44 protein-coding genes (1 of these 44 running past the window's edge) are annotated in these 57671 nt (G+C 70.1%); 34 read left to right on the forward strand and 10 right to left on the reverse strand.

Annotation, left to right across the window (positions count from 1 at the left end; genetic code table 11):
- The coding region (locus TN53_RS25805; protein WP_046261040.1) for a DUF4190 domain-containing protein at window positions 1-406 on the forward strand (406 nt) is incomplete at its 5' end.
- 202 nt (window positions 407-608) lie between these two features.
- On the opposite strand, the gene TN53_RS25810 is transcribed toward TN53_RS25805, so the two are convergent.
- Window positions 609-1175 (reverse strand): NADAR family protein, encoded by a 567-nt coding sequence (locus TN53_RS25810; protein ID WP_046261041.1) that lies wholly within the window; start codon window positions 1173-1175, stop codon window positions 609-611.
- Between the two features lie 208 nt (window positions 1176-1383).
- On the opposite strand from TN53_RS25810, the gene TN53_RS25815 reads away from it, so the two are divergent.
- The 6 genes from TN53_RS25815 (at window position 1384) to TN53_RS25840 (ending at window position 8594) form a co-directional block, all read left to right on the forward strand.
- Window positions 1384-2922: a gamma-aminobutyraldehyde dehydrogenase gene (locus TN53_RS25815; RefSeq protein WP_046261042.1), complete on the forward strand. Its 1539-nt coding sequence runs from the start codon at window positions 1384-1386 to the stop codon at window positions 2920-2922.
- A gap of 77 nt (window positions 2923-2999) precedes the next feature.
- The gene (locus tag TN53_RS25820; RefSeq protein WP_046261043.1) at window positions 3000-4247 is read left to right on the forward strand and encodes a polyamine ABC transporter substrate-binding protein; all 1248 of its coding nucleotides are present in this window, start codon (window positions 3000-3002) and stop codon (window positions 4245-4247) included.
- Window positions 4244-5407, forward strand: a complete 1164-nt coding sequence (locus tag TN53_RS25825; RefSeq protein ID WP_046261044.1) for an ABC transporter ATP-binding protein — start codon at window positions 4244-4246, stop codon at window positions 5405-5407. Before TN53_RS25820 ends, TN53_RS25825 begins: the two co-directional genes overlap by 4 nt.
- A complete protein-coding gene (locus tag TN53_RS25830; RefSeq protein WP_046261045.1) occupies window positions 5407-6336 on the forward strand; it encodes an ABC transporter permease in 930 nt (309 codons plus the stop codon). The genes TN53_RS25825 and TN53_RS25830 overlap by 1 nt, the downstream gene beginning before the upstream one ends.
- Window positions 6337-7137: an ABC transporter permease gene (locus TN53_RS25835; protein ID WP_046261046.1), complete on the forward strand. Its 801-nt coding sequence runs from the start codon at window positions 6337-6339 to the stop codon at window positions 7135-7137.
- A gap of 29 nt (window positions 7138-7166) precedes the next feature.
- Window positions 7167-8594, forward strand: coding sequence for an NAD(P)/FAD-dependent oxidoreductase (locus TN53_RS25840; RefSeq protein WP_046261047.1), 1428 nt, complete (start codon window positions 7167-7169; stop codon window positions 8592-8594).
- Here the strand turns inward: TN53_RS25840 and TN53_RS25845 are convergent, their stop codons facing one another.
- Window positions 8595-8819: a hypothetical protein gene (locus TN53_RS25845; protein ID WP_046261048.1), complete on the reverse strand. Its 225-nt coding sequence runs from the start codon at window positions 8817-8819 to the stop codon at window positions 8595-8597.
- Between the two features lie 144 nt (window positions 8820-8963).
- Between TN53_RS25845 and dnaA the strand changes: the two genes are divergently transcribed.
- Entirely contained in the window at window positions 8964-10802 is a 1839-nt protein-coding gene (gene dnaA, locus TN53_RS44220; RefSeq protein ID WP_052745312.1) for a chromosomal replication initiator protein DnaA, read from the forward strand.
- 81 nt (window positions 10803-10883) lie between these two features.
- A complete protein-coding gene (locus TN53_RS25855) occupies window positions 10884-11336 on the forward strand; it encodes a hypothetical protein (RefSeq protein WP_046261049.1) in 453 nt (150 codons plus the stop codon).
- 200 nt (window positions 11337-11536) lie between these two features.
- Here the strand turns inward: TN53_RS25855 and TN53_RS25860 are convergent, their stop codons facing one another.
- Together TN53_RS25860 and gabT are read right to left on the reverse strand one after the other, a co-directional pair.
- Window positions 11537-12349 (reverse strand): phosphatase PAP2 family protein, encoded by an 813-nt coding sequence (locus TN53_RS25860; RefSeq protein WP_234441710.1) that lies wholly within the window; start codon window positions 12347-12349, stop codon window positions 11537-11539.
- A gap of 221 nt (window positions 12350-12570) precedes the next feature.
- Window positions 12571-13905, reverse strand: coding sequence for a 4-aminobutyrate--2-oxoglutarate transaminase (gene gabT, locus TN53_RS25865; RefSeq protein ID WP_046261050.1), 1335 nt, complete (start codon window positions 13903-13905; stop codon window positions 12571-12573).
- A 266-nt stretch (window positions 13906-14171) separates the two neighbouring features.
- Here gabT and TN53_RS25870 point away from each other — a divergent pair, with 266 nt between their 5' ends.
- The 3 genes from TN53_RS25870 (at window position 14172) to TN53_RS25880 (ending at window position 20043) form a co-directional block, all read left to right on the forward strand.
- Window positions 14172-16586, forward strand: coding sequence for an ATP/GTP-binding protein (locus TN53_RS25870; protein ID WP_046261051.1), 2415 nt, complete (start codon window positions 14172-14174; stop codon window positions 16584-16586).
- Window positions 16587-16852: 266 nt separating this feature from the next.
- A complete protein-coding gene (locus TN53_RS25875; RefSeq protein WP_046261052.1) occupies window positions 16853-18439 on the forward strand; it encodes a PucR family transcriptional regulator in 1587 nt (528 codons plus the stop codon).
- A gap of 158 nt (window positions 18440-18597) precedes the next feature.
- Window positions 18598-20043 carry an aldehyde dehydrogenase family protein gene (locus TN53_RS25880; RefSeq protein WP_046261053.1) on the forward strand — a complete coding sequence of 482 codons (1446 nt, stop codon included), beginning with the start codon at window positions 18598-18600 and terminating at the stop codon, window positions 20041-20043.
- A 129-nt stretch (window positions 20044-20172) separates the two neighbouring features.
- On the opposite strand, the gene TN53_RS25885 is transcribed toward TN53_RS25880, so the two are convergent.
- Complete coding sequence (locus tag TN53_RS25885) at window positions 20173-23025, reverse strand: glycoside hydrolase family 3 C-terminal domain-containing protein (protein WP_046261054.1); 2853 nt, start codon at window positions 23023-23025, stop codon at window positions 20173-20175.
- Between the two features lie 326 nt (window positions 23026-23351).
- Here TN53_RS25885 and TN53_RS25890 point away from each other — a divergent pair, with 326 nt between their 5' ends.
- From TN53_RS25890 to aroQ, 8 genes are all read left to right on the forward strand, one after another.
- A complete protein-coding gene (locus tag TN53_RS25890; protein ID WP_046261055.1) occupies window positions 23352-25055 on the forward strand; it encodes an extracellular solute-binding protein in 1704 nt (567 codons plus the stop codon).
- Between the two features lie 27 nt (window positions 25056-25082).
- Window positions 25083-26117, forward strand: a complete 1035-nt coding sequence (locus TN53_RS25895) for an ABC transporter permease (protein ID WP_046261056.1) — start codon at window positions 25083-25085, stop codon at window positions 26115-26117.
- Window positions 26114-27049, forward strand: a complete 936-nt coding sequence (locus TN53_RS25900) for a carbohydrate ABC transporter permease (protein ID WP_046261057.1) — start codon at window positions 26114-26116, stop codon at window positions 27047-27049. The genes TN53_RS25895 and TN53_RS25900 overlap by 4 nt, the downstream gene beginning before the upstream one ends.
- Window positions 27050-27174: 125 nt before the next feature.
- On the forward strand, window positions 27175-29385 hold the full coding sequence (locus TN53_RS25905) for a sialidase family protein (protein ID WP_046261058.1): 2211 nt from the start codon (window positions 27175-27177) through the stop codon (window positions 29383-29385).
- Complete coding sequence (locus TN53_RS25910; protein WP_046261059.1) at window positions 29385-31352, forward strand: beta-galactosidase; 1968 nt, start codon at window positions 29385-29387, stop codon at window positions 31350-31352. Before TN53_RS25905 ends, TN53_RS25910 begins: the two co-directional genes overlap by 1 nt.
- Entirely contained in the window at window positions 31349-33571 is a 2223-nt protein-coding gene (locus TN53_RS25915; protein ID WP_046261060.1) for a glycosyl hydrolase family 95 catalytic domain-containing protein, read from the forward strand. The genes TN53_RS25910 and TN53_RS25915 overlap by 4 nt, the downstream gene beginning before the upstream one ends.
- Before the next feature lie 39 nt (window positions 33572-33610).
- Window positions 33611-34327, forward strand: a complete 717-nt coding sequence (locus TN53_RS25920; protein ID WP_046261061.1) for a glycoside hydrolase family 12 protein — start codon at window positions 33611-33613, stop codon at window positions 34325-34327.
- A gap of 9 nt (window positions 34328-34336) precedes the next feature.
- Window positions 34337-34858, forward strand: coding sequence for a gamma subclass chorismate mutase AroQ (aroQ, locus tag TN53_RS45570; RefSeq protein WP_324609628.1), 522 nt, complete (start codon window positions 34337-34339; stop codon window positions 34856-34858).
- Window positions 34859-34997: 139 nt separating this feature from the next.
- On the opposite strand, the gene TN53_RS25935 is transcribed toward aroQ, so the two are convergent.
- The gene (locus tag TN53_RS25935) at window positions 34998-37046 is read right to left on the reverse strand and encodes a TIM-barrel domain-containing protein (RefSeq protein WP_046261064.1); all 2049 of its coding nucleotides are present in this window, start codon (window positions 37044-37046) and stop codon (window positions 34998-35000) included.
- Between the two features lie 88 nt (window positions 37047-37134).
- Window positions 37135-38148 (reverse strand): LacI family DNA-binding transcriptional regulator, encoded by a 1014-nt coding sequence (locus TN53_RS25940; RefSeq protein WP_046261065.1) that lies wholly within the window; start codon window positions 38146-38148, stop codon window positions 37135-37137.
- A gap of 593 nt (window positions 38149-38741) precedes the next feature.
- Here TN53_RS25940 and TN53_RS25945 point away from each other — a divergent pair.
- From TN53_RS25945 to TN53_RS25985, 10 genes are all read left to right on the forward strand, one after another.
- Entirely contained in the window at window positions 38742-38957 is a 216-nt protein-coding gene (locus TN53_RS25945; RefSeq protein ID WP_046261066.1) for a hypothetical protein, read from the forward strand.
- A gap of 58 nt (window positions 38958-39015) precedes the next feature.
- Window positions 39016-39825, forward strand: a complete 810-nt coding sequence (locus tag TN53_RS25950) for a GH12 family glycosyl hydrolase domain-containing protein (RefSeq protein WP_046261067.1) — start codon at window positions 39016-39018, stop codon at window positions 39823-39825.
- Window positions 39826-39928: 103 nt separating this feature from the next.
- Window positions 39929-41860 carry an acyl-CoA dehydrogenase family protein gene (locus tag TN53_RS25955; RefSeq protein WP_046261068.1) on the forward strand — a complete coding sequence of 644 codons (1932 nt, stop codon included), beginning with the start codon at window positions 39929-39931 and terminating at the stop codon, window positions 41858-41860.
- A gap of 383 nt (window positions 41861-42243) precedes the next feature.
- Window positions 42244-43449, forward strand: coding sequence for a 1-deoxy-D-xylulose-5-phosphate reductoisomerase (dxr, locus tag TN53_RS25960; protein WP_046261069.1), 1206 nt, complete (start codon window positions 42244-42246; stop codon window positions 43447-43449).
- 8 nt (window positions 43450-43457) lie between these two features.
- On the forward strand, window positions 43458-44750 hold the full coding sequence (locus TN53_RS25965) for a M50 family metallopeptidase (protein WP_199924652.1): 1293 nt from the start codon (window positions 43458-43460) through the stop codon (window positions 44748-44750).
- 364 nt (window positions 44751-45114) lie between these two features.
- A complete protein-coding gene (locus TN53_RS49610) occupies window positions 45115-45435 on the forward strand; it encodes a transposase (RefSeq protein WP_095046729.1) in 321 nt (106 codons plus the stop codon).
- A 169-nt stretch (window positions 45436-45604) separates the two neighbouring features.
- Window positions 45605-46762 (forward strand): flavodoxin-dependent (E)-4-hydroxy-3-methylbut-2-enyl-diphosphate synthase, encoded by a 1158-nt coding sequence (gene ispG, locus TN53_RS25970; RefSeq protein WP_046261071.1) that lies wholly within the window; start codon window positions 45605-45607, stop codon window positions 46760-46762.
- 230 nt (window positions 46763-46992) lie between these two features.
- Window positions 46993-47841: a GNAT family N-acetyltransferase gene (locus TN53_RS25975; protein ID WP_046261072.1), complete on the forward strand. Its 849-nt coding sequence runs from the start codon at window positions 46993-46995 to the stop codon at window positions 47839-47841.
- Window positions 47842-47961: 120 nt separating this feature from the next.
- Window positions 47962-48531, forward strand: coding sequence for a GNAT family N-acetyltransferase (locus TN53_RS25980; protein ID WP_046261073.1), 570 nt, complete (start codon window positions 47962-47964; stop codon window positions 48529-48531).
- Window positions 48532-48604: 73 nt separating this feature from the next.
- Window positions 48605-50308 carry a proline--tRNA ligase gene (locus TN53_RS25985; protein WP_046261074.1) on the forward strand — a complete coding sequence of 568 codons (1704 nt, stop codon included), beginning with the start codon at window positions 48605-48607 and terminating at the stop codon, window positions 50306-50308.
- Between the two features lie 55 nt (window positions 50309-50363).
- Here TN53_RS25985 and TN53_RS25990 read toward each other — a convergent pair whose 3' ends face one another.
- From TN53_RS25990 to TN53_RS26000, 3 genes are read right to left on the reverse strand one after another with little or no spacing between them, the layout of a single operon-like run.
- Window positions 50364-51269 (reverse strand): aminoglycoside phosphotransferase family protein, encoded by a 906-nt coding sequence (locus TN53_RS25990; protein WP_046261075.1) that lies wholly within the window; start codon window positions 51267-51269, stop codon window positions 50364-50366.
- 27 nt (window positions 51270-51296) lie between these two features.
- Entirely contained in the window at window positions 51297-51773 is a 477-nt protein-coding gene (locus tag TN53_RS25995; protein ID WP_046261076.1) for a ferritin-like domain-containing protein, read from the reverse strand.
- Window positions 51770-52291: a hypothetical protein gene (locus tag TN53_RS26000; RefSeq protein ID WP_046261077.1), complete on the reverse strand. Its 522-nt coding sequence runs from the start codon at window positions 52289-52291 to the stop codon at window positions 51770-51772. The genes TN53_RS25995 and TN53_RS26000 overlap by 4 nt, the downstream gene beginning before the upstream one ends.
- 215 nt (window positions 52292-52506) lie before the next feature.
- On the opposite strand from TN53_RS26000, the gene rimP reads away from it, so the two are divergent.
- The 4 genes from rimP to infB form a co-directional block, all read left to right on the forward strand.
- A complete protein-coding gene (rimP, locus tag TN53_RS26005; RefSeq protein ID WP_046261078.1) occupies window positions 52507-53004 on the forward strand; it encodes a ribosome maturation factor RimP in 498 nt (165 codons plus the stop codon).
- Window positions 53005-53006: 2 nt separating this feature from the next.
- A complete protein-coding gene (gene nusA / locus TN53_RS26010) occupies window positions 53007-53993 on the forward strand; it encodes a transcription termination factor NusA (protein WP_046261079.1) in 987 nt (328 codons plus the stop codon).
- Window positions 53994-54107: 114 nt separating this feature from the next.
- Entirely contained in the window at window positions 54108-54389 is a 282-nt protein-coding gene (locus tag TN53_RS26015) for a YlxR family protein (RefSeq protein WP_095046730.1), read from the forward strand.
- 163 nt (window positions 54390-54552) lie between these two features.
- Window positions 54553-57671: the 5' portion of a translation initiation factor IF-2 gene (gene infB, locus TN53_RS45585; RefSeq protein WP_095046731.1), read on the forward strand. Its footprint extends 46 nt past the window's final position; only the first 3119 of its 3165 coding nucleotides appear in the window; it begins with the start codon at window positions 54553-54555; the stop codon falls past the right edge of the window.

Raw genomic sequence — 57671 nt, forward strand, 5'->3', positions numbered from 1 at the left:
CCCCCCGGCCGGTCCCGCCCCCTACGCCCAGGACAGTCACGTCCCCCCGCCGCCCATCGCCCCCGACGGCCCGGGCCAGGTGCCCTACGGCTATCCGGGCGGCGGCTACGGCTACCCGGGTGCCGCACCGCAGGGCTACTACGGCTGGCCCGGCATGCAGCCCCTGCCCAGCAACGGCATGGGCACCGCCGGACTCGTGCTCGGTATCCTCTCGGCCCTCGTGTTCTGCCTCTGGCCGCTGGCGATCGTCCTGGGCATCCTTGGTGTGATCTTCGGCGCGATCGGTCGCGGCAAGGCCCGCAGGGGCGTGGCCACCAACCCCGGTCAGGCCCTGGCCGGGATCATCTGCGGAGCCGCGGGCATCGCACTGGGCATCGGCATGGTCGTACTGCTGGTCGCGACGTAGGCAAGAAGCGCGATCTGTGGGGACCCGGGGTCGTGCCGGCTTACGGCTCCGCGGCGTGGGCGCGACCGGCCTGTAGGCGCCCGCGCCTCCATCAACGCGGACCCCCGCGGATTCGCCACCGTCACCGCCACGTGCCCGATTCCCCGCAGGCCTCACCCGTCCCTGTCGGTCTCACCGGCCGCAGACACCCAATCCGCCCCGCCTAGGCGCCGTCGGCCCCCCGCAACCGATCCCGAGCCTCCATCAACGCGAAGCCCAGCAGATTCGGGCCCCGCCACCGCTCCGGATCCAGCGCCCCCTCGTCCGCGGCCGCGAGTCCGATCCCCCATACCCGGTCCAGCGGGCTCGCCTCCACCAGCACCCGCTCCCCGGTGCCCAGGAGGAACGACCGCAGTCCGTCGTCCGCGCCGAACTTGTGCACGCTGCCCTCGACGACGATCCCGAAGCGCTCGCGCTCCCAGGTCGCCTCGTCGAAGCCCCGGACCAGCCGCCCTTCCTTCTTCGCCACCGAAGGATGTCCCGCGGCCAGCACCCGCCGTTCCGCCTCCGCGTCGTCGAACAGTCGCGCCTTGCCCGCCATCATCCAGTGCTCGGCGGTCGGATAAGTGACTCCGTCCACCACGAACGGTGACGGCCACCACTGGCTCAGACAGCTCGCCCCGATCCGGCCGTCCGGCAGCGGGCGGTGTCCCCAGAAGTGGAGGTACTTGACCCTCGCCCCCGTCCGGACCGCCCTGACCAGGGTGTCCCGAGAATCGATCTTCATCATGCATGCGAGTCTGGCAGGCACCACTGACACTCCGTCCTGGCTTTCCCATGCCGACTCGACACCTGGTCGACAGATTTCGTCGCGTAACTAAAAGGCAACAACGGAATCCCTTGTCGGACGCCACTTGCTCTGTCAGGATCGGCACTCAAATCGAGCTGGAGCTACGCCCCGCCTGCGGGAACGTGGGCCGACGGCGGAGGAGAGCGACATGCACAACCCGGGCAACGCCACCCCGGACCGATTCCCCGCGCAGGAGCGCTTCGCGGACGGTGCGCAGTACATCGCGGGCCGCCTCACGAAGGGCACCTCGGGACGGACGCACGCGGTCGTCGACCCCGCGACCGGCGAGGAGGTCTGCACCTACGAGCTGGCGAGCACCGCCGACGTGGACGCAGCCGTCGCCGCGGCCCGGGAGGCGTTCCCCGGCTGGGCCGCCACCACCCCCGGCGAGCGCTCGGACGCGCTGCACCGCTTCGCCGCCGTGCTGGCCGACCGCGCCGAGGATTTCGCCCGCGCCGAGTCCCTCCAGTGCGGCAAGCCGCTGAAGCTGACGCGTGAGTTCGACGTGCCGGGGACCATCGACAACATCGCCTTCTTCGCGGGCGCGGCCCGGCATCTCCAGGGGCAGTCGGCCGGTGAGTACTCCGGCGACCACACCTCGTACGTCCGACGTGAGCCCATCGGTGTCGTCGGCTCCATCGCGCCCTGGAACTACCCGCTCCAGATGGCCGCCTGGAAGGTCCTCCCGGCGATCGCCGCGGGCAACACGATCGTGCTCAAGCCCGCCGAGCTCACCCCCCTGACCTCGCTGCTGTTCGCGCAGGCCGCCACCGACGCGGGGATCCCCGACGGTGTCATCAACATCGTCACCGGAACCGGGAAGGAAGCGGGCGAGCATCTCGTCGGGCATCCCGATGTCGCCATGACCTCCTTCACCGGGTCCACCGCCGTCGGCAAGCGGGTCGCCGAGATCGCCACCGCCACCGTCAAGCGCATCCACCTGGAGCTCGGCGGCAAGGCGCCCTTCGTGGTCTTCGACGACGCCGACCTGGACGCCGCCGTCAACGGCGCCGTCGCGGGCTCGCTCATCAACACCGGCCAGGACTGCACGGCCGCCACGCGCGCGTACGTGCAACGCCCGCTCTACGAGGCGTTCGTGGAGAGGACGGCCGAGCTCATGGCTCAGGTCCGGCTCGGCGACCCCTTCGCCCCCGGTACCGATCTCGGCCCCCTCATCTCGCACGTCCAGCGGGACCGGGTCGCCGCCTTCGTCGACCGTGCGCGTGGCTACGCGCGCGTGGTGACCGGCGGGGAGGCTCCTCAGGGAGAACTCAAGAACGGCGCGTACTATCGCCCCACCCTGGTCGCGGACGCCGCCCAGGACAGCGAGATCGTCCAGTCCGAGCTCTTCGGACCCGTCCTCGTGGTGCTGCCCTTCGACAGTGACGACGAGGGGATCCGGCTCGCCAACGACACCCCGTACGGGCTCGCCGCCTCCGCCTGGAGCCGCGACGTCTACCGGGCGAACCGCGCCACCCGTGAGATCAAGGCGGGCTGTGTGTGGGTCAACGACCACATCCCGATCATCAGCGAGATGCCCCACGGCGGGTACAAGGCGTCCGGCTTCGGCAAGGACATGTCCTCGTACTCGTTCGAGGAGTACACCCAGATCAAGCACGTCATGTTCGACAACACGGCGGTCGTCAGGAAGGACTGGCACCGCACGATCTTCGGGGACCGGCTGTAACCATTTCCGGCTACCGCCGGGTGACGTATCCAGGCCGCCCGACCCGCGGCCGACCCTCCCGAAAGGGCACCACGCGCATGGAGCAGTACGAGCCCGACCGCCTGAGCCCGGCCCAAGTGGCCGCCATGCGGCGCAGCTTCCGCAATGGCCGGGCCGCCATGACCCGGCGGTCCCTGTTGCGCGCCTCCGCGGGCGGCGCGCTCGCGGCCGGCGGCCTCGGGGCGCTGACCGGCTGCGGTATCCCCGCGGCGGGCAACACCAAGGGCGGAGTCTCCGCGGAGGACCACTCGGCGAAGGAGAAGGTCGTCAACTTCTCCAACTGGACCGAGTACATCGACGTGGACGAGAGCGAGAAGCACCACCCCACGCTCGACCAGTTCAAGCAGCGGACCGGCATCACGGTCAAGTACACCGAGGACATCAACGACAACGTCGAGTTCTTCGGCAAGATCAAGCCGCAGCTCGCCGCCGGTCAGGACACCGGCCGCGACATCATCGTCCTCACCGACTGGCTCGCGGCCCGGCTGATCCGCCTCGGGTGGGTCCAGAAACTGGACCAGGCGAACCTGCCCCATGCGTACACCAACCTGTCGGCGCAGTTCCGCAACCCCGACTGGGACCCCGGCCGTGCCTATTCGTACGTGTGGCAGGGCATCTCGACCGTCATCGCGTACAACAAGAAGGCCCTCGACGGCGTCGAGGTGAAGTCACTCTCCGACCTGCTCGACAACCCCAAGCTCAAGGGCAAGGTCGGCTTTCTGTCGGAGATGCGCGACAGCATCGGCATGACCCTGCTCGACATGGGCAAGGACCCGGCGAACTTCACCGCCGACGACTACGACGCGGCCGTCGCCCGCATCCAGAAGGCCGTCGACAAGGGCCAGATCCGCCGCTTCACCGGCAACGACTACACCTCCGACCTGACCAGCGGCGACTTCGCGGCCTGTATCGCCTGGGCCGGTGACGTCGTCCAGCTGAAGGCGGACAGCCCGGACATCGACTTCCTGATCCCGGACAGCGGGTACATCACGTCGACCGACAACTTCCTGATCCCCAACAAGGCCCGTCACAAGACGAACGCCGAACGGCTCATCGACTACTACTACGAGCCGAAGCCGGCCGCCGAGCTCGCCGCGTACATCAACTACGTGACGCCCGTCGACGGGGTGAAGGCCGAGCTGGAGAAGCTCGACCCGGATGCGGCGAACAACCCGCTGATCATCCCGGACAAGGCCATGGCCGCGAAGTCCCACGCCTTCCGCTCGCTGAGCTCGAAGGAAGAGACCGAGTTCGAAGAGAAGTTCGCGAAGCTGACTGGGGCGTGACCACCGTGACGAACAAGACAGACAACACCGGCGACGTCCGCCTCTCGGGCATCAGCAAGACGTACGACAACGGCTTCACCGCCGTACAGCCGCTGGACCTGACCGTGCCGCAGGGCTCCTTCTTCGCCCTGCTCGGCGCCTCCGGCTGCGGCAAGACCACCACCCTGCGGATGATCGCCGGCCTGGAGGAGCCCACCACGGGCACCGTCTCGCTCGGCGAGCAGGACGTGACCAACCTGCCGCCCTACAAGCGGCCGGTGAACACCGTCTTCCAGTCCTACGCCCTCTTCCCGCACCTCGACATCTTCGAGAACGTCGCCTTCGGCCTGCGCCGGCGTGGCATCAAGTCGGTGAAGAAGCAGGTCGAGGACATGCTGGAGCTCGTCCAGCTCGGTGAGCAGGCGCGCAAGAAGCCGCACCAGCTCTCCGGCGGCCAGCAGCAGCGTGTCGCCGTGGCCCGTGCGCTGATCAACACCCCCAAGGTGCTCCTCCTCGACGAGCCCCTGGGCGCCCTGGACCTCAAGCTGCGCCGCCAGATGCAGCTGGAGCTCAAGCGCATCCAGACCGAGGTCGGCATCACGTTCGTCCACGTCACGCACGACCAGGAGGAGGCCATGACCATGGCCGACACGGTCGCCGTGATGAACGCGGGCCGCGTCGAGCAGCTCGGCTCGCCGACCGACCTGTACGAGAACCCCAACACCACCTTCGTCGCCAACTTCCTGGGCACGTCGAACCTGATCGAGGCCGAGGTCGACTCCAAGAGCGGCGACGACATCGTCCTGAAGGCAGGCGGCGGCAAGCTCGTCCTGCCCGAGTCGCGATGTTCGGCGCCCACGCAGACCGGCGGCAAGGTGCTGGTCGGCGTCCGCCCGGAGAAGATCTCCCTCACCCACGCCGACGACGCGGGCGAGATCCCCGAGGGCCGCAACCGCATCACCGGCAAGATCGCCAACGGCAGTTTCATCGGCGTCTCCACCCAGTACGTCATCGACAGCGCGGTCTGCCCCGAGTTCGAGGTCTACGTCCAGAACATCGAGCGCGACTCCCGGCTGGTGCCCGGCGCCGACGTCGTCCTGCACTGGAGCCCGGCGCACACCTTCGGCCTCGACGCCGCTCAGGACATCGACGCCGGCCTCGACGAAGCGGTGGCGGTCTGATGACGACCCTCACCGAGGCGCCGCCGCCTCTCTCCCCGACCGCGCCCGAGAAGAAGCCCCCGCGCAAGCGCGGCCGGCTCGTGCCGTACTGGCTGCTGCTGCCCGGCATCCTGTGGCTGCTGATCTTCTTCGCGCTGCCGATGATCTACCAGGCCTCCACGTCCGTGCAGACGGGCTCTCTGGAGGAGGGCTACAAGGTCACCTGGCACGTCGCCACGTACTGGGACGCGCTGTCCGAGTACTGGCCGCAGTACCTGCGCTCGATCCTGTACGCGGGCTCGGCGACCATCCTGTGTCTGATCCTCGGCTACCCGCTGGCCTACCTGATCGCGTTCCGCGCGGGCCGCTGGCGGAACCTGATCATGATCCTGGTGATCGCGCCGTTCTTCACCAGCTTCCTGATCCGCACCCTCGCCTGGAAGACGATCCTCGCGGACGGCGGCCCGGTCGTCGGCGCCCTCAACACCCTGCACGTCCTGGACGTCACCAGCTGGCTCGGCTGGACCTCGGGCGACCGAGTGCTGGCCACGCCGCTGGCGGTGGTGTGCGGTCTGACGTACAACTTCCTGCCGTTCATGATCCTGCCGCTCTACACCTCACTGGAGCGCATCGACACCCGCCTCCACGAGGCCGCGGGCGACCTGTACGCCAAGCCGGTCACGACCTTCCGGAAGGTCACCTTCCCGCTGTCGATGCCGGGTGTCGTCTCCGGCACGCTGCTGACCTTCATCCCGGCCGCCGGTGACTACGTCAACGCGGACCTGCTCGGCTCGACGGACACCCGCATGGTCGGAAACGTCATCCAGTCCCAGTTCCTGCGGATTCTGGACTACCCGACGGCCGCGGCACTCTCCTTCATCCTGATGGCCGCCATCCTCGTCATGGTCACGGTCTACATCCGCAGGTCCGGAACGGAGGATCTGGTTTAAATGGCCTTCGTCAACTGGCTCAAGCGCAAATTCGTCGTCATCGCGGGACTGCTGACCCTCGGATATCTCCTGCTGCCGAACGTCGTCGTGACGGTGTTCTCCTTCAACAATCCGAAGGGGCGCTTCAACTACGAATGGCAGCAGTTCTCCCTGGACGCCTGGAAGGACCCGTGCGGCGTCGCCGGCATGTGCGGCTCGCTGTCGATCAGCCTCCAGATCGCGTTCTTCGCGACGATCGGCGCCACCGTCCTCGGCACGATGATCGCCTTCGCGCTGGTCCGCTACCGCTTCCGGGCGCGCGGTGCCGTGAACTCGCTGATCTTCCTGCCGATGGCGATGCCCGAGGTCGTCATGGCCGCCTCGCTGCTCACCCTGTTCCTCAACATGGGCGCGCAGTTGGGCTTTTGGACGATCCTCATCGCCCACATCATGTTCTGCCTGAGCTTCGTCGTCACCGCCGTCAAGGCGCGGGTGATGTCGATGGACCCGAGGCTGGAGCAGGCCGCCCAGGACCTCTACGCCGGCCCGTTCCAGACCTTCATCAGGGTCACCCTGCCGATCGCCGCCCCCGGAATCGCGGCGGGTGCGCTGCTCGCCTTCGCGCTCTCCTTCGACGATTTCATCATCACCAATTTCAACGCGGGTTCGACCGTCACCTTCCCCATGTTCGTCTGGGGTTCGGCACAGCGCGGCACACCCGTTCAGATCAATGTGATCGGTACGGCCATGTTCCTGGTCGCCGTACTGCTCGTCCTGACCTCTATGGTCATCAGTAATCGCCGCAACAAGCAAAAGGCATGACCGAAAAACCCTTGTAGGGAGTTGAAATCATGGCCCCAAGCGCCATGAGTCGTGGCAGTGACCGGATGAAATCCCTTTCCGACGCCCAGCCGGTCCCGTACTGGCTGGACGACCCCGGCAAGCCCCACCCCGAACCCGCCCTCACCGGCGCCGAGACCTGCGACCTGCTGGTCGTCGGCGGTGGCTACAGCGGACTGTGGACCGCGCTCCTCGCCAAGGAGCGCGACCCGCAGCGGGACGTGGTCCTGCTGGAGGGCCGTGAGGTGGGCTGGGCCGCCTCCGGCCGCAACGGCGGCTTCTGCGCCGCCTCCCTCACCCACGGTCTGGGCAACGGGCTGACCCGCTGGCCGGACGAGATCCACCGGCTGGAGGAGCTGGGCGCCCGCAATCTCGACGAGATCGAGAAGGCGGTCGCCCGCTACTCCCTCGACTGCGACTTCGAGCGCACCGGCGAGATCGACGTCGCGACCGAGACGTACCAGGCGCGCGAACTGCGCGACTGGTACGAGGAGATGAAGCGCGCGGGCCTCGCCGAGGGCGTGGAGTTCCTGGACGCCGAGGCGGTACGGGAACAAGTCGACTCACCGACGTTCCAGGCGGGCCTGTACGACCGCCGGGGCGTCGCCATGCTCAACCCGGCGAAGCTCGCCTGGGGCCTGAAGCGGGCCTGTGTGCAACTCGGCGTCCGCGTCCACGAGCACACCCCCGCCCTGACACTGAAGCCGTACGGCGCCGGGATGGCCGTACGCACCCCCTACGGCTCGGTCCGGGCCCGCAAGGTCGCGCTCGGCACCAACATCTTCCCGAACCTGGTCAAGCGGGTCCGCTCGTACACCGTCCCGGTCTACGACTACGCGCTGATGACCGAGCCGCTGAGCGGCGAGCAGCTCGCGGCGATCGGCTGGAAGAACCGCCAGGGCCTCGGGGACAGCGCCAACCAGTTCCACTACTTCCGGCTGAGCGCCGACAACCGCATCCTGTGGGGCGGCTACGACGCGGTCCACCACTACGGCGGCCGGGTGCGCGCCGAGTACGACGACCGCCCGGAGACGTACGCCAAGCTCGCCGAGCACTTCTTCAGCTGCTTCCCGCAGCTCGAAGGCGTCCGCTTCACGCACGCGTGGGGCGGCGCGATCGACACCTGCTCGCGCTTCTCGGCGTTCTTCGGCACCGCACACCACGGGAACGTGGCCTACGCGGCCGGCTACACCGGACTCGGCGTCGGCGCGACCCGGTTCGGCGCGGACGTGATGCTGGACCTGCTGGACGGCGAGACCACGGAGCGGACCTCGCTGGAGATGGTCCGCAAGAAGCCACTGCCGTTCCCGCCCGAGCCGTTCGCGTGGACCGGCATCGCGCTGACCAAGTGGTCGCTGGCACGGGCGGACGCGCACGGCGGGCGGCGCAATCTGTGGCTGAAGACGATGGACAGGCTGGGACTCGGCTTCGACAGCTGATCATTCGGAGGTCCGGCCCCGCTCGCTCGCCGGCGGGGCCGGCGGCTCCGGCTCCTGCCGTCCCGGCGACGCATCCTGACGCTGCCACGCGGCGTACAGCGTGGACAGCCCGATCGCCACGGTGGACACCGCCTCCGGCTCGATCCCGGACAGGACAAGAACGACTCCGGTCACCAGGACCGCGAGGAAGACCACCAGGTCGGTTCGTCGTCGTGGGGTGTGCATTGCTGCCCTCTCTGATCTGATCTCGTGCGAAGCTGCTCCCGTGGGGGAGGGACAACAGGCTGCGCCGGACGCGAAGTGTTGCGCCACGCGTCACAGTTGCCAGTTGTCGCAACGCTCGGTACGAGGGAGATCAGGGGGATCGGCATGGGCAGTCTCGTGCCCTTGGCAGGCGATCTGCCGGACGAGGGGCGAGCGCTCGCGGAGGCGTTGCGCGGCCTGTTCGGCGGACTGGGCCTCAGCGTCCGCAGATACGCCACCCGGCGGCACCGGGATGCCGGTTCGGTGTCCCGGTTCCTCAACGGCAGCCGCGTACCGCCCTGGGAGTTCGTCAACGACCTGATCAGCGACGTGACCGAGCAGCAGGGTCAGCCGCCCACCCCCGAAGCCATGGAGCTGCTGCGCCGACTGCACCGCGAGGCCCTCGCCGAGAGCGGCTCCGCGTACGGCAGGGTCCAGCTCCTCGAGGACCAACTCGCCGACGCCGACCGCCAGTCCATGGAGTCCACCAACCTGGTGCGAGCCCTGGAGAGGGCGTTGGTGAACGCGCAACACCGCGCCGCCGACCTGGAGTTGCAGCTCCGTCAGCTGCACGGCCGCCAGGACGACCGGATCGCCGAGAAGGACAAGTCCCTTCAGCTGTACGAGGATCAGGTGACCGCGCTGCTCAGGGAGCGGCAGAACCTGCTGCGGGAGGTGGAGGCGCTCGGCGAGCAACTCCAGGACGCGCACGCCCGGCGGGCGCGGGCCGAGCACCGCTGCGAGGAACTGGAGCGGCAGCTGGTCGTGGCCGAGGAGCTGTGGGAGGAGGAGAGCGACGAGGCCGACGACCACTCGCCCACCCCCGGTGTCGGCACACCGGCGCAGGACGACGGCCCCGCCACCGAGAACGGGCTCGACCCCCGGTACCGTCTCGAGGCCTTCGTCGCGGGTGACGCCAACCGCTTCGCGCACTCGGCCGCCACCGCCGTGGCAGAGGCCCCCGCCAAGCTGTACAACCCGCTGTTCGTCTACGGCACTTCGGCCATCGGCAAGACGCATCTGCTGCACGCGGTCGGGCAGCGTACGCGCCGTCTGCACCCGGACAAGCGCGTGTGTTACGTGACCGCGGAGGAGTTCGGCGACGAGTTCGCCCGGGCGGGCCAGGGCCGCGGCCTCGACCGATTCCGCCGTCGGTACCGGGGCGTGGACGTCCTCCTGCTCGACGACATCCAGTTCCTCGCGGACCGGCAGCCGTTGCGCGAGGAGTTCCTCCACACCTTCGACGCGCTGCACGCCGCGAACAAGCAGATCGTGCTGTCCTCGGACCGTCCGCCCAAGCAGCTCACCGAACTAGGGGACCGGCTGCGCAACCGGCTGGAATCGGGGCTGATCACCCATGTCCAGGCCCCCGACCAGGAGGCGCGGATCGCGCTGCTGCGACACAAGGCGGAACGGGACGGGCTCGTCGCCGCGCCGGAGGTCCTGGAGTACATCGCCTCGCAGATCCAGCGCAACGTCCGCGAGCTCGAGGGCGCGTTGATCCGCGTGAGCGCCTTCGCGTCCCTGAACCGGCAGCCGATGGACGTGCCGTTGGCGGAGAAGGTCCTCAAGGACCTGGTCCCGGACCGCGTGCCGACACGGGAGGAGGACGTCGTGCACCTGATCATCGACGAGACCGCCCACTACTTCGGTGTCACCTCCGACGACCTGTGCGGAAGGAACCGCGGTCGTGCCATCGTGACGGCCCGCCAGATCGCCATGTACCTGTGTCGTGAGCTCACCGACGTGTCGACACCGAGGATCGCCACCGTCTTCGGAGGGCGTGACCCGGGGACGGTCGAGCACGCGGATCGCAAGATCCGCCACCTGATGGCCCAGCGTCGCTCCGTCTACAACCAGATGACGGAACTCACCACGCGTATCAAGGACGCCGGCGGCCTGAGTGTCGACCGGCCCGCCCTTCCCGCCCCCCATGTGATCCGGTTCACTCCAACGGGGTCGTGAAACCCGCGTAATGCCTGCCCGGAACCCCCCTCTCCCTGGTGGACGCGATCCGCGTCCGCGAAGGAACAGGGAGGTCTTCTCATGACTGGGGCGAAGACGGCGGTCGAGTGGCTGGCATCGGTGGCACCGGATCCCGAAGCCTGCCGCTGGGAGTGGGAGCGCAATCCCCTCGGGGTCGCGCTGCTGCCCGCCGGCAAGGCCTGGGACGTACTCATCCTGCCGGGTGAGCTCGGTTATCCCACGCTCGACGTCCTCACCCGCATCATCGACCAGCCCGGCCCGGTGCTGGTCGACTTCGGCGACGCCCGGATGGGCTTCCTCGTGCCGCCCGGTACCGCCGCACGCTGGGTCGGCACGGGCATCCGCACGGCTGGCGCCGGCACCTGGATCGTGGTGCCGTACCCGGGACGCTCCACCGGTGGCGTCCGCTGGCTGGTCCCCCCGGACGGTTCCGGCACCCTCACCGACCCGGCACTCCTCGAACTGGCGATGCACGAGGCGGCGGCGGGTCTGGCCACGGAGAGGGACGGGTAGCCGGCCGTGGGAGGCCTGGACAACTGAATTGATCTGGACCACGTAGGGCGCGCTCCACCCCTCCGATTCCCCCAGTTCCGGAGGCACTCGTGGATCGCTCCAGACCTTTCGTCGGCCGCCCGTGCGGCCGACTGCACGCATGCCCGGTACGTGCCGCGCCCGAGACGGGCAAGGTCATCGGGATCGACCGGGCGTGACCATCACAGCCGCTCTGTCCGACGGCTGCCTCGACTGACCGCCAGGACGTAACCGGTGAGCAGGACCGTGGAGAGGCACCAACTGGCCACGACGTCCAGTGGCCAGTGGTAGCCGCGGCGGATCAGTCCGTAGGAGACGCCGAGGACGAGGGCGCCGTAGAGGAACACGATCGTGCGGCGAACCCAGATGGTGCGCGGCCAGGGGAGCAGGAGCAGGGTCGCGGCGCCGTAGGCGACGGCCGCCGTGGCCGTGTGGCCGGACGGGTAGTAGCCGGTGGCCGGTGGTACGACCGGGGTGCCAGGGCGGTCGGTCAGTTCCTTGATCGGGACGATCAGGGCGGGGACCAGGGCCATCAGCAGTGCGGCACCGGCGGACGGCTGCCACCAGCGGTCTGTACCGATGCGCCGGGCCCGCCAGGCCGCGTATCCGAGCGCAAGGGCCAGGACCGGGACCGCGACCTGGACATTGCCGAGGTCGGCGAGGAGTTCCGAGGTGCGGTCGGGGTGGACCAGGGCGCGGCTGACGCGTTCGTCCAGGCGCACCAAAGGGCCGCCCTCGACGATCTGCCAGGTGATCAGCGCGAAGAGGACGGCCGGAAAGCCGAGAAGAAGGAAGAGAAAGAAGGAGGTCGGCCACCCCGGAACAGGGGGGGTGGTTCCGGGGTGGCCGTCCGGACCGGATCGTCGCGCGCCCCGGGGGGTTTGGGGCGGGCGACCGTCCGATCGGTGAGGAGATCCGGAGCCGGAGGCTCCGGTTGTGTGCGCGAGGGCACGACCAGGTCGAAGCTGGGGAGGCCCCGGCCTGATGTCGCCCACAGTCCCCTGTGGGCGGGGTGTATCTCTCATCTGGGTAGAACCTACGACAGCCGGTGGGGCTGCGACAGCCGGAATCGCGTCCTGACAGAGACCCCGCACACGTTCTTCACACGCTCTGACGGCGGCCGCCCCAGACCCGGAATCCGCTGTGGATCCGGGGCTGGGGCGGGTGTGACGGGTGTGACCTGGGGCGGGGCGCGCCCCGTGTTCTTCCTGGGGCGTCAGACGCGTGCGAAGGCCTGCTCGATGATGTCGAGGCCCTCGTTGAGGAGGTCCTCGCCGATGACCAGGGGCGGCAGGAAACGCAGCACGTTGCCGTAGGTGCCACAGGTCAGGACCAGCAGGCCCTCCTGGTGGCAGGCCTTGGCGAGGGCGGCGGTCGCCTCCGGGTTGGGCTCCTTGGTGGCGCGGTCCTTGACGAGCTCGATGGCGATCATCGCGCCCCGGCCGCGGACGTCGCCGATGATGTCGAACTTCTCGGCCATCGCGGTGAGACGGGCCTTCATCGTGGCCTCGATGTTCTTCGCCCTGGCGTTGAGGTCGAGCTCCTTCATCGTCTCGATCGAGCCGAGCGCACCGGCACACGCCACCGGGTTGCCGCCGTAGGTACCGCCCAGGCCACCGGAGTGCGCGGCGTCCATGATCTCGGCGCGGCCGGTCACGGCGGCGAGCGGCAGACCGCCCGCGATGCCCTTGGCGGTGGTGATCAGGTCCGGGACGATGCCCTCGTCCTCGCACGCGAACCACTGGCCGGTACGGCAGAAGCCGGACTGGATCTCGTCGGCGACGAAGACGATGCCGTTGTCCTTCGCGAACTTGCTGAGCGCCGGCAGGAAGCCCTTGGCCGGCTCGATGAAGCCGCCCTCGCCGAGCACGGGCTCGATGATGATCGCGGCGACGTTGTCCGGCCCGACCTGCTTGGTGATCTGGTCGATGGCCTGCGCGGCGGCCTCGGGACCGGCGTTCTCCGGACCGGTCGGCCAGCGGTAGCCGTAGGCGACCGGAACGCGGTAGACCTCGGGCGCGAAGGGGCCGAAGCCGTGCTTGTACGGCATGTTCTTCGCGGTCAGCGCCATCGTGAGGTTCGTACGGCCGTGATAGCCGTGGTCGAAGACGACGACCGCCTGCCGCTTGGTGTACGCGCGGGCGATCTTGACGGCGTTCTCGACGGCCTCGGCACCGCTGTTGAACAGCGCGGACTTTTTGGCGTGGTCACCCGGCGTGAGCTCGGCGAGGGCCTCGGCGACCTCGACGTAGCCCTCGTACGGCGTGACCATGAAACAGGTGTGGGTGAAGTCGGCGAGCTGGGCTGCGGCCCGGCGTACGACGGCCTCGGCGGAGGCGCCGACGCTCGTCACGGCGATGCCGGAACCGAAGTCGATCAGGCGGTTGCCGTCGACGTCCTCGATGATGCCGCCGCCCGCCCGCGCGGTGAACACGGGCAGCACCGAGCCCACGCCCTGCGCGACCGCGGCGACGCGGCGGGCCTGCAGCTCCTGCGACTTCGGGCCGGGGATGGCGGTGACGATCCGGCGCTCCTGCGGAAGTGCGCTCATGAGGGGCTCCTGGGGGTGTTGCGAACGGGGTCTTTGCGGACGCTTCTCTTCTTTTCTCGCAGGCTAGGACGGAGGACGGGGGGTGGGCATGCTCCATGTGGGCGTTGTCCGGGGGGCGGGTTTGTCCGTGGTGGACATAGCGAGGGTGCGCGGACCCCGTACGTCCGCTCCTCGGACGTCGGCCGCGTAAGCGGTGAACTCCCCTTGCGGGGGCGTTAGATTGACGGCTGACGGTGGACGGAACGGCTGGTCAGGGAACGAGGGCGATGGACAGGGACGGGACGCAGGACGCGCGGGGTACGCATGCGAATCCTGTGCCGCGTCCGGCGGGGCCGCCGGACGTACCGAAGGCACCGCCGCGACCGGCCCGTACGCCGGGGATGTCCGTGGTCGACTGGCTCAACGAGGACCGGCCCGAGACCGAGCCCGGCGTCTGGCGCTTCGGATACCGGATGCCGAAGGCCGCGTCGAAGGCGGAGCGGCTCAATCCGCTGACCGTCGCCGGCATGCTCATCCCGTTCGTCGTGGCGCTGGTGGTGTGGTCCTTCTGGCGGCGCGGCGGGCTCCCGTACCAGTTCACGCTGCTGCGGCTCTTCACCCCGGACGACTGGTGGTGGGGCGGCACGATGGCGTCACCGAAGCGGCTGGAGGGACAGTCGCTGGAGTACCCGGGCGTGGAGGCGCTGGAGGTCTACAGCGGTCTCTTCTTCGCCGTGCTCGTCTACACGGTGGGCCGGCTGGGCAGCTGGCCGGCCGTCGTCCGGCACCTCGTGACCCGCAAGCCCCAGCCCGCCCGCGCCCTGCTGGCCGCCCTGGGCGCCCTGATCACCCTCAGCTTCGTCTTCCCGGACGCCTTCCCCGGCGTCGGCTGGGACGCCCTGCCCGTCGTGAACCCGCTGTTCTCCCTCATCGCCCTCATCAGCGGCGGATACGGCGTCTACACCTCGCCCTGGGCCACGGACGCGCTCTACGCCCTCGTCACCGCCCTCGTCCTGTGGCCCTTCGCCCGGATCGGCGGCTGGTGGTCCCTGGCCCGTACCTGGCTCGCCGCCCGGCGCCGGGCCCGACAGGGCCAGGACCCCGTACCCGTCACCGCACAGCCCCGCTCCCGCTGGCCCGAGCTGCGGGAGGCCGGGCAGCACCAGGCGGCCGATGTGCTCACCGCCGAAGTGCTGGCCGGGCGGATGAACGACGTGGACTGCGCCCGTGTCGAGCGCGGCTGGCAGCGGGCCCGCGGCCAGGGCCGGCTCACCGCCTTCACGGACACCGTGCTGCGCCAGGGCGCCGCCGCGCTCACCCACCCCTCCGGCGCCCGCGACCTGGCAGGCCGCACCGCCCGGCACGACCTGCTCACCGGACAGGTCCGCATCGGACAGTGGGCCACCGCCGAGCGCACCCCGCGGGCGTACCGCGGCGTGGGCGCGGCTCTCGGACCCGAGACCCTCGCCACCTCGCTGCTGGTCGTCGGGCCCTCGGGCGCCGGCAAGACCCGGCAGGTGATCGCTCCGGTGGTCGAGTCCCTCACCCTTCAGGCACTCACCGGCGGTTGTGCCGTCGTCGCGGTGTGCGGTGCGGGTACGCCGATCGGGGCGGACTCGTCGTACGACGTCGTCGTACGCGTCGGCGACCCCGGCTCCGTGCACGACCTGGACCCGTACGCCGAGACCGACGACCCCGACGAGGCGGCCGCGCTCCTCGCCGAGGCGCTGGCCGGAGACCTCGACACGGTGAGCCCCGAGCGCGCGGCGCGGGCCCTCGCCCAGCTCCTCGGTCCCTACCGGACCGCGTACGGGCACTTCCCGCCCCTGCCCGTCCTGCGCGAACTGCTGGAAGGGGACCCCGCGGTCCTCGCCGGGCTGCGCGAGCGGCTGGCGGACGAGCGGTTCGCGGTGATGCGTCGCGAGCTCGACGCCCGTGCGCGGCAGAGCGCCCACCCCGGCGACCCCGGTCCCGTCCTCGCCGACCGGCTGGCCCTGCTGGACCGGCCCGCGTTCGCCGGCTTCTTCGGAGCGGGCGGGTCGGACGGCTCCGGTGGGGACGGGCTCCGCCCGTTCTCGCTGCGCGCCCTCGTCCACCACCCCCTGCGCGTCCGGATCGACCTGCCCGAGCGTGGCCACGCAGAGGCGTCCCGGCTGATCGCCCGGCTGGTGCTGGCCCAGTTCACCGGCGTCGTACGGGAAGGGGGACGCGATCACTTCGCCGGTCTGGTCGTCGACGACGCCACCGGCACCGTGACCCCCGAGTCCGTACGGCGGATCCAGCGGCTGCGCTCGCAGAACGCGGGTGTCGTGCTCGCGCTGCGCACGGTCTCCGATGTTCCGGAGGCGCTGCACGGGCCCCTGTTCGGGGCGGTCGGCTGCCGGATGGCGCTGTCCGGGGTGACGACCTGGGACGGCAGCCGTTTCGCCGACGCCTGGGGCACCGAGTGGGTGGAGACCAAGGACGTCGCCCAGCACACGGTCTTCGCCGATCAGCCGATGACCCGGGCCATGCACGCCCTGCGCAAACTGGTGACCGGCAAGGCGGTGACGACCGAGGCCGTCACTGTCCGCCAGGTCGAACGGGAGCGGTGGTCCGCCTCCGAGCTGGCGCACGCCGTGCCGCCGGGGCACGCGGTGCTGTCGCTGACCGGTGCGAAGGGGGAGCACGCGCCGCCGTTGCTGGTGGATCTACGGGGCTAGGGCCCTTCTGACGGATCAGCGTGGGCCGAGGAGCGGCGTCCGGTGCGGCTGGGGGTCCCCCCACGCCCTTCAGGCAGTGGGGGAGTGCGTGCCGGGCGTCGCGACGCCGCGATGATCCGTCAGAAGGGCCCTGGGCCGGGGCTTGCGGTGCCGGGACTTCCGGTGACCGGGTGACCGTACGGTGAGGCAGAATCGGCACAGGCCGTTCATACAGGACGGCCAAGTGATCACCGGGCACGTCCGATCCCCGTAGACCTGAAGGCCTCATGCCACCCACGCTCGCCTCGCTCGTCCATCACTCCGCGCTCAAGCTGACCGTGCGGGCGGGCGAGGACCGGCTCGACGTCCCCGTGCGCTGGGCGCATGTCAGCGAGCTCGCCGATCCCGTGCCGTACATGGAGGGCGGGGAGCTGCTGCTGATCACCGCGCTGAAGCTGGACGCGGAGGATCCGCAGGCGATGCGGCGGTATGTGAAGCGGCTGGTCGGGGCGGGGGTCGTGGGGCTCGGGTTCGCGGTCGGGGTCAACTACGAGGACATTCCCGAGGCGCTCGTCGACGCGGCCGCGGGCGAGGGGCTCCCGCTGCTCGAAGTGCCTAGGCGCACGCCTTTCCTCGCCATCAGCAAGGCCGTCTCCGCGGCCATCGCCGCGGATCAGTACCGGGCGGTGACGGCCGGGTTCGCCGCGCAGCGGGAGCTGACCAAACAGGCGTTGACGGACGGCCCCGAGGGGCTGTTGTCCGCGCTCGCCTCGCAGGTGGACGGGTGGGCCGCGCTGTACGACGCGTCCGGCGCCGTCGTCGCCACCGCGCCGGAGTGGGCGGGGCGGCGGGCCGCACGGCTCACGGCGGACGTGGAGCGACTGAGGGAGCGGCCCGCGCCGGCCTCCTCCGTGGTCGGCGGCCCCGACAACGAGGACCGCGTCGAGCTGCACTCCCTGGGCACCGGGCGGCGGCCGCGGGCCGCGCTCGCGGTGGGGACGGCGGCGGCGCCGGGGACGGCGGAGCGGTACGCCGTCCACTCGGCGATCGCCCTGCTGACCCTGACCACCGAGCGGTCCCGGTCCCTGCGCGCCGCCGAGCAGCGGCTCGGGGCGGCGGTGCTGCGGATGCTGCTGGCGGGGGAGCCGGACCATGCGCGGGCGGTCGCCGGGGATCTGTACGGGTCGCTGCTGGACGCGCCGTTCCGGATGGTCGTCGCGGAGGAGGGGCGTGCTCCGGCGGAGGGCGACCTTCTGGGTGCCCTCGCCGAGGTCGTGGAGTCCGCCGCCGCGCGGGCCGGGGAGGCCGTGCTGGTCGTTCCGGAGGGGGAGCGGCTGGTGGTGCTGGCCGTGGACGGGGGTGCGGCGGTCGGGGCGTGCGGGGAGTACACCGCCGGGCTGGAGGCCGGGCGGGCGGTGGGGGAGCAGGGCGGTCCGGGGGGCGAGGACGAGCTGGTCGTGGGGGTGTCGGCGCCGGTCGGGCCGGTCGGGGCCGCGGCCGCCTACAGGCAGGCCGAGCAGGCGTTGTCCGTCGCGCGGCGGCGGGGGCGGGTGTGTGTGGAGCATGAGCAGCTGGCGGCGGGGTCGGTGGTGCCGCTGCTGGCCGACGACGCGGTGAGGGCTTTCGCGGACGGGTTGCTGCGGCCGCTGAACGAGCATGACGCGACCGGGCGGGGGGATCTGGCAGCCTCGCTGCGGGCGTGGTTGTCGCGGCACGGACAGTGGGACGCGGCGGCCGCGGACCTCGGCGTGCACCGGCACACCTTGCGGTATCGGATGCGGCGCGTGGAGGAGATCCTCGGGCGGTCGCTGGACGATCCGGACGTACGGATGGAGCTGTGGCTGGCACTGAAGGCGACGTCGACGGAACAGTGACCGCGGGGGCGAGAACGGCTTGGCGCCCACCCCTACTCCGCCAAACCGGCGCACCGCCATCCCTCACCACTCCGCCCCGGACAAACGCCCCTCCGCGCCCCCGCCCCTACCGTGGACCCGAAAGCCAACGCACACCCCCAACGCGGAAGGGCCGGGACATGACTGCCACCCACGCCTTCTGGCTCGCCGGGCGCCAGGTCGCCGGCGAGGTCAGCTTCGATGTCAGCTCGCCGTGGGACGGGCGGATCGTCGGCAAGGTCAGCGTGCCGAGCGACGCCCAGACCGAGGAGGCGGTCGCCGCCGCGTACGCCGTACGGGACGAGTTCGCCGCCACGCCCGCCCACACCCGCGCCGCCGCCCTCGACCACGTGAGCCGCCGCCTCGTCGAGCGCACCGAGGAGATCGCCCAGCTGATCTCCGCCGAGAACGGCAAGCCCGTCAAGTGGGCCCGAGGCGAGGTCGGCCGCGCCGTCTCCGTGTTCCGGTTCGCCGCCGAAGAGGCCCGCCGGTTCAACGGCGGCGAGGCCCAGCGCCTCGACACCGACCTCGGCGGCCAGGGCCGGCTCGCGCTCACCCGCCGCTTCCCGAAGGGCGTCGTCCTCGGCATCGCGCCCTTCAACTTCCCGCTCAACCTGTGCGCCCACAAGATCGCTCCGGCGATCGCGGCCGGCGTGCCGATCATCCTGAAGCCCGCCCCGGCCACCCCGCTCTCCGGGCTCGTCATCGGCGAACTCCTCGCCGAGACCGAGCTGCCGGCCGGTTCCTGGAGCATCCTTCCCGTCCCGAACGACCGGATGCCCGCCCTGGTGCAGGACGAGCGGCTGCCCGTCATCTCCTTCACCGGTTCCGAGAAGGTCGGCTACGCGATCATGGACTCGGTGCCGCGCAAGCACTGCACCCTGGAGCTGGGCGGCAACGGCGCGGCGGTCGTGCTCGGCGACTTCGCCTCCGACGCCGACCTCGACTGGGCCGCGACCCGTATCGCCACCTTCTCCAACTACCAGGGCGGCCAGTCCTGCATCTCCGTGCAGCGGGTCATCGCCGACGCGTCGGTGTACGACCGGCTGCTTCCCCGGATCGTCGCCGCCGTCGAGGCCCAGGTCACCGGCGACCCGTCCGACGACAAGACCGACGTCGGCCCGCTGGTCAGCGAGGACGCCGCCAAGCGTGTCGAGACGTGGGTGGACGAGGCCGTGGCCGCCGGCGCCAACCTCCTCGCCGGTGGCAAGCGCGACGGCGCCTCCTACGCGCCGACCGTCCTGACCGACGTACCGGCCGACACGACGATCTCCTGCGAGGAGGTCTTCGGACCCGTCCTGACCGTGCAGAAGGTGGACGGCGAGGCCGAGGCCTTCGCGGCCGCCAACGACTCCAAGTACGGCCTCCAGGCAGGCGTGTTCACCCACGACCTCCAGGCCGCCTTCCGCGCCCACCGTGCGCTCGAGGTCGGCGGTGTCGTCATCGGCGACGTGCCCTCCTACCGCGCCGACCAGATGCCGTACGGCGGCGCCAAGCAGTCCGGTGTGGGCCGCGAGGGCGTGAAGTTCGCGATGGACGACTACACCTACGAGCGGGTGCTCGTCCTCACGGGGCTCGCCCTGTAGTCGCCGCGAGAGTCACCGAGAGCAGCCTCTAGCTAATGGGAACCATTTTCAGATAGGCTCCCGAAAGGGGCCCGGCACCGATGCCTTCCGGTGCCGGGCCCCTTCTTTGTGCCGATCTCCTCCGGACCCTCAACCGGAGAAGCCGGCATGCGCGAGCCGCAGCGGGCCGCGCAGCCTGAGGTGGACGTCGTGCACACCGGACGCCGTGAGCGCGGTGCGGAGCGTGACATGGTCGTACGGCCCTGATGTGGGCGTCTTCGGTGACAGCGTCGCGAGCGCCGGGCCGCCGTCGAGCGAGATCTCCACCGTGCCCTCACCCGCCACGGCCACCGTCACCTCCGTGACCCCCGCCCCGAAGTCGCAGGAACGGTAGACCAGTTCGGCCGCCACGCCGTTCGCCGGCGTCACCGCGTCGCCCACCGTCTTCGTCCGGTCGACGATCGCGACACCGCTCTGCTCGTCGAAGTCGGCCCCGTCCAGGCCCCGTTCGACGACGGGGCGTGGTCCGCCCGGCTCACCGTCCAGGAGAACCGTCGTGCGCAGCCGCACGTCCTCGCTGGAGGCGGCCGCCATCAGGTCGTACGGCCCCGGCTCCAGGCGCCACCGGCCGTGCGCCACGTCCCAGAACTCAAGGGCCGGCAGCGGGACTTCGAAGGACAGCTCCGCCTTCTCGCCGGGTGCGAGCGTGACCCTGCGGTGTGCCACCAGCTCACGGCGCGGGCGCGGGACCGAGGGGTTCACGGCGCGGGTGTAGAGCTGGGCGACCTCGTCGGCCGTCACGTCCCCCGTGTTCGTGACCGTGAAGGAGACGTGCAACGCCCCTTCCTCCGTACGGGACTTGAGATCCCCGTAGGAGAAGGGCGCGTACGACAGGCCGTGTCCGAAGGGGAACAGCGGGGTGCCCTCGTAGTACAGGTACGTCTGGCGGCCGCCGAGCACGTCGTAGTCCAGCAGGTCGGGCAGGTCGGCGTCGTCGGCGTACCAGGTCTGCGGGAGGCGGCCCGCGGGGGAGACGTCGCCCGCCAGGACCCGGGCCAGCGCGGTGCCCGCGGCCTGGCCGCCGTGGGACATCCAGAGCGCGGCCCGCAGCGGACCCGGCTGAAACGTGTACGGGTAGGCGGAGACCAGGGCCAGCACCGTGTTCGGGTTGGCGGCGCGGGCCGCCCGCAGCAGGCGGTCCTGGTGGGCGGGGAGGGCGAGGGTCCTGCGGTCCTCCGTCTCGCGGCCGTCGATGTGCGGGTCGTTGCCCGCGACCACCAGCACGACATCGGCCTCGGCGGCGGCCCTGGCGACCGCGTCCCTTCCGTGCTCGGTGATGATCAGCGTGAAGATTTCGGGCTGATCGTCGAGTTCCGCGTTTTCATCGGCAACCTTTACTCCGGCGGCGCCGACAGAGACGTGCCGACCCGTGCCGACGTGCCTGAGGAGGTGTCCGTTCTCATGGGGTTCCAGCCGGAATGTCTCCTGGACGACCCAGCCTCCGGGCTGGTCGGCGGAGGCCCGCACACAGCCGTCCTCGGCGACCGAGAGATAGCGGCCGTCGGGAGCGCGCAGGGTCAGGACGCCCTCGCCCCAGTCGACCAGGGCGAGCTCGGTGCCGACCGCGTGGGTGGTGAGCGGCGGGAGGTCCGTGCGGCCCGCGAGCAGTGCCGGGTCGAGGGCACCCTCGGCGCCGCGCACCGTGTCGTCGGCGTTCGCTTCGGGCACGTGGAGGAAGGCTCCGTCGGACGCCTGCAGCAGGACCCGGTCCACGCCCTCCGCGAACTCGATCCGGTCGGCGCCGAACCGCTCGTACAGGCCCTCCAGCGGGGTGGAGCGATGGATCAGCGTGCCGCTGTACCAGTCGAGCTTGCACTCGTCGGCGAGCAGGCCGACCACGGCGAGCCGGGTGTCCGGGGCGAGCGGCAGCACACCGTCGTTGCGCAGCAGGACGACCGACTGCTCGGCCGCCTCCTGCGCCAGGGCGCGGTGGGCCGGCGTGTCGAAGTCCCTCGTAAGGGCATGCGGGTCGTACTCCGGGTCGAACTCGCCGAGGCGGAAGCGGACCGAGAGCTGGCGGCGGACCGCCGTGTCGATGTCGGCCTCGGTCAACAGGCCCTGTTCGTACGCCTTCTTGACCCGTCCGGTGATCTGCGTGCTGTCCGTGCCGTGGTCGGTGAAGCTGTCGACGCCGGCCAGGAGCGAGGCCGCGGTGGCCTCCTCGTGCGTGTCGTAGTAGTGCTCGTGGTCGACCAGGTTGGAGGGCGCGCCCGCGTCCGAGCAGACCAGCAGATCCTCGTCCGTCCAGGTGCGCAGGTGCTCGCGCAGATACGGACTCACATGGTTCGGGCGGCCGTTGACCAGGTTGTACGCGGGCATCACCCCGGCCACCGCGCCCGCCTCGACGGTCTCGCGGAAGGCGCGCAGGTCGTACTCGTGCAGCACGCGAGGGCGGACCGAGCTGGACGAAGTGGCCCGGTCCGTCTCGTTGTTGTGGGCCAGCCAGTGCTTGAGGACGGGGGCGGTGCGCCAGTACGTCGGATGGTCGCCGCGCAGCCCGCGGGTGTACGCGACGGCGATCGCCGAGGTGAGCTTCGGGTCCTCCGAGTAGCCCTCCTCGTTGCGGCCCCACAGGGGGTGGCGAAGGAGGTTCACCGTCGGGGACCAGACGTTGAGGCCGATGCGGTCGTCGCGGGCCCGCATCGCGCGGACCTCCTTGGAGACGGCCTCGCCGACCCGTCGTACGAGATCGGTGTTCCAGGTCGCGCCCAGGCCCACCGCCTGCGGGAACACCGTCGCCGGGCCCATCCAGGCGACCCCGTGCAGGGCCTCCTGGCCGGTGCGGAAGGCGTCGACGCCGAGCCGCTCGACGGCCGGGGCGAACTGGTGCAGGAACCCGATCTTCTCGTCGAGGGCGAGCCGCGACAGCAGATCGTCGATGCGCTTCGCGAACGGCAGATGCGGATCGCGGAAAGGCGGCGTGGGCGGCGGCTGTGCGGTCACGTGGGGTTCCCCTTGGAGTGGAGCGGTCGAGCCCTTTCGAAGCGCTTCGATGCTCATTCGACACCAGGGCGGGTGTCAAGGGAGCGGCGCCATCACTTCAAGCGGTGCATAAGAAAAGGTCGCCTCCCATACCTCGGAGGAATATTGGGAGCGACTCTTGTGCACCCACAGGGCTTCACTTAACCTCACAGCAACATCGAAGCGCTTCGACTACACGGTGCCCGTAGAAGTCGAAGGAGCGCTTCAGCTCAGCCAGTTCCACTCAAGACACCGCAGCCGACGGCTCCTCCGCCGGGTGTCCTGGTGCGCCATGAAGGGTTGACGCAATGACGCCGAACGCCGCTGCCCCCTCCTCTGGTCCTTCCGGTCCCAGCCGGAGAAGCTTCCTCGCCTCCACCGCGGTGGCCACCGCAGCGGTGGCGGGCGGGGTGCCGCTGCTCTCCGCCTGCGGCGGCTCGGACAGTGGCTCGCGTGACGGCACCACGTCGGGCAAGGACGCGAAGAAGATCCTGCCGACCTATGTGGCGAGCAACGTGGTGAAGCCGGACATCCCGTCCAAGAACGGCTCGTCGATGGGCTTCACCGCCAAGCTCGACGTCGCCACGCTCAAGACGTCGGTGCCCAAGAAGCTCGGCAGCGGCGGCGAGGTCACCATCATGTCGCCGTTCTGGGGCTCGCCCCCGAAGGGGAACAACCCCTACTACACGTCGATGAACGACCTGATCGGCGTCGACGTCCAGTGGCGGAACCAGGACGGCAACACCTACGACCAGAAGCTCGGCGCGGTCCTCGCCTCCAGTGACGTCCCGGACGTGGTGGTCATCCCCGGCTGGAACATGATGGGCAAGATACCCAGCGCCATCGCCGGCAAGATGGCCGACCTCGGCCCGTACCTGTCCGGCGACAAGATCAAGAAATACCCGAACCTCGCGGCCATCCCCAGCGGCGCCTGGCAGCGCTCCATCTTCGGCGGCAAGCTGATGGGCCTGCCGATGCCCGCCTCGGAGATCCAGAACATCGTCCCCCTGTACCGCCGGGACATCTTCGACAACGAGGGCTACGAAGTCCCGCGGTCCGCCGACGAGTTCATGGCCCTGTGCAAGGACATCACCAACGCCCGGGCCAAGGTGTGGGCCTGCGGCGACATGAAGTGGACCGCGATGAACACCTTCGGAGTGTTCAGCGGCGGGGAGAAGCCGCTCTGGTGGGACATGGTCGACGGCAAGCTGGTCAACCGCATCGAAACCCAGGAGTACCTCGAAGCCATCGAGTGGACGCGCAAGCTGTTCGCCGCCGGAGTCGTCCACCCCGACTTCAAGCTCGGCAAGAGCCAGGCGGTCGACCCCGCCCCCAAGTTCGCCGCCGGCGAGTTCCTGATCTGGAACAACAACGTCGTCAACTGGTACGGCCAGCAGGCCTCCCTGGCCACCCAGAACCCCGACGTCAAGGTCTGGGGCATGGACGTCTGGGGCCACGACGGCGGTAACCCGACGCTGTACGCCGCGAACCCCGCCGGCATCTTCGCCTTCGTCAGCAAGAAGGCCTCCGAGTCCGTCATCCACGACGTGCTGGCGGTCGCCAACGTCACCGCGGCGCCGTACGGCACCAAGGAGTGGATGATGACCAACTACGGCGTCGAGGGCACGCACTACACCGTGAAGGACGGCGTGGCCGTCAAGAACGACAAGGGCAACAACGAAGTCGTCAACGCCTATGTCATGGTGGCCAGTCCCGCCCCGACCACGGCGCACCCGGACCTGCCGGACTACACCAAGGCCATGGTCGAGTGGGAGCAGCGGATGGGTGCCTTCACCAAGAAGTCGTCCTTCTGGGGCCTTCAGGTCACCGAGCCCTCCCGCTACACCAACCTCGCCAACAACTTCGAGCAGCTCGAGGACGACATCATCCGCGGGCACAAGAAGATCAGCGACATGCAGCAGGCCGTGTCCGACTGGAAGGGCCAGGGCGGCGACAAGCTGCGCGACTGGTACAAGAAGCTGCTCGACGAGAACGGCACGGCGGCGAGCTGACCGGGCTCTGAGGCAAGGAGAACAGCCGTGTCCCACAGCACGGTGCCTCGGAGCAGCGCCGAGGCCGGCACACCGGTGAAGACCCCGGTGGCGTCCGAGGACGCCACCGGCGCCCGCAAGAAACAGGGCTCGGGCAGGCTGAGCCTCAAGCTCAGGTTCAGACGCGACCGCACCCTGATCCTCATGACGCTGCCGGCCGTCGTGCTGGTCCTGGTCTTCAACTACCTGCCGATCCTCGGCAATGTCGTCGCCTTCCAGGACTACGACCCCTACATCAGCGACAACGGCATCGTCTCCATCCTGCACAGCCCCTTCGTGGGCCTGGAGAACTTCCAGCGGATGTTCGAGGACTCGGCCTTCTGGAACGCGGTCCAGAACACCCTGGTCCTGTTCTTCGTCCAGCTGGTGCTGTTCTTCCCGATCCCGGTCCTGCTGGCGCTGCTCATCAACAGCGTGGTCCGGCCCCGGGTCCGAGCCGTCGCGCAGGCGGTCCTCTACCTGCCGCACTTCTTCTCCTGGGTCCTGGTCATCGCCGTCTTCCAGCAGATGTTCGGCGGCGCGGGCATGCTCTCCCAACTGCTCAGGCAGAACGGGTACGACGGCCTCAACATCATGACCAACCCGGACACCTTCGCCTTCCTGATCACCGCGCAGAGCGTGTGGAAGGACGCCGGGTGGGGGATCATCGTCTTCCTCGCCGCGCTGTCCTCGGTCTCCCCGGACCTGTACGAGGCCGCCGCGATGGACGGAGCCGGGCGCTGGCGCCGCATGTGGCACGTCACGCTGCCCGCCCTGCGCCCGGTGATCGCCCTCCTCCTCGTGCTGCGCGTCGGTGACGCCCTGACCGTCGGGTTCGAACAGATCCTGCTGCAACGTGACGGCGTCGGCACGGGCGCGGGAGAGGTCCTCGACACCTTCGTGTGGTGGAACGGTGTGCGCAACCAGGACTTCGGCTACGCGGCCGCCGCCGGTCTCGTCAAGGGCGTGGTCAGCATCGGTCTGGTCCTCGCCGCGAACAAAGTGGCCCATCTCATGGGCGAGCAGGGGGTGTACAAGAAGTGACCACCGTCATCGACAAGCCGGCGAGCAAGCCGCGCCCGTGGGCCGCACCTCCGCGTCCGGCATGGGAGGAAGAGCCCTCGAAGGCCGGCCTCGCGAGCAAGGGCCTCGTCCTGGCACTCGCCTGCCTGGCGGTCCTCTTCCCGCTGTGGATCGTGGTCGTCACCAGCCTCTCCTCACGGAAGACCATCGACGAGGCGGGGGGCCTCGTGATGGTGCCCAAGGACATCACCTTCATCGCCTACCAGGAACTGCTCAGCGGCGGCCAGGTCACCCGTGCCACGCTCGTCAGCATCTTCGTCACCCTGGTCGGCACGCTGTTCTCGATGACGGTGTCCGTCCTGTGCGCCTATGGCCTGTCCCGCAGCGGATCCCTCGCCCACCGCGGGATCCTGATGACACTGCTGGCGACCATGTTCTTCAGCGCCGGACTCATCCCCACCTACCTGCTGGTGCAGTCCCTCGGCCTGACGGACAGCTATCTCGCGCTGATCCTGCCGAGTGCGCTGAGCGTCTTCAACATCCTCGTGCTGCGCGGCTTCTTCATGGGGATCTCGCAGGAACTCATCGACAGCGCGCGCATCGACGGCGCCGGGGACTTCCGGGTCCTGTGGCAGATCGTCATGCCGCTGTCGCGGGCGGTCCTCGCGGTGATCACCCTGTTCTACGCCGTCGGGTACTGGAGCGCCTGGTTCAACGCGTCGCTGTACCTGAACGACCAGGACAAGATGCCGTTGCAGAACGTCATGATCCAGCTGGTGCAGAAGCAGGAGGCACCGGTGGGGCTCAGCCAGGCCATCAGGACCGGGCAGCTGTCGGGGCTGGCGATTCAGATGGCGGTCATGGTGATGGCGCTGCTGCCGGTGGCTGTGCTGTCGCCCTTCGTCCAGAAGCACTTCAGGAAGGGCATGCTCACGGGTGCGGTGAAGGGCTGACCGGTCGCCCTCTCGGAGGGGTGGTTCTGCGCGTCGGCGGCTGCTGGTTCGTTGTGGCTGGTCGCGCAGTTCCTCGCGCCCCTAGGTAGGTCCAACTCCCCTCATCCCTCAGAGCGAGGCTTGTCATGCGTACGTTCAACCTGAGCCGTCGTGCCGTTCTTGCCGGGTCCGCTGGCGCGGCCGCGCTCACCGCTCTTCCCGTCGGGCAGGTGCGGGCGCACGCTGCCGAGGGTGCCGCCTCCTCCTATCGGTGGCGCAACGTGTTCATCGGGGGCACCGGGTTTGTCACCGGGGTGCTCTTCCATCCCTCCGTCCGTGGGCTCGCCTACGCCCGTACGGACATCGGTGGGGCCTACAGATGGGACAGCGGGGCCGCCGCCTGGATCCCGCTCACCGACCACCTGGGCTGGGACGACTGGAACCTTCTCGGCGTCGAGGCCATCGCCGTCGACCCGGCCCACCCCGACCGGGTCTATCTGGCCCTCGGGACCTATGCGCAGTCCTGGGCGTCCAACGGAGCCGTGCTGCGGTCCGACGACCGTGGTGCCACCTGGGCCCGAACCGACCTCACCGTGAAGCTCGGGGGCAACGAGGACGGGCGGGGGACCGGCGAGCGGCTGCTCGTCGATCCGCGCGACAGTGACACCCTGTGGCTGGGGACCCGGCACGACGGGCTGCTCAAGTCCACCGACCGGGGCGCCACTTGGGCCGCCGCCACCGGCTTCCCGGGCACGCCGAGCGCCTCCGGGCAGGGCGTCACCCTCCTCGTCGCCGTCGGGCGCACCCTCTACGCCGGCTGGGGGGACTCCGACGGGAGCGCCGCCAACCTGTTCCGCACCGCCGACGGGACGATTTGGCAGGCCGTGCCCGGACAGCCTTCCGGTGCGGTCGCCAAGGTGCCGATCCGGGCCGCGTACGACCGCTTCACCCGGGAGCTGTACGTGACGTACGCCAACGCCCCCGGGCCCAACGGGCAGTCCGACGGCAGCGTGCACAAGCTGTGCACCGCCGACGGGAAGTGGACCGACGTGACCCCGGTGAAGCCCGGCGGGACCACGAGCGACGGTTCCGCCGACAGCTTCGGCTACGGCGGGGTCGCCGTGGACGCCCGACGGCCCGGCACCCTCGTCGTCTCCACCAACAACCGGTGGGCCGCCGTCGACACCGTGTTCCGGTCCACCGACGGCGGTCGCCACTGGACGTCCCTCAAGGACTCCGCCGTCCTCGACGTGTCGGAGACCCCCTATCTCAAGTGGGGCGCGGACGCCCCCAAGTTCGGCTGGTGGATCCAGGCACTCGCCCTCGACCCGTACGACTCCCGGCACGTCGTCTACGGCACCGGCGCCACCCTCTACGGCACCCGGGACCTGAAGCACTGGGCGCCGCAGATCCGGGGCATGGAGGAGACGTCCGTGCGGCAGCTGATCTCGCCCCCGGCCGGGGAGGCGCATCTGATCAGCGGGTCCGGGGACATCGGCGTGATGTACCACGAGCGGCTCACCGCCTCGCCCTCGCGCGGCATGGCCACGAACCCCGTGTTCGGGACGGCGACGGGACTCGCACAGGCCGCGCGGAAGCCTGCGTACGTCGTCCGCAGCGGGTGGGGCGACCACGGCAACGGTGCCTACTCGAACGACGGCGGACAGACCTGGGCGCCCTTCGCGGCCCAGCCCTCCCTCGCCAAGGACGCACCGGGGCCGATCGCCACCAACGCCGACGGCAGCGTGCTGCTGTGGGTCTTCGCGCACTGGGACGGCACGAAGTACCCGGCCCACCGCTCCACGGACGACGGGGCCACCTGGACCGAGATCTCCTCCTTCCCGAAGGGCGCCACGCCGGTCGCCGACCCGGCCGACCCGACGCTCTTCTACGCGTACGACACCGACACAGGAACGCTACTCGCCAGCACTGACAGTGGCCTCACCTTCACCGAGCGTGCGACGGGGCTGCCCTCCGGCGACGCCCAGTTCGAGCTCGTCGCCGCGCCCGGGCGCTCCGGCGACCTGTGGCTGAGCGTGAAGGGGAACGGGCTGTACCGGTCCACCGACGGGGGCGCCACGTTCTCCAAGGTCGCCAGCTGCTGGGCCTCGTACACCCTCGGCTTCGGCAAGGCCGCCGACGGGGCCGACTACCCGGCGATCTACCTGGTCGGCTCCACCGAGAGCATCACCGCCGTGTACAGGTCGGACGACGAGGCGAAGACCTGGGTGCGGATCAACGACGACCGGCACCAGTGGGGATGGACCGGCGAGGTCATCACCGGAGACCCGCGGGTGTACGGGCGCGTCTACCTCGCCACCAACGGGCGCGGCATCCAGTACGGGGAGCCGGTCTGATGCCCGACCTCGGTGATGTGACGCGCGGTCGCATCCTCTTCGGCGGCGACTACAACCCCGAGCAGTGGCCCGAGGAGACGTGGCACGAAGACGTCCGGCTCATGAAGGACGCCGGCGTCAACTCCGTCACCCTCGGTGTCTTCTCCTGGGCCAGGCTCGAACCCCGCCCGGGAGAGCGGGACTTCGGCTGGCTCGACCGGCTGATGGACCTGATGCACGACCACGGCATCGGCGTCGTCCTCGCCACCCCGACCTCCTCGCCCCCGCCCTGGCTGGGCCATCTGCACCCCGACACCCTGCCCGTCGACCAGGACGGCCGCACCGAGTGGTGGGGCGGCCGACAGCACTTCTCGCACTCCAGTGCCGTCTACCGCCGCTGCGCCGCCGCCATCACCGAGGATCTCGCCGCCCGCTACGGCAGCCACCCCGCCCTCACCATGTGGCACATCAACAACGAGTACTGCACCTACGACTGGGGCCCCGAGGCCGCCGTCCGCTTCCGCCGCTGGCTCCAGAACAGATACGGCACCCTCGCGGAACTCAACGACGCCTGGGGCACCGCCTTCTGGAGCCAGGGCTACGGCGACTGGGCCGAGGTGCACACGCCCCGGCACGCCCACTACCTCAAGAACCCCGCCCAGGTGCTGGACTTCAAGCGGTTCACCTCCGACATGCTCCTGGAGTGCTATGTCGCCGAGCGGGACATCGTGCGCCGGCACACCCCGCACGTCCCGGTCACGTCCAACTTCATGCCGCTCTGGTCCGGGCAGGACGCCTGGCGGTGGGCCGAGGAGGAGGACGTCGTCTCCGTCGACCTGTACCCCGATCCGCGCAACCCCTTCGGCGCCCAGGCCGGTGCTCTCGTACAGGACATGACCCGTTCGCAGGCCCGCGGGCCCTGGATGCTGATGGAGCAGGCCGCGGGGCCGGTCAACTGGCGGGGCGTCAACCACCCCAAGCCGCGTGGCCTCAACCGCCTCTGGTCCCTCCAGGCCGTCGCCCGCGGCGCCGACGCCGTCTGCTACTTCCAGTGGCGGCAGTCGCGGCAGGGCGCGGAGAAGTTCCACTCCGGGATGGTCAGTCACGCGGGGGAGCGGGGACGGACGTACCAGGAGGTCAAGCGGCTCGGCGCCGAACTCGCCCGGATCTCCGGCGAGGTGACGGGTAGTCACACCGCCAACGACATCGCCGTCCTGCACGACTGGCACTCCTGGTGGGCCGGCGCCCACGAGGGCCGCCTCTCCACCCAGGTCGACTACGCCCAGGTCCTCACCACCTGGCACCGAGCCCTGTGGGAGGCCCACCTCGCCACCGACTTCGCCCACCCCGAGCACGACCTGAGCGCGTACAAGCTCGTCGTCGTCCCTCAGCTGTACTCCCTGAGCGACGCGGCGATCGACAACCTCATCGCGTACACCCGGCAGGGCGGCACCCTCGTCTCCGGCTTCCTCACCGGCATCGCCGACGAGGACGACCGGGTGCGACCCGGCGGTATGGACGGACGGCTGCGTGAGCTGTTCGGCATCCGCACCCTGCACGAGTGGTGGCCGCTGGACGAGGGCGAGAACGTCGAGTGCGACGGGTTCCGCGGGACGCTGTGGTCGGAGGAGATCGAGAAGGACGCGGACGCTGTCGCCGAGGCCGTCTTCAAGGGCGGCGAACTCGACGGGCTGCCGGCGGTGCTCCGCAAGGGGCGGGCGCGGTATCTCGCGACGCTTCCCGAAGCGGACCGACTACGCGCTCTCCTCGCACAGTTCGCGTCCGAGGCGGACATCCGACCGGTGCTCGACCGGCTTCCCGCGGGCGTCGAGGCCGTACGACGCGGTGACCTGCTCTTCGTGCTCAACCACTCCCGCGAGTCCGTGACCGTCGAGGTCCCCGGCACCCACCACGACCTGCTCACGGGGACGACCGTCTCGGACGTGTTGACCTTGGACCGGTACGGCGTGGTGGTGTTGCGCCCATGAACGCGAACGAGGACGTGAACGCGGACACCGGCATCGTGCACGGCACCTGGGAACCTCATCCCGCCACTCGCTGGGAGGACGGCTTCCTGAGTGGCAACGGCCATCACGGCGCTCTTGTGTTCGGCGAGCCGAATGACGAGCGGGTCGTCGTCACCCATCACACCCTCGTCCGCCCCAACGGCGCCGAACAGGCCCGCCCGCCCGAGCTGGCCGCCGAACTGCCCGCACTCCAGGACCGGTTGCTCGCCGGAGAGCTCGATGCTGCGGAGAGCTTCACGGACGGGCGGAACCTCCAGTGGGTGCAGCCCTTCCACCCCGCCTTCCAGATACGGCTGCGCCGAGCGAATGGCGGCGCGCGCAGACACAGACGTTCCATCGACTTCACCACCGGTGTCGTCCACAGCGGGTACGAGGGCTGGGACAGCCGGGTCTTCGTCTCCCGCGCCGACGACGTCATCGTCCAGCAGGTCATCGCGACCGAGCTCGACATCTCCCTGGACCACCGGCTCCCCGGCGCCCCGAAGGACCTCGGAGTCGGCCACGGCGCCGTCCTCACCCCCGACGGCGCCCTGCTCACCCTGCGGGCCCGCTACCCCGGCAGCGACCGCGCCTACACCGGCGTCACCCTGGTCCTCGTCACCGGCGGCACCACCACGCTCACACCCCCCGGCCTGCGGATCGCCGGAGCCGGGTCCGTGCTGCTGCTGACCCGCGTACTGCGGCACACCGGCGAGCTCGACGCGCTGGAGCAGGCGCGCGCCCTGCGCGAACTCGCCGCGCACGAAGGGGACTCGTACGCCCTCCTCCTCGATCGCCACACCGCCCTCCACCGCACCGCCTACGAACGCGTCACCCTCGACCTCGACGCGGACCCCGACGAACGCGCCCTTCCCGGCTCGGAGTTGCTCCACCGCACCGAGAGCCCCGCCCTCCTGGAACGCCTCTTCGCCGCCGGCCGCTACCACCTGCTCTCCGCCAGCGGCCTCTTCCCGCCCCGCCTGACCGGCCTGTGGACCGGCGACTGGGACACGGCCTGGTCGGGGGCGTTCACCAACGACGCCAACGTCAACCTCCAGACCGCGTCCGCGGCCGCCGCCGCCCTGCCCGAAGTCACTGCGGCCCACGCCTCACTGATCCACCGTCAGCTCCACGACTGGCGGGAGAACGCACGCGCCGTCTTCGGCGCCCGGGGGGTCGTCGCCCCGCCGCACAGCGACGGCGAGTCCGGGCTGACGTACCACTTCAGCCGCGAATACCCGCTGCACCTGTGGACGGCCGGCGCCGACTGGCTGCTCAAGCCGCTCGTCGACCACGACGAGACCCGCGGCGAGCACGACCCGCGCACCGCCGCCGCGCTCGCCGAAGTCGCCCTGTTCCACGAGGACTTTCTGACCCGAACCGACACCGACGGGAATCTCGTCCTCGTCCCCTCCTACTCGCCCGAGAACCGGCCCGCCAACGCCAGTTGGGGCGCGATCAACGCGGCGATGGACCTCTCGGCCGCCCGGCACGCGCTGCTGACAGCCGCCGCGTACCACCCCGGGACCCAGGAGGCCGATCGCTGGCTGACCCTCGCCGACCGGCTCCCACCCCACCGGATCAACGACGACGGCGCCCTCGCCGAATGGGCCTGGCCCGGCCTCGACGACACCTACGACCACCGCCATCTCAGCCACCTCTACGGCGTCTGGCCGCTCGACGAGATCACCCCCTACGACACCCCGGACCTCGCCGCGGCCGCGTACCGCGCGCTCGAACTCCGGGGCGCCGAGAACGACTCGGCCCACGGCCACCTCCACCACGCCCTCGTCGCCGCCCGGCTGCGCGACGGCGAACGGGTCGCGCACGCCCTCGGCCAGGTCCTCAAGGGCGACTTCTTCCACGCCTCCCTGATGAGCGCGCACTACCCGAACCGCGACGTCTACAACGCGGACGCCGCACACACCCTCCCCGCCGTGCTCGTCGAGATGCTCGTGCAGTCCACGCCGGACCGGCTGGTCCTGCTGCCGGCCCTCCCGGCGGCATACCCGTCAGGCCGGCTCAAAGGGGTCCGCACCCGGTTCGGGGCGGAACTCGACCTCAGCTGGACCCCGCAAGAAGCGACCGCGGTGCTACGCCCCACCCGTACCCACCGCATCGAACTCCGGACTTCCACCGGCGCAGAGCCGCTCGACCTCGTCGCCGGAGAAGACCACGTCCTCCCGCTTGGGACGTGGTGACCACCCCCGCAACTCCCCCCACCCATGGAAAGGGACCCCATGGCAAAGAGCACACTGCGCAAGATCACCATGGCGATTCTGGCCCCGGCGATGGCCCTCGGCGCCACCGTCGGCCTCGCCTCCGCCCCCGCCTCCGCCGCCGTCTGGAACTCCTGCGACCAGTGGGGCAACACCAGCCTGAACGGCTACACGCTCTACAACAACATCTGGGGCTCCGGCGCCGGCAGCCAGTGCATATGGGCCAACTCCGGCACCAACTGGGGCGTCTGGGCCAACCACCCCAACACCGGCGGCATCAAGTCCTACCCGAACTCCAAGAAGGTGGTCAACAAGACCATCGCCTCCCTGGGCACCCTCACCAGCAACTACAACGTCACGGTCCCGTCGTCCGGCGCGTACAACACGTCGTACGACATCTGGGACACGGACTACGACTACGAGATCATGCTCTGGGTCAACTACAACGGGGCCGTCGGCCCGCTCGGCACCTCGCAGGGCAACGTGACCCTCGGCGGCCACACCTGGACCGTCTACAAGGGCAGCAACGGCGCCAACGAGGTCTTCTCGTTCCTGCGCACCTCGGACTCCAGCTCCGGCACCGTGAACATCAAGCCGATCCTCACCTGGATCTCGGGCACCAAGGGCTGGATGTCGAGCAGCGAGACCATCGGCGACGTCCAGTTCGGCTACGAGATCACCAGCTCCTCCGGCGGTCTGGACTTCGTCACCAACAACCTGACAGTCAGCAGTAGTTGACCGGGCGGGGTGGGGTTACACGGACCCCATGCGCAACTCCACCCCCCTCACCGTCACCCTGATCGCCGCCGCGCTGCTCGCCTCATCGGGCACCGCGGCGGCGACACCCCAGCCCTCGCAACTGCGACCCGTGGCCGAGCTCGCCGCCTGGGGGTACCTCCCACGCCCTTAAGGCAGTGGGGGAGCCTCGCCACCGCCGACCTTGTCGCGGCCGCGAAATGGGGCACCGACAGCCCCATCGACGACCCCGCCCGTGAGCAGCAGGTCCTCGACACCGTCGCCGCACAGGCCCAGCGGATCGGCGCCGACCCTGACGAGATCCGGCGGATCTTCCGCGACCAGATCGAGGCCAACAAGCTGGTCCAGCACGGCCTTTACCGGCGCTGGACCGGGCATCCCGACCAGGCCCCGACGACCAAGCCGGACCTGAACGTCGTACGGCAGCAGATCAACCGCGTCAACACCGACCTCGTCGACGCCCTCGCCGGCTCGACCGCGCCGCGCCCACCTGCGAACCCGAACTCGCCCTGACCGTCGTCGAGATCCACCACGAGCGGCCCCCCGACCTCCTGCACACGGGTGCGCTGGTCCGCTCCCTCGCCTCCGTCTGCCGCTGACATGAGCGTGCGGCCGGTCCCCTCCCCTATCGGGACCGGCCGCACCGGCACGCCTACTCCGCTACGGGCAGGCGCGCCCCGTCCCGCAGGAACAGCGGGATGCGGTCCAGGGGGGCGTCGACCGTCACGGTCGTGCCGCCCTCGTACGTCTCACCGGTCCACGCGTCCGTCCAGGTCGCGCCCGCCGGGAGATAGGTGGTGCGGGCCGTCGCGCCCGCGGTGAGCACCGGGGCCACCAGCAGGTCGCCGCCGAAGAGATAGGCGTCGTCGACGGACCAGGTCGCATGGTCCTCGGGGAACTCCAGGAACAGCGGCCGCATGGGCGGCAGGCCTTCCTCATGGGCCTCCCGCATGACCTGGAGGACATACGGCTTCAGGCGCTCGCGCAGCCGCAGATACCGCTCCAGGATGGCGCCGGCCTCCTCGCCGTACGACCACACCTCGTTCGGACCGCCGGTCATCTCCGGGCCCAGCGGCATGCCCGGGTCACGGAAGCCGTGCAGGCGCATCAGCGGCGACAGGGCGCCGAACTGGAACCAGCGGACCATGACCTCGCGGTACGCCTCGTCGTCCGGGTCGCCGCCGTGGAAGCCGCCGATGTCGGTGTTCCACCAGGGGATGCCGGAGAGCGAGGTGTTGAGGCCGGCCGCGATCTGGCGGCGCAGGGTCGGGAAGTCGGTGCCGATGTCCCCGGACCACAGGGCGGCGCCGTAGCGCTGGCTGCCCGCCCACGCCGAGCGGTTGAGGGTGATGACCTCCTCGCCCTCGGCCGTGAGGCCCTCGTGGAAGGTACGGGCGTTCTCCGCCGGGTAGCTGTTGCCGACCTCCAGGCCCGGGCCCGCCCAGTAGCGCAGGTTCTCCGGGAAGCCCGGCTTCAGCTCCGGCTCGCAGGCGTCCAGCCAGAAGGCCGTGATGCCGTACGGGGTCAGGTAGTTGTCGCGGACGCGCGACCACATGAACTCGCGGGCCTCGGGGTTCGTGGCGTCGTAGAACGCGACCTGGACGGTGGAGGCGACCTCCTTGTCCGGCCAGTCGGCGTGCGCCATCGGGCCGTACTGGGTGCCGATGAAGTAGCCGCGCTGCTCCATGAGCTGGTGGTTCTCGCTCAACGGGGACACCGACGGCCAGACGGAGACGACGAGTTTGATTCCGAGCTCCTCCAGCTCCCGCACCATGGCGCCCGGGTCGGGCCACTCGTTCAGGTCGAACTTCCAGTCGCCCAGGTGCGTCCAGTGGAAGAAGTCGCAGACGATCGCGGAGATGGGCAGGCCGCGGCGCTTGTACTCCCGTGCCACGGCGAGGAGTTCGTCCTGGGTGCGGTAGCGCAGCTTGCACTGCCAGAAGCCCGCCGCCCACTCCGGCATCATCGGGGTGCGGCCGGTCGCCGCGGAGTAGCGGCGCTGACCGTCGGCCGGGGCGCCCGCGGTGATCCAGTAGTCGATCTGACGGGCCGAGTCGGCGACCCAGCGGGTGCCGTTGTGCGCGAGCTCGACCCGGCCGATCGCCGGGTTGTTCCACAGCAGGGTGTAGCCGCGGCTGGAGCTCAGCACCGGGATGCCGACCTCGGCGTTGCGCTGCACCAGGTCGAGGACCAGGCCCTTCTGGTCGAGCCGGCCGTGCTGATGCTGGCCGAGGCCGTACAGCTTCTCGTCGTCGTAGGCGGCGAAGCGCTGTTCCAGACGGTGGTGGCCGTTGCCGACGGCGGTGTAGAGGCGGGAGCCGGGCCACCAGAAGTGGGCGCGGGCCTCGGCGAGGAGCTCGGCGGAGTCCTCGGTGCGAAGGAAGCGGATCAGTCCCTCGGCGTCGACCTCGACGGTGAGAGTGCCCACGGTCAACTGGCCCCGGCCGTCCTCGATCTTGACCGTGGACGAGGTGGCGGGCGGGCTCTCCAGCAACGCACCCGGCAGTCCCTCGAGGATCGGGCCACCGAGCCTCGCCCGGACCCGGACCGCGTCGGGGCCCCAGGGCTCGATACGGAGCGTCTCCTGGCGGCCGCTCCACTCCAGGCCGCCGTCCCGCTCACGGAACGTGCCGATGGTGGGAGACGACTGGGCGAGGCTGACAACGCCCTGCTGGGGCTGATTTTCGGCAGGCTGAGTCACGAGGGGTGCTCCTGGAGGCGAGTGGAGACAGGTGGTGCCCCAGCGGGGCTGCTCGGGCTGCTCGGTGCGGAAGGAACAGAGAGGTTCGTCAGAGCGCCGTCGGCGCGGGTCCCGTGCTCGTGCGGACCGTCAACTCGGGTGCGATGAGCACGACTTCGTCCTTGCCGCGGCCTTCGAGCTTGGCCACCAGACGCTCCACGGCGTGCCGGCCCATCTCCTGCGCGGGGATGGCGACCGAGGTGAGCCGCACGGAGGCCTGGGTGGCGACCTGGTCGGGGCAGACCGCGACGACCGACACGTCCTCGGGCACGGCGCGGCCCTGCTGGCGCAGCAGGGCGAGCAGCGGCTCGACGGCCGACTCGTTCTGCACGACGAAGCCCGTGGTGGCGGCGCGCTCGTCGAGGATGCGGGCGAGGGTCACGGCCATCGCGTCGTATCCGCCCTCGCACGGCCGGTGCAGCAGTCGTACGCCCAACTCCTGGGCCCGTGACCGGAGTCCGTCCAGGGTGCGCTCGGCGAAGCCGGTGTGCCGTTCATAGACCGCCGGGGCCTCGCCGATGACAGCGATGTCGCGGTGGCCGAGCTTCGCGAGGTGCTCGACGCACAGTGCGCCGGTGGCCCGGAAGTCGAGGTCGACGCAGGTCAGTCCGGAGACGTCGGCGGGCAGACCGATGAGCACGGACGGCTGGTCGGTGCCGCGCAGCAACGGCAGCCGCTCGTCGTCGAGTTCGACGTCCATCAGGATCATCGCGTCGGCGAGCCCGCTGCCGGTGACGCGGCGCACGGCGTCGGGGCCCTCCTCGCCGGTGAGCAACAGGACGTCGTAGCCGTGGAGACGGGCCGTGGTGGCCACCGCGATGGCGATCTCCATCATCACCGGCACGTACATGTCGGTGCGCAACGGGACCATGAGCGCGATGATGTTCGACCTGTTGCTGGCCAGGGCGCGGGCGCCCGCGTTCGGGTGGTAGCCCAACTCGCGGATGCTCTGCTCCACCCGCTCCCGGGTGGCCCCGGAGATGGACCGCTTGCCGCTGAGGACATAGCTCACCGTGCTCGCCGAGACTCCGGCGTGCTGGGCGACCTCGGCGAGGGTGACCATCCAGCTCTCCAAGCTTTGTGAAGCGCTTCGACAGTGCGCAGTGCGAATAAGGGCGGGTGAGGGTGGTTCGACAGTAGCTCCACCGGGGGTGGGTGTCCATAGGCTGTCGAAGCGCTTCGACATCGAGTTGGTACGGGCTCCCCTTCGGGCCTCCCGGCGGCTCTTCCGGGGTGTGGGGTTCCTCCCTACCATGGCCGATCGCTGGGGGCCACGGAACGGAATCGGGGGAGCCCGGCCGGTGGATCGGCCCGCACCGGGCCGTCGCGCTGCTCGACGAGGGCGGGGCGCAGGCGCTGCCGGGTTCGTCGACTTCGGCATCGTGCGACCCGAGTACGGACTGACGCTGACCCAGCCGGGAGGGAGAACGACGAGGTGACGGCGTACCGCGCCACCACCGGCGCCCCCTGTGGAGCCGCACCCTGTCCACCACCGCGCTCGACGTCCAGTACAACGGCCCGACCCGGCGCACCGTCGCCGCCGCCGACGGCACCGCGGTCCTCGCCGGGCGCGGCGTCCTCCGCCTCGACCTGCGCACCGGCCGCACCCCGTGGAGCCTCGACCCCGAGGACACCGGCACCGGTTCGAAGGGCCGTGTGCTGCACGGCGGTACGACCATCGACGGCCCCACGGTCTACCTGACGGCCCTGGGCAAGGACCCGGCCGTCATCCGACGCGACGACCGCCTCCAGAGCTGGACCTGGAAGAGCAACCGCGCCCTCATCGACGAACCGGCCCCACCCCCGCTGCTCGCGGCCGGCTACGTCTTCCCCCGGACGGGCGGAGTCCTCCAGAGCGACGGCAACCTTTGACGCCCCGGCGCCCACTGAAGGGACGTAATCGATCACCCCCTTCGTGAGGACCCGCCCCATGCAGCACCGCCGCCCCCGCTTCTCCAAGAAGGCGAAGACTCTCGTCTCCGGCACGGTCGCGCTTGCCGCGGCCGTCGGTGTGACCGTCGCGCAGGCGGACGAGCCGAGCAAGAAGTGCACGGACTTCGACACGATCACGCTCGGCAAGTACTACGTGAACAACAACGTCTGGAACCGGGAGAAGGCCACCGGTACGCAGTGCGTCTGGGACAACTCCCGGTCGGGATCGACCATTTCGTGGGGTACGAACTACAGCCTGGCCAACAGCGGCAACGGCAAGGACTACGACGTGAAGTCCTACGCGTCCAGCGTCCTCGGCTGGCACTGGGGCTGGAAGGTCGACAAGTCCTCCACCGGTCTGCCGATCCGCGTCGGCGACCGCAAACCGGTGAAGACCAGCTGGGAGTTCACGGTCAGCTCTAACCCCGGCGTCATGAACGTCGCCTACGACCTGTGGCTGCACAACAAGAACACCGCCGACTGGCAGGACCAGCCCACCGACGAGATCATGATCTGGCTCAACCGGCAGGGCGGCGCCGGACCCCTCGGCAGCAAGTACGGATCCGTCAGCCTCGGCGGCGCCATGTGGGACATCTACCAGGGCGACATCGGCTGGAAGGTCTACTCCTTCGTCCGCCGCACCAACACCACCAAGGCCTCCCTCGACCTCGACGACTTCACCCAGGCCCTCGTCCGGCGCAAGCTCCTCAGCAACGACAAGTACGTCTCCGGCATCGAGTCCGGCACCGAGGTATTCAAGGGCACCGGACGCCTTGACACCAAGGCGTACTCCGTCAACATCGGCTGAACGGCCGCGTCCCAGGGGTGGTGGCCACGCTCGGTATCGGGTACATACGATCGAGTAGCACCGGTCGGTAACCATGATCCCGATTCGCGGTGAGGTGGCCCTCATGTCCGCACCACAACAGAAGCCTGTCGTCACCGAGCGTGAGGCCCGTCAGGTGGCCGAAGCGGCCCGGGAGCAGGACTGGCGCAAGCCCAGCTTCGCCAAGGAACTGTTCCTCGGCCGTTTCCGGCTCGATCTCATCCATCCCCACCCCATGCCGCCCGACGAGGACGCCCAGCGCGGCGAGGAGTTCCTCGCCAAGCTCCGCGACTTCTGCGAGAGCAAGGTGGACGGCGCCCTCATCGAGCGCGAGGCCCAGATCCCCGACGAGGTCATCGCCGGCCTCAAGGAGCTCGGCGCCCTCGGCATGAAGATCGACACCAAGTACGGCGGCCTCGGCCTCACCCAGGTGTACTACAACAAGGCACTGGCCCTCGCGGGCTCGGCCAGCCCCGCGATCGGCGTACTGCTCTCCGCCCACCAGTCCATCGGCGTCCCCCAACCGCTGAAGCTGTTCGGCACCCAGGAGCAGAAGGACACCTTCCTGCCCCGCTGCGCCCGCACCGACATCAGCGCCTTCCTCCTCACCGAGCCGGACGTCGGCTCCGACCCGGCGCGGCTCGCCACGAGCGCGGTGCCGGACGGGGACGACTACGTCCTCGACGGAGTGAAGCTCTGGACCACCAACGGAGTCGTCGCCGACCTGCTCGTCGTGATGGCCCGGGTCCCCAAGAGCGAGGGCCACAAGGGCGGCATCACCGCCTTCGTCGTCGAGAGCAACTCACCCGGCGTCACCGTCGAGAACCGCAACGCCTTCATGGGCCTGCGCGGCATCGAGAACGGCGTCACCCGCTTCCACCAGGTCAGGGTCCCGGCGGCGAACCGCATCGGCCCGGAGGGCGCCGGCCTCAAGATCGCGCTGACCACCCTCAACACCGGCCGCCTCTCACTGCCCGCCTCCTGTGTCGCGGCCGGCAAGTGGTGCCTGAAGATCGCCCGCGAATGGTCGGCGGCCCGTGAGCAGTGGGGCAAGCCGATCGCCGACCACGAGGCCGTCGGCGCGAAGATCAGCTTCATCGCGGCGACGACCTTCGCCCTGGAGGCCGTACTGGACCTTTCCAGCCAGATGGCCGACGAGAACAGGAACGACATCCGCATCGAAGGCGCCCTGGCCAAGCTCTTCTCCTCCGAGATGGCCTGGCTCATGGCCGACGAACTGGTTCAGATCCGCGGCGGCCGCGGCTTCGAGACGGCGGCCTCCCTGGCGGCCCGCGGCGAACGTGCGGTCCCGGCCGAGCAGGTCCTGCGCGACCTCCGTATCAACCGCATCTTCGAAGGTTCGACGGAGATCATGCACCTCCTGATCGCCCGCGAGGCGGTCGACGCCCACCTCTCCGTCGCCGGCGACCTGATCGACCCGGAGAAGTCCCTGTCGGACAAGGCGAAGGCAGGCGCGCAGGCAGGTGCCTTCTACGCCAAGTGGCTGCCGAAACTGGTGGCGGGCCAGGGTCAACTCCCGTACTCGTACAACGAATTCAAACGCGAGGTCGACCTCTCGGTCCATCTCCGCTACGTCGAACGCACGGCCCGCAAGCTCGCCCGCTCCACCTTCTACGCCATGTCCCGCTGGCAGGGCCGCATGGAGACCAAGCAGGGCTTCCTCGGCCGGATCGTCGACATCGGCGCGGAACTCTTCGCGATGAGCGCGGTCTGCGTACGCGCCGAGCTCCTGCGCACCACCGAGGGCCACGGCCGCGAGGCCTACCAACTCGCCGACGCCTTCTGCCGGCAGTCCCGCATCCGCGTCGAGGAACTCTTCGGCCGCCTGTGGACCAACACCGACGACCTGGACCGCAAGGTCGTCAAGGGCGTCATGTCCGGCACCTACGAATGGCTGGAGGAGGGCATCGTCGACCCGTCCGGCGAGGGCCCGTGGATCGCCGACGCCACACCGGGAGCTTCGGAGAAGGAGAACGTCCACCGCCCGATCCGCTGACCGGCCCATGACAGCGCGCCCCCCGGGAAACCTCCTTCGAGGGACGCGCTGTCCTCACACACCGTCCTTACGGCGACAATGGGGGGATGAGCGACAGTCCAGCCCCTCGAGGGCACGGGCCGGAAGCCCCGTCTGCCCCGCGACGCCATGCACGCGCCCCCATCCTCGAACCTGCTACGCACGGCTCGGACGGGGGGACCCCCTTCGCCGCACCGGGCGCTGACCCAAGTACATCCAGTACGAGGGTCAACGCCCGGCACGCCGAGAGCACGCACCTACCGGCGACATCAGCCGCTCCGCGGCGGGCGCAGGGCCCGCCCTCCGGGCGGACGACGGGGCTTCCGGCCCGCGCCCTCGCCGACCCGCACCTCGTCTACGACCCCGTGGCGGGCGACGGCCCCAAGGACGTGGTGATCCTCGGCTCCACCGGGTCGATCGGGACCCAGGCCATCGACCTCGTCCTGCGCAACCCGGACCGCTTCCGCGTCACCGCGCTCTCCGCCAACGGCGGCCGGGTCGCCCTCCTCGCCGAGCAGGCGCACCGGCTCGGGGTGCGGACCGTCGCGGTCGCCCGCGAGGACGTCGTACCGCAGCTGCGCGAGGCCCTGACAAGCCTCTACGGCACGGGCGAGCCGCTCCCCGAGATCCTCGCCGGACCGGACGCGGCCACCCAGGTCGCCGCCTCCGACAGCCACACCGTGCTGAACGGCATCACGGGCTCCATCGGCCTCGCCCCGACCCTCGCCGCCCTGGAGGCGGGCCGCACCCTCGCGCTCGCCAACAAGGAGTCGCTCATCGTCGGCGGCCCGCTGGTCAAGGCCCTCGCCAAGCCCGGGCAGATCATCCCGGTCGACTCCGAGCACGCGGCGCTGTTCCAGTCGCTGGCGTCCGGCACGCGGGCCGACGTACGCAAGCTGGTCGTGACCGCTTCCGGCGGCCCCTTCCGCGGCCGAACCAAAGCCGACCTCGCCCAGGTGACCGTCGAGGAGGCCCTCGCCCACCCCACCTGGGCCATGGGCCCGGTGATCACGATCAACTCCGCGACCCTCGTCAACAAGGGCCTGGAGGTCATCGAGGCACACCTCCTCTACGACATTCCCTTCGACCGCATTGAGGTGGTCGTGCATCCCCAGTCGTATGTCCACTCGATGGTTGAGTTCACGGACGGATCGACAATCGCCCAGGCGACGCCCCCCGACATGCGCGGGCCCATCGCCATCGGCCTCGGCTGGCCGGAACGCGTCCCCGACGCGGCCCCCGCGTTCGACTGGAGCAAGGCGTCGACGTGGGAGTTCTTCCCGCTCGACAACGACGCGTTTCCTTCGGTCAACCTTGCGAGGCACGTGGGGGAGCTCGCGGGCACGGCCCCGGCAGTGTTCAATGCCGCCAACGAGGAGTGCGTGGAGGCCTTCCGGGCCGGCGCGCTGCCGTTCAACGGGATCATGGAGACCGTGACGCGCGTGGTGGACGAACACGGCACGCCGGCCACGGGAACCTCACTCACCGTGTCGGACGTCCTCGAAGCGGAGACCTGGGCGCGCACCCGGGCCCGGGAACTGGCAGCACAGACGGCGGAGGCCCGTGCATGACGACCCTGATGTTCATCCTCGGCATAGTGGTCTTCGCCTTCGGCCTGCTGGTGTCGATCGCGTGGCACGAGCTGGGGCACCTGTCCACGGCCAAGCTCTTCGGCATCCGGGTGCCGCAGTACATGGTCGGCTTCGGCCCGACCATCTGGTCGAGGAACAAGGGCGAGACCGAGTACGGGGTCAAGGCCATCCCGTTCGGCGGCTACATCCGCATGATCGGCATGTTCCCGCCGGGCGCCGACGGCAAGCTGGAGGCCCGCTCCACCTCGCCCTGGCGCGGCATGATCGAGGACGCCCGCTCGGCCGCGTACGAGGAACTCCAGCCGGGTGACGAGAAGCGGATGTTCTACACCCGCAAGCCCTGGAAACGGGTCATCGTGATGTTCGCGGGCCCGTTCATGAACCTGATCCTCGCGGTCGCCCTGTTCCTGACGGTCCTGATGGGCTTCGGCATCCAGCAGCAGACCACCGACGTCGCCTCGGTCTCCCCCTGCGTGATCTCCCAGAGCGAGAACCGCGACACGTGCAAGAAGACCGACGCGGCCTCCCCGGCCGCGGCGGCCGGCATGAAGAAGGGCGACAGGATCGTCTCCTTCGCCGGCGTGCGGACCGACAACTGGGACACCCTCTCCGACCTCATCCGCGACAGCGCAGGCAAGACCGTGGCGATCGTCGTCGACCGGGACGGCAAGGAGGTCCCCCTCCAGGCGAAGATCGCCACCAACCTCGTCGCGAAGAAGGACTCCAACGGCACGTATGTCGAGGGCGAGTACGTCAAGGCGGGCTTCCTCGGCTTCAGCTCCGCCACCGGCGTCGTCAAGCAGGACTTCGGCGACTCGGTGGTCTGGATGACGGACCGGGTGGGCGACGCCGTCGACTCCCTCGCCGCCCTGCCCTCCAAGATCCCGGCCCTGTGGGACGCCGCCTTCGGCGACGGCCAGCGCGAGCCGGACTCCCCGATGGGCGTGGTCGGCGCGGCCCGGGTGGGCGGTGAGATCGCGACACTGGACATCCCGGCCTCGCAAGCGCTCGCGATGTTCGTGATGCTGCTGGCCGGCTTCAACCTCTCCCTGTTCCTCTTCAACATGCTCCCGCTACTGCCGCTCGACGGCGGCCATATCGCGGGCGCCCTGTGGGAGTCGCTGAGGCGGAACGTGGCCAAGGTGCTCCGCCGCCCGGACCCGGGGCCGTTCGACGTGGCGAAGCTGATGCCGGTGGCTTATGTGGTTGCGGGGATCTTTATTTGCTTTACCCTGCTGGTCCTGGTGGCAGATGTCGTTAATCCGGTCAAAATCAGCTGAGAATCTGTCATTTTCTGTCATCGCGGTAGTCGCGCCGCGCCCGTTCTTGCTGTTCATGGGTGACCCCAGCGGTGCGCCAACACCCTGGGGTTTTGGGAAGGGTTTTGGCCCATGCGCGGGACTGGTTGGCGGAGCTGAGGACCCGAGTCGACACGGATGCCCGGCTGGCGGCTGTCATGGGGACGAGCGACCTGGACGTCCGGTCGCTCACAGCGGCTGAGCAGCGTTGCCTGTTCGACGCGCTCAAGGTGTGCGTCGACATCGTGGCCGCGGAGTTTCGGTACCGCGAGGGGACGAAGTGCTCGACCATGCAGTGGCATGAGCGCACCGGGACACTCGTTCCTGTTGATCCCACGGACAGCCCGTGGGCTCGTATCGAAGAGCTGTTGCGTTCCAAGTACAGGGCGCACCATTTTCGGTCACCGCTGGACCTGCGGGCTGCCTTGGAGGGGATGCTCACCGTCTGCGCACGGGGATCCTGTGGCGCGATCTTCCGGCGCGGTTCGGTCCCTCGGGGAAGGTTCGTCCTCGGCAGCGGACCTGGTTGGCGGACGGCATGTGGACGGAGATCATGGAGCTGCTGAACGAGGCAGGCGGGGGCACCCCGGTGTTGGGCTACAGGAACGCTCCGGAGTTGAGGTTCCAAAGCGATCCGGGCGTGGTTAACCCGGTGAGAATCTCCTAGCCACACGGCGTTCGTGGCGGCCCGGCACGCTGTGTGCCGGGCCGTCCCCGTTCGTGTGGGTTGATCGGCGGGATGTGCCGGGGCCTCGGCGCGTGCCGTAATCTCGAAGCCTGGAGCCCGCTGCGTACGGGAACCGGACCTTGATCCACGACTTGGGGTTGCACAGCAGATGACTGCGATTTCTCTCGGCATGCCGTCCGTTCCGACCAGGGTTGCCGAGCGCCGTAAGAGCCGGCAGATCCAGGTCGGCTCCGTCGCGGTCGGTGGAGACGCCCCGGTGTCCGTGCAGTCGATGACCACGACCCGTACGTCGGACATCGGCGCGACCCTCCAGCAGATCGCCGAGCTGACGGCCTCCGGCTGCCAGATCGTCCGGGTGGCCTGCCCCACCCAGGACGACGCCGACGCCCTCTCCACCATCGCCCGCAAGTCCCAGCTCCCGGTCATCGCGGACATCCACTTCCAGCCCAAGTACGTCTTCGCGGCCATCGAGGCCGGCTGTGCCGCGGTCCGGGTGAACCCCGGCAACATCAAGCAGTTCGACGACAAGGTCAAGGAGATCGCGAAGGCGGCGAGGGACCACGGCACCCCGATCCGCATCGGCGTGAACGCGGGCTCTCTGGACCGCCGCCTCCTCCAGAAGTACGGCAAGGCGACCCCCGAGGCCCTGGTCGAGTCGGCCCTGTGGGAGGCGTCCCTCTTCGAGGAGCACGACTTCCGGGACATCAAGATCTCGGTGAAGCACAACGACCCGGTCGTGATGATCGAGGCGTACAAGCAGCTCGCCGCCCAGTGCGACTACCCCCTCCACCTCGGCGTCACCGAGGCGGGCCCGGCGTTCCAGGGCACGATCAAGTCGGCGGTGGCGTTCGGCGCGCTGCTGTCCCAGGGCATCGGCGACACGATCCGGGTGTCGTTGAGCGCTCCTCCGGTCGAGGAGGTCAAGGTCGGCAACCAGATCCTGGAGTCCCTGAACCTCAGGCAGCGCGGCCTGGAGATCGTCTCCTGCCCGTCCTGCGGCCGCGCCCAGGTCGACGTCTACAAGCTGGCCGAAGAGGTCACGGCAGGCCTCACCGGCATGGAGGTCCCGCTGCGCGTCGCCGTCATGGGCTGTGTGGTGAACGGCCCCGGCGAGGCCCGAGAGGCCGACCTCGGCGTCGCCTCCGGCAACGGCAAGGGACAGATCTTCGTCAAGGGCGAGGTCATCAAGACCGTCCCCGAGTCCAAGATCGTCGAGACCCTCATCGAGGAAGCCATGAAGCTGGCCGAACAGATGGAAGCGGACGGCGTGGCATCGGGCGAGCCGTCGGTGGCGGTCGCGGGCTGAAGGCTGGAGGGCTGAGGGCCGCAGGCCCCAGCACTCCAGGGGCGCGGGGAACTGCGCGACCAGCCCGCACGACCCGCAGCCGCCGACGCACCGCAGCCCCCGAGCTCATAGGCGCCCGGCACCCCCCACGCCCCGCACATGAAAACAACGGCACCCTCCACTGGGCGGCATGGCTCAGCTTCCGCAGGTACAGTGCGGAGATCAGCAGTCCCCAGTGTGAGGCCCCGCCCGTGTTGACCCAGACGACCTCCCGGGTCCTCGAACCGAGCGACCTGGACGCCGCGCTCGCCGTCCTCGACCGCGCCCCGGTCGCGAACGCCTTCGTGACATCCCGCGTACAGGTCGCCGGCCTCGACCCCTGGCGGCTCGGCGGCGAGATGTGGGGCTGGTACGAGGACGGCATGCTGACGTCCCTCTGCTACGCCGGCGCCAACCTGGTCCCCATCTGCGCCACCCCCCGAGCCGTCCGCGCCTTCGCCGACCGCGCTCGCAGGGCGGGCCGCCGCTGCTCCTCGATCGTCGGCCCGGCCGAACCCACCGCCGAACTCTGGCGCCTCCTCGAACCCAGCTGGGGCCCGGCCCGTGACGTCCGCCCGCGCCAGCCCCTCATGGTCACCGACCGTATGCCCACCGACATCGCCCCGGATCCCTACGTCCGCCGCGTCCGCAAGGACGAGATGGAAACGATCATGCCGGCGTGCGTGGCGATGTTCACCGAAGAGGTCGGCGTCTCCCCGCTGGCCGGCGACGGCGGCCTCCTCTACCAGGCGAGGGTCGCCGAACTCGTCGGCTCCGGCCGCTCGTTCGCCCGGCTCGACGCCGACGGCAAGGTCGTCTTCAAGGCCGAGATCGGCGCTGCCACGACCAAGGCCTGCCAGATCCAGGGCGTGTGGGTGGCCCCCGAGTACCGGGGGAGGGGCCTGGCGGCCCCGGGCATGGCGGCGGTCCTGCGCTACGCGCTGGCGGACGTGGCCCCGGTGGTGAGCCTGTACGTGAACGACTTCAACACGTCGGCGAGAAGGACGTACAGGAGGGTGGGCTTCCAGGAGGTCGGCGCCTTCATGAGCGTCCTGTTCTGAGAAACCCCCTTCCGGCAAACGCCCTTGGGGGCATCGGCCCCGGGGCGCGGGAAACCGCGCGGCCGACCACGGACAACCCGCACCCGACCAAGAACGCGCACCCCCCTATACGATCCCCACATGCGCTTCCCCGGTCACGGACACCGCCGCCACCCCGACGACGACGTAGTGATCGGCCCCCTCGACCTCTCCACCCACGTCGACGAAGCCCTCGCCGTCCAAGCCCTCGCCTTCGGACTCGGCCCCGACGAAGTAGCCGTACGCCGCCAGATCGTCCTCCGTCACATGACGTACCCCGGTGCGAGAGCGCTCGGCGCAACCGCCGGCCCCAGCCTCGTGGGCTTCGTCTACGGCATGCCCAACGACCGCACCCACTGGTGGTCCACGGTCGTGGAGCCCTACCTCCGCGCGCAGGGCCACGACATCTGGCTGGACGACTCCTTCGTGATCACGGAACTCCACGTCCACCCGCACTACCAGAACCGCGGCGTGGGCCGCTCCCTGATCACCACCATCACGGACGGCGCCCGCGAACCCCGCTCGATCCTCTCCGCGATCGACACCGACAGCCCGGCCCGCGGCCTCTACCACTCCCTCGGCTACCAGGACCTGGCCCGCCAGGTCCTGTTCCCCAGCGCCCCCAAGCCGTACGCGGTGATGGGCGCCCCCCTGCCGCTGCGCCGCCGTTAACCGATTTCCGCCACAACCGGACCCCCGGCTAACCTCCTAGCCATCACCCTTATCCGGCAGGAGTACGAGAACCATGGCCAACGCACCGGTCCAGCGCATGTCCCAGTTGATGGCGAAGACGCTGCGCGACGACCCGGCGGACGCCGAGGTCCTCAGCCACAAGCTCCTCGTCCGCGCCGGCTACGTCCGCCGCACCGCGGCCGGCATCTGGAGCTGGCTGCCCCTCGGCATGCGGGTTCTGCGCAATGTGGAACGGATCGTCCGTGAGGAGATGGACGCGATCGGCGCCCAGGAGGTGCTGCTTCCCGCCATTCTGCCGCGCGAGCCCTACGAGGCGACCGGCCGCTGGGAGGAGTACGGCCCCGAGCTGTTCCGCCTCCAGGACCGCAAGGGCGGCGACTACCTCCTCGGCCCGACCCACGAGGAGATCTTCACCCTGCTGGTGAAGGACCAGGCGTCCTCCTACAAGGACCTGCCGGTCATCCTCTACCAGATCCAGAACAAGTACCGGGACGAGGCCCGCCCGCGGGCCGGAGTCCTGCGCGGCCGCGAGTTCCTCATGAAGGACTCGTACTCCTTCGACACCGAGGACGAGGGCCTGGCCCAGTCCTACGCGCTGCACCGCGAGGCCTACCAGAAGATCTTCACGCGCCTCGGCCTCGACTACCGCATCTGCGCCGCCACCGCGGGCGCGATGGGCGGCTCCAAGTCCGAGGAGTTCCTCGCTCCGGCCGGCGCCGGCGAGGACACCTTCGCCGACTGCCCGAACTGCGACTTCGCGGCCAACACCGAAGCGATCTCGTACGAGCTCCAGCCCGTGGACGCCACCGACGTCCCCGCCGCCGAGGACATCCCGACCCCCGACACCCCCACCATCGAGACCCTCGCCGCCCACCTCGGTGTCGAGGCCTCCGCCACCCTCAAGAACCTCCTGGTGAAGGTCGACGGCGAGATCGTGGCGGTCGGTGTCCCCGGCGACCGTGAGGTCGACATGGGCAAGGTCGAGGCGCACTTCGCCCCGGCGGTCGTCGAGATGGTCACCGAGGCCGACTTCGCGGGCCGCCCGGACCTGGTCCGTGGCTACGTCGGCCCGCAGGGGCTGGGCGAGAAGGTCAAGTACATCGCCGACCCGCGCGTGGCCCCGGGCACCGCCTGGATCACGGGCGCCAACAAGACGAACACGCACACCAGGAACGTCGTCGTGGGCCGTGACTTCGAGGTCGGTGAGTACGTCGACGTCGTGGTCGTCCAGGACGGCGACCCGTGCCCCAAGTGCGGCACCGGCCTCAAGCTGGACCGCGCCATCGAGATCGGCCACATCTTCCAGCTGGGCCGCAAGTACGCCGACGCCCTCAAGCTCGACGTCCTCGGCCAGCAGGGCAAGCCGGTCCGCGTGACCATGGGCTCCTACGGCATCGGCGTCACCCGCGCGGTCGCGGCCATCGCCGAGCAGAGCGCCGACGAGCAGGGCCTGTGCTGGCCGGCCGAGGTCGCCCCGGCCGACGTCCACGTCGTCGCCGCCGGCAAGGCCCTCCAGACCGAGCTGGCTCTCGACGTCTCCGAGAAGCTGCGCGCGGCCGGCCTGCGGGTCCTGGTCGACGACCGGGCCGGCGTCTCCCCGGGCGTGAAGTTCACGGACGCCGAGCTGATCGGCGTACCGAAGATCCTCGTCGCGGGCCGCCGCTCCGCCGAGGGCGTCCTGGAGCTCAAGGACCGCCGGACCGGCGAGCGCGAGGAACTGACGGTGGACGAGGCGATCGCCCGCCTCAGCGCCTGAAGAAACTCCTCAGAAACGTCTGTGAGTCCCCATAGGGGACTCACAGACGGGGTCCCTAAAGCCACCCGGCAAACTCCAGCAACAACTCAGCATCCTGAAGCCGGCCGACCCGCCGCGCCCGAACCCCCGACTCCACGGCGCGGAAGAGCGTCCACCCCCGCAACCGCTCCTGATCCACATCCAAGGACTCGGCAAGCCGCTTGATCCGACGCCGAGTAATCGCCGCCCCCGACGGCTGGGCAATCAGATCCTCGACCCGATCCCTGACCAACCGAGCCAGATCGAACGCACACTCACCGACCACCGGATCCGGCCCCACGGCCAGCCACGGAGACCGCTCACCCGCCAGCACCTTGCTCTGCCGAAACGTCCCATGCAGCAACCGCGACTCCGGCGGAGCCACCAGCAACTCCGAGCGAGCGGCCAGCGCCGCATCGACAAGCGGCGCTACCTCGGCCCGGCCCGACGCGGTCGCCCGCATCGCCTCGGCCTGCCGCCCGGTCCGCTCGGCCACCGTCTCGAAGACCTGGGCGTTCCCGTCGCCAGGTGGCTCCACCCACAACCGCCGCAACGTCCCCGCCGCCTCCAACAGCGCCTTCGCCTCCGGCAACGACCGCACCGACACATCGGGATGCAGCCGCTCCAGCAGCAGCACCCCCTCGGTCACCGGCTCGTCGAGCAACTGCACCGCACCCAGCCCACCCCAGTGCGCCAGCGCCGCCCGCTCGGCCTCCGGCCGGCACCGCGGCGGGGCCAGCTTGAGCACGGCGGGGGTGCCGTCGAACCGCCGGACCAGCACGACGAGGCTGCTGCGGCCGCCCGGCACCTGCACCCGCTCCACGGTCGACTCGCGTAGCGCGACGGCCTGCCGAGCCGCCTCGGGCAGCTTCTCCAACCAGCCGTCACCAGGTGCCGTCTCACCGAGCGCCCTCACCAGACGCTGTGGCGGTTCGAAAGCCATACGCGAGCAGTTCCCTTCCCGTACCCGTTACGCCGTGGGTGTTGCCGCAGTCGGCGAGGCCGACGCGGTCGCCGCCCGTTCGGCGAGACCAGGGAAGGCTACGCTCTCCCCGCGCCAGCGCACCGCCCGCACCGCCGCCTCCCGCAGCGCCTCGGCGCCCATGGAGCGCCGCCCGTCCACGGTTGCCCGCACCAGGTCGGAGTACACCCCGGCGACCCGGTCCTCCAGCTCGGCGGCCAGCCGTACGGCCGCGTCCGAGTCCAGCACCGGGAACGGCAGCGCGTACCCCGCCGCCGCTGCCGCCGGGGTGCCGCCCAGATCCCGCACCTCACGGGCGAGTGCGTCGCGCCGGGCGCGATGGGCGTCGTAGGCCGACTTCGCCTCGCTACGCCGCCCCTCACGGATCCGCCCGCCGACGACCCCGTACCCGTACACGGCGGCATGCTCGGCCGCCAGTGCCGACTGGAGCGCTGCCAGCTCACGCTTGTCCTGCTCGTCGCTCACTTCGCCGCCTCCGTCAGCAGATACGCGTGCGCCGCCCCGGCCGCCGCCACGGAGGCCAGCAGCCGGGCCAGCTCGCCCGGCACCTCGAGGAGCGACTTCGCCCGGGCGTCCGCGAGCGACCGCTCGGCGGTGGCGAGCCCGGCGAGGGCGTCCTTCTCGGTGCCGGGTACGACGGAGGGGGCGGGGGAGCCGACGGTGGGCGACGCCGAACCGGTCACCGCCGTCGTGCCGCCGAACGCCTCCACATGCCGCACGGCCTGCGCCCGCAGCACCCCCAGCCGCTCCGCGAGCCCCGGATACGCGGCGATCACCGCGTCGTACCGTTCGACGATCCCCCGGCTGTCCCGCGCCGCACGCGTGCGTGCCCGCTCGGCGACCGAGGGACTGCCTCCGGTGCTCTCCTCGGTCTCATCGGAACCGGAGGAGCAGCCCACCAGCAGGGCGGCACCGGCGGCCGAGGCGAGGATTGTTCTTCGGCACGGCCCCGAGGGGGTGCGCGGCGGCGGGGGGTACGGCACGGCAGACGTCCTCGGGGGGCTCGTACGAACACATGGGCGGGAAGGCGGCCCGCCGGTGATCACGGTACCCGCGTCCCGGTCCACAACCCCTCATCGGCACCGCTGCGGACCCCCGGTCGCCGCACGGTGGACGGCAACACACCTTTGGACCGGATACCCTTTGACCAGACACGCGACCTACCCACAACAGCACACGCGGCCGAGGAGTCACCCGGATGAGCACCACCCAGAGCGAGAGGCTGCGAGAGCTCCTGGAACCGCTCGTCAGCTCCCAGGGTCTGGATCTGGAAGAGATCTCAGTGGACTCCGTAGGACGGAAGCGGGTGCTCAGCGTCGTCGTCGACTCCGACACCGGGGCGGACCTGGACCAGATCGCCGATGTGAGCCGCGCGCTCTCGGCGAAGCTCGACGAGACGAACGCGATGGGCGAGGGCGAGTACACCCTCGAGGTCGGCACCCCGGGCGCGGAGCGCCCCCTCAAGGAGCACCGCCACTATGTGCGCGCCGTGGACCGGCTGGTGAAGTTCCAGCTGACCGAGGGCGGCGAAGTGATCGCACGGATCCTTGAGGTCGACGACGAGGGTCTGGACGTCGAGGTGCCCGGAGTCAAGGGCCGCAAGGCCACCAGCCGCAGACTCGCCTTCTCCGACATCGACAAGGCGCGCGTGCAGGTCGAGTTCAACCGCAAGGACAAGAAGGAAGAGGAGGCGTAGCCGTGGACATCGACATGAGTGCCCTGCGGGGCTTGGTACGGGAGAAGGAGATCTCCTTCCCCCTGCTGGTCGAGGCGATCGAGTCGGCCCTCCTCATCGCCTATCACCGCACCGAGGGAAGCCGCCGCCACGCGCGCGTGGAGCTCAACCGGGAAACCGGCCACGTGACGGTGTGGGCGAAGGAGGACCCCGAGGACCTCGAGGAGGGCCAGGAGGCCCGGGAGTTCGACGACACCCCGTCCGGCTTCGGCCGTATCGCCGCCACCACCGCCAAGCAGGTCATCCTGCAGCGGCTGCGCGACGCGGAGGACGACGCGACGCTCGGCGAGTACGCCGGCCGTGAGGGCGACATCGTCATGGGCGTGGTCCAGCAGGGCCGTGACCCGAAGAACGTGCTCGTCGACATCGGCAAGCTGGAGGCCATCCTGCCGGTGCAGGAGCAGGTCCCCGGTGAGACGTATCCGCACGGTCTGCGGCTTCGGTCGTACGTCGTACGGGTGGCGAGGGGTGTGCGCGGTCCGTCCGTCACGCTGTCGCGCACACATCCCAATCTGGTGAAGAAGCTCTTCGCCCTGGAGGTGCCGGAGATCGCCGACGGTTCGGTGGAGATCTCCGCCATCGCGCGTGAGGCCGGTCACCGGACGAAGATCGCCGTACGGTCCACCCGTTCCGGACTGAACGCCAAGGGTGCCTGCATCGGCCCCATGGGCGGGCGGGTGCGCAACGTCATGGGTGAGCTGAACGGCGAGAAGATCGACATCGTCGACTGGTCGGACGACCCGGCCGAGATGGTGGCGAACGCGCTCTCCCCGGCCCGGGTCTCCAAGGTGGAGGTCGTCGATCTCGCGGCCCGCTCCGCGCGCGTGACGGTGCCGGACTACCAGCTGTCGCTGGCGATCGGCAAGGAAGGGCAGAATGCCCGGCTTGCGGCTCGTCTGACCGGCTGGCGGATCGACATCCGCCCGGACATCGAACAGCCGAGCGAATAGGTTCCGGATCACGATCGGGAATAGATCTCGGCCCAACAGGGCTGAGATCACGACAACAACCGTTCGATCGCTACCCCAAAGGGGTGAGGTCGCTACGGGGAGGTAGACTTAGCAGTGTCTGGCCGGACGCACGCCCGCGCATGCCCTGAACGCACCTGTGTGGGGTGCAGGCAGCGAGCGGCCAAGACCGATCTGCTGCGCACCGTGGCGATCAAGGACGCATGCGTCCCCGATCCTCGCGGTACGCTGCCCGGCCGGGGCGCCTATGTGCACCCCGCCCTGGTCTGTCTCGACCAGGCGGTACGCCGCCGGGCGTTCACGAGGGCGCTTCGCGCCCCGGGAGCGCTCGACGTAAAGGCGTTGCGCCAGTACGTCGAGCAGACAGACAGTTGCTGAGCAGGCAACACCGCAAGGAGCGTCGCACGGAACCCCCGTGCGGCCCTGGTACCCCGCGAGTTGGAAGTAGGTCGAGATTGCGATGAGCACTCGATGAGCACGCGATGAGTACGCCCATGAAGTAGCGACGGTCCGGACGCAACCCGGACCTAAAAGGAGCGAAGTGGCTAAGGTCCGGGTATACGAACTCGCCAAGGAGTTCGGGGTGGAGAGCAAGGTCGTCATGGCCAAGCTCCAAGAACTCGGTGAATTCGTCCGTTCGGCGTCTTCGACCATCGAAGCGCCCGTCGTCCGTAAGTTGACGGACGCCCTTCAGCAGGGCAACGGAGGCGGCAAGCCCGCCCCCGCCCGCAAGGCTGCCCCGGCCAAGCCGGGCGCCCCCTCTCCGGCGCAGGCTGCCCGTCCGGCCGCCCCGCGCCCGCCGGCCCCCAAGCCGGCCGTTGCCGAGACGCCCGCGGCTCCCGCCGCGTCGGCCGCTCCCGGCCCCCGTCCCACTCCGGGCCCGAAGCCCGCGCCGCGCCCCGCGCCGGCGTCCCCGGCTCCGACCACGCCCGAGTTCACGGCACCCCCGTCGGCCCCGGCTCCGGCCACGCCGCCGGCCTCCCAGGGCTCCGGTCAGGGCTCCGGTGCGCGTCCGGGCGCCCCGCGTCCGGCCGGCCAGCAGGCGCCGCGTCCGGGTGCTCCTCGTCCTGCCGGTGGCCCCGGTCAGGGTGGCGGCCAGGGTCGTGACCGTGGCGACCGCGGCGACCGTCCGGGCGCCCCGCGTCCGGGTGGACAGGCCTCGCGTCCCGGTGCCCGTCCGGCCGGTCCCCGTCCGGGCAACAATCCCTTCACCTCTGGTGGCTCCACCGGCATGGCGCGCCCGCAGGCGCCCCGTCCGGGCGGCGCCCCGCGTCCCGGCGGCCAGGGTGGCCCCGGTGACCGTCCCGGCGGCGCTCCGCGTCCGCAGGGCCAGGACCGTGGTCCCCGTCCCCAGGGCGCGGCGGGCGGTGCCCGTCCGCAGGCTCCGGGCGGCGCTCGTCCCTCCCCGGGCGGCATGCCCCGTCCGCAGGGCGGCGCTCCGCGTCCCGGCGGCGGCCCGCGTCCGAACCCCGGCATGATGCCGCAGCGTCCGGCTGCCGGCCCGCGTCCCGGTGGCGGTGGCCCCGGCGGCCGCGGTCCTGGTGGCGGTGGCGGCGGTCGTCCTGGTGGCGGTGGCGGCGGTCGTCCCGGTGGCGGCGGCGGCTTCGCCGGTCGTCCGGGCGGTCCCGGTGGCGGTGGCGGCGGCTTCGCCGGTCGTCCCGGCGGTCCCGGTGGCGGTGGCGGCGGCTTCGCCGGTCGTCCCGGTGGTCCGGGCGGTCCCGGCGGCGGCGGTCGTCCCGGCTTCGGCGGTCGTCCCGGTGGTCCCGGTGGCCGTGGTGGCACGCAGGGCGCCTTCGGTCGTCCCGGCGGTCCCGCGCGTCGTGGTCGCAAGTCGAAGCGGCAGAGGCGCCAGGAGTACGAGGCCATGCAGGCCCCGTCGGTCGGCGGCGTGATGCTGCCTCGCGGCAACGGACAGTCCGTCCGCCTGTCGCGCGGTGCGTCCCTCACCGACTTCGCGGAGAAGATCAACGCCAACCCGGCGTCGCTCGTCGGCGTGATGATGAACCTCGGCGAGATGGTCACTGCCACGCAGTCCGTCTCCGACGAGACGCTGAAGCTCCTCGCGGACGAGATGAACTTCATCCTCGAGATCGTCAGCCCCGAGGAGGAGGACCGCGAGCTTCTCGAGTCCTTCGACATCGAGTTCGGCGAGGACGAGGGCGACGAGGAGGACCTGGTGGTCCGTCCGCCGGTCGTCACCGTCATGGGTCACGTCGACCACGGTAAGACCCGCCTCCTCGACACCATCCGCAAGACGAACGTCGTCGCGGGCGAGGCCGGCGGTATCACGCAGCACATCGGTGCGTACCAGGTCGCGACCGAGGTCAACGGCGAAGAGCGCAGGATCACCTTCATCGACACCCCGGGTCACGAGGCGTTCACCGCCATGCGTGCCCGTGGTGCCAAGTCGACCGACATCGCGATCCTCGTGGTGGCGGCCAACGACGGTGTGATGCCCCAGACGATCGAAGCGTTGAACCACGCCAAGGCGGCCGACGTGCCGATCGTGGTCGCGGTCAACAAGATCGACGTCGAGGGCGCGGACCCGACCAAGGTGCGCGGTCAGCTCACCGAGTTCGGTCTGGTGGCCGAGGAGTACGGCGGCGACACCATGTTCGTCGACATCTCCGCCAAGCAGGGCCTCAACATCGAGAGCCTGCTGGAGGCCGTGGTCCTCACCGCGGACGCCTCGCTCGACCTGCGGGCCAACCCGGAGCAGGACGCGCAGGGTATTGCGATCGAGTCCCACCTCGACCGCGGCCGCGGTGCCGTCTCCACGGTCCTGGTCCAGCGCGGCACGCTGCGCATCGGCGACACCATGGTGGTCGGCGACGCGTACGGCCGAGTCCGGGCCATGCTCGACGACAACGGCAACAACGTCGAGGAAGCGGGTCCGTCGACCCCCGTCCTGGTCCTGGGTCTCACCAACGTCCCGGGCGCCGGCGACAACTTCCTGGTCGTCGACGAGGACCGCACGGCACGTCAGATCGCCGAGAAGCGCGCGGCGCGCGAGCGCAACGCCAACTTCGCCCGGCGTGGCGTCCGGTTCTCCCTGGAGAACCTGGACGAGGCCCTCAAGGCCGGTCTGGTGCAGGAACTCAACCTCATCATCAAGGGCGACGCGTCCGGTTCGGTGGAGGCTCTCGAGTCCTCGCTGCTCCAGCTCGACGTCGGCGACGAGGTCGACATCCGTGTCCTGCACCGCGGTGTGGGTGCGGTCACCGAGTCCGACATCAACCTGGCGACCGGCTCCGACGCCATCGTCATCGGCTTCAACGTCCGCGCTGCGGGCCGCGCGGCGCAGATGGCGGAGCGCGAGGGCGTCGACGTCCGGTACTACTCGGTGATCTACCAGGCCATCGAGGAGATCGAGGCGGCCCTCAAGGGCATGCTCAAGCCGGAGTACGAGGAGGTCGAGCTCGGCACGGCGGAGATCCGCGAGGTCTTCAAGTCGTCCAAGCTGGGCAACATCGCCGGTGTCCTGGTCCGCTCGGGCGAGGTCAAGCGCAACACGAAGGCTCGACTCGTCCGCGACGGCAAGGTCATCGCGGAGAACCTCAACATCTCCGGTCTGCGCCGCTTCAAGGACGACGTCACCGAGATCCGCGAAGGGTTCGAGGGCGGTATCAACCTCGGCAACTTCAACGACATCAAGATCGA

This window comes from Streptomyces sp. WM6386, from assembly GCF_000972385.1.
GTDB lineage: Bacteria > Actinomycetota > Actinomycetes > Streptomycetales > Streptomycetaceae > Streptomyces.

Coding starts and splice junctions, on each gene's coding strand:
- TN53_RS25920 (WP_046261061.1), top strand. CDS start 33,611: ATGGCAAAGAGCACACTGCGCAAGATCACCATGGCGATTCTGGCCCCG.
- TN53_RS25840 (WP_046261047.1), top strand. CDS start 7,167: ATGGCCCCAAGCGCCATGAGTCGTGGCAGTGACCGGATGAAATCCCTT.
- TN53_RS25855 (WP_046261049.1), top strand. CDS start 10,884: ATGACTGGGGCGAAGACGGCGGTCGAGTGGCTGGCATCGGTGGCACCG.
- gabT (WP_046261050.1), bottom strand. CDS start 13,905: ATGAGCGCACTTCCGCAGGAGCGCCGGATCGTCACCGCCATCCCCGGC.
- ispG (WP_046261071.1), top strand. CDS start 45,605: ATGACTGCGATTTCTCTCGGCATGCCGTCCGTTCCGACCAGGGTTGCC.
- TN53_RS25915 (WP_046261060.1), top strand. CDS start 31,349: ATGAACGCGAACGAGGACGTGAACGCGGACACCGGCATCGTGCACGGC.
- TN53_RS25955 (WP_046261068.1), top strand. CDS start 39,929: ATGTCCGCACCACAACAGAAGCCTGTCGTCACCGAGCGTGAGGCCCGT.
- dnaA (WP_052745312.1), top strand. CDS start 8,964: ATGGGCAGTCTCGTGCCCTTGGCAGGCGATCTGCCGGACGAGGGGCGA.
- rimP (WP_046261078.1), top strand. CDS start 52,507: ATGAGCACCACCCAGAGCGAGAGGCTGCGAGAGCTCCTGGAACCGCTC.
- TN53_RS25950 (WP_046261067.1), top strand. CDS start 39,016: ATGCAGCACCGCCGCCCCCGCTTCTCCAAGAAGGCGAAGACTCTCGTC.
- TN53_RS25835 (WP_046261046.1), top strand. CDS start 6,337: ATGGCCTTCGTCAACTGGCTCAAGCGCAAATTCGTCGTCATCGCGGGA.
- TN53_RS25820 (WP_046261043.1), top strand. CDS start 3,000: ATGGAGCAGTACGAGCCCGACCGCCTGAGCCCGGCCCAAGTGGCCGCC.
- TN53_RS25940 (WP_046261065.1), bottom strand. CDS start 38,148: ATGGTCACCCTCGCCGAGGTCGCCCAGCACGCCGGAGTCTCGGCGAGC.
- TN53_RS25910 (WP_046261059.1), top strand. CDS start 29,385: ATGCCCGACCTCGGTGATGTGACGCGCGGTCGCATCCTCTTCGGCGGC.
- TN53_RS25965 (WP_199924652.1), top strand. CDS start 43,458: ATGTTCATCCTCGGCATAGTGGTCTTCGCCTTCGGCCTGCTGGTGTCG.
- TN53_RS25870 (WP_046261051.1), top strand. CDS start 14,172: ATGGACAGGGACGGGACGCAGGACGCGCGGGGTACGCATGCGAATCCT.
- TN53_RS25880 (WP_046261053.1), top strand. CDS start 18,598: ATGACTGCCACCCACGCCTTCTGGCTCGCCGGGCGCCAGGTCGCCGGC.
- TN53_RS25815 (WP_046261042.1), top strand. CDS start 1,384: ATGCACAACCCGGGCAACGCCACCCCGGACCGATTCCCCGCGCAGGAG.
- TN53_RS25830 (WP_046261045.1), top strand. CDS start 5,407: ATGACGACCCTCACCGAGGCGCCGCCGCCTCTCTCCCCGACCGCGCCC.
- TN53_RS25990 (WP_046261075.1), bottom strand. CDS start 51,269: ATGGCTTTCGAACCGCCACAGCGTCTGGTGAGGGCGCTCGGTGAGACG.
- TN53_RS25905 (WP_046261058.1), top strand. CDS start 27,175: ATGCGTACGTTCAACCTGAGCCGTCGTGCCGTTCTTGCCGGGTCCGCT.
- TN53_RS25845 (WP_046261048.1), bottom strand. CDS start 8,819: ATGCACACCCCACGACGACGAACCGACCTGGTGGTCTTCCTCGCGGTC.
- TN53_RS25810 (WP_046261041.1), bottom strand. CDS start 1,175: ATGATGAAGATCGATTCTCGGGACACCCTGGTCAGGGCGGTCCGGACG.
- TN53_RS25980 (WP_046261073.1), top strand. CDS start 47,962: ATGCGCTTCCCCGGTCACGGACACCGCCGCCACCCCGACGACGACGTA.
- TN53_RS25890 (WP_046261055.1), top strand. CDS start 23,352: ATGACGCCGAACGCCGCTGCCCCCTCCTCTGGTCCTTCCGGTCCCAGC.
- TN53_RS25985 (WP_046261074.1), top strand. CDS start 48,605: ATGGCCAACGCACCGGTCCAGCGCATGTCCCAGTTGATGGCGAAGACG.
- TN53_RS25875 (WP_046261052.1), top strand. CDS start 16,853: ATGCCACCCACGCTCGCCTCGCTCGTCCATCACTCCGCGCTCAAGCTG.